Annotated in this window: 38 protein-coding genes; 12 read left to right on the plus strand and 26 right to left on the minus strand. The window is 37.0% G+C overall.

The annotated features are described in order from the left end of the window. Window positions 1-185: 185 nt before the first annotated feature. Window positions 186-713 carry a chromate transporter gene (locus Q1A47_RS07485; protein ID WP_026680077.1) on the minus strand — a complete coding sequence of 176 codons (528 nt, stop codon included), beginning with the start codon at window positions 711-713 and terminating at the stop codon, window positions 186-188. After that, on the minus strand, window positions 710-1,294 hold the full coding sequence (locus tag Q1A47_RS07490) for a chromate transporter (RefSeq protein ID WP_026680078.1): 585 nt from the start codon (window positions 1,292-1,294) through the stop codon (window positions 710-712). The genes Q1A47_RS07485 and Q1A47_RS07490 overlap by 4 nt, the downstream gene beginning before the upstream one ends. A gap of 323 nt (window positions 1,295-1,617) precedes the next feature. Between Q1A47_RS07490 and Q1A47_RS07495 the strand changes: the two genes are divergently transcribed. Next, on the plus strand, window positions 1,618-2,067 hold the full coding sequence (locus tag Q1A47_RS07495) for an Lrp/AsnC family transcriptional regulator (protein WP_026680079.1): 450 nt from the start codon (window positions 1,618-1,620) through the stop codon (window positions 2,065-2,067). A 49-nt stretch (window positions 2,068-2,116) separates the two neighbouring features. Here Q1A47_RS07495 and Q1A47_RS07500 read toward each other — a convergent pair whose 3' ends face one another. The 13 genes from Q1A47_RS07500 to Q1A47_RS07560 all read right to left on the minus strand — a co-directional run bounded on the left by Q1A47_RS07500 (window position 2,117) and on the right by Q1A47_RS07560 (window position 18,653). Next, a complete protein-coding gene (locus Q1A47_RS07500) occupies window positions 2,117-3,541 on the minus strand; it encodes an SLC13 family permease (RefSeq protein ID WP_166530524.1) in 1,425 nt (474 codons plus the stop codon). Continuing rightward, on the minus strand, window positions 3,542-5,032 hold the full coding sequence (locus tag Q1A47_RS07505) for a tripartite tricarboxylate transporter permease (protein WP_166530523.1): 1,491 nt from the start codon (window positions 5,030-5,032) through the stop codon (window positions 3,542-3,544). A 12-nt stretch (window positions 5,033-5,044) separates the two neighbouring features. After that, window positions 5,045-5,503: a tripartite tricarboxylate transporter TctB family protein gene (locus Q1A47_RS07510; RefSeq protein ID WP_121605742.1), complete on the minus strand. Its 459-nt coding sequence runs from the start codon at window positions 5,501-5,503 to the stop codon at window positions 5,045-5,047. A 170-nt stretch (window positions 5,504-5,673) separates the two neighbouring features. Next, window positions 5,674-6,678: a tripartite tricarboxylate transporter substrate binding protein gene (locus Q1A47_RS07515; RefSeq protein ID WP_051388257.1), complete on the minus strand. Its 1,005-nt coding sequence runs from the start codon at window positions 6,676-6,678 to the stop codon at window positions 5,674-5,676. A 442-nt stretch (window positions 6,679-7,120) separates the two neighbouring features. Further along, window positions 7,121-7,786: a response regulator gene (locus Q1A47_RS07520; protein ID WP_026680084.1), complete on the minus strand. Its 666-nt coding sequence runs from the start codon at window positions 7,784-7,786 to the stop codon at window positions 7,121-7,123. A 15-nt stretch (window positions 7,787-7,801) separates the two neighbouring features. Next, on the minus strand, window positions 7,802-9,388 hold the full coding sequence (locus tag Q1A47_RS07525) for a sensor histidine kinase (protein WP_166530522.1): 1,587 nt from the start codon (window positions 9,386-9,388) through the stop codon (window positions 7,802-7,804). A gap of 473 nt (window positions 9,389-9,861) precedes the next feature. Further along, window positions 9,862-10,812, minus strand: coding sequence for a threonine/serine dehydratase (locus Q1A47_RS07530; protein ID WP_166530521.1), 951 nt, complete (start codon window positions 10,810-10,812; stop codon window positions 9,862-9,864). 147 nt (window positions 10,813-10,959) lie between these two features. After that, entirely contained in the window at window positions 10,960-11,340 is a 381-nt protein-coding gene (gene dhaM, locus Q1A47_RS07535) for a dihydroxyacetone kinase phosphoryl donor subunit DhaM (protein ID WP_166530520.1), read from the minus strand. Between the two features lie 17 nt (window positions 11,341-11,357). After that, window positions 11,358-11,963: a dihydroxyacetone kinase subunit DhaL gene (gene dhaL / locus Q1A47_RS07540; RefSeq protein ID WP_166530519.1), complete on the minus strand. Its 606-nt coding sequence runs from the start codon at window positions 11,961-11,963 to the stop codon at window positions 11,358-11,360. 12 nt (window positions 11,964-11,975) lie between these two features. Then, complete coding sequence (gene dhaK / locus Q1A47_RS07545) at window positions 11,976-12,971, minus strand: dihydroxyacetone kinase subunit DhaK (protein WP_166530518.1); 996 nt, start codon at window positions 12,969-12,971, stop codon at window positions 11,976-11,978. Between the two features lie 143 nt (window positions 12,972-13,114). After that, a complete protein-coding gene (gene glpK / locus Q1A47_RS07550) occupies window positions 13,115-14,608 on the minus strand; it encodes a glycerol kinase GlpK (protein WP_121605747.1) in 1,494 nt (497 codons plus the stop codon). A 263-nt stretch (window positions 14,609-14,871) separates the two neighbouring features. After that, window positions 14,872-15,702 (minus strand): MIP/aquaporin family protein, encoded by an 831-nt coding sequence (locus tag Q1A47_RS07555; protein ID WP_026680091.1) that lies wholly within the window; start codon window positions 15,700-15,702, stop codon window positions 14,872-14,874. Between the two features lie 587 nt (window positions 15,703-16,289). Next, window positions 16,290-18,653, minus strand: a complete 2,364-nt coding sequence (locus Q1A47_RS07560) for a penicillin acylase family protein (protein WP_166530526.1) — start codon at window positions 18,651-18,653, stop codon at window positions 16,290-16,292. 231 nt (window positions 18,654-18,884) lie between these two features. Between Q1A47_RS07560 and Q1A47_RS07565 the strand changes: the two genes are divergently transcribed. Continuing rightward, a complete protein-coding gene (locus Q1A47_RS07565) occupies window positions 18,885-19,694 on the plus strand; it encodes a MurR/RpiR family transcriptional regulator (protein ID WP_026680093.1) in 810 nt (269 codons plus the stop codon). 29 nt (window positions 19,695-19,723) lie between these two features. Here the strand turns inward: Q1A47_RS07565 and Q1A47_RS07570 are convergent, their stop codons facing one another. Next, window positions 19,724-20,413, minus strand: coding sequence for an N-acetylmannosamine-6-phosphate 2-epimerase (locus tag Q1A47_RS07570; protein WP_026680094.1), 690 nt, complete (start codon window positions 20,411-20,413; stop codon window positions 19,724-19,726). Further along, a complete protein-coding gene (locus tag Q1A47_RS07575; protein WP_026680095.1) occupies window positions 20,413-21,954 on the minus strand; it encodes a PTS transporter subunit EIIC in 1,542 nt (513 codons plus the stop codon). Before Q1A47_RS07575 ends, Q1A47_RS07570 begins: the two co-directional genes overlap by 1 nt. 192 nt (window positions 21,955-22,146) lie before the next feature. Here Q1A47_RS07575 and Q1A47_RS07580 point away from each other — a divergent pair, with 192 nt between their 5' ends. Then, the gene (locus Q1A47_RS07580; protein WP_308036020.1) at window positions 22,147-22,605 is read left to right on the plus strand and encodes a PTS glucose transporter subunit IIA; all 459 of its coding nucleotides are present in this window, start codon (window positions 22,147-22,149) and stop codon (window positions 22,603-22,605) included. Between the two features lie 497 nt (window positions 22,606-23,102). On the opposite strand, the gene asnB is transcribed toward Q1A47_RS07580, so the two are convergent. From asnB to Q1A47_RS07610, 6 genes are all read right to left on the minus strand, one after another. After that, complete coding sequence (gene asnB, locus Q1A47_RS07585) at window positions 23,103-24,950, minus strand: asparagine synthase (glutamine-hydrolyzing) (RefSeq protein WP_026680097.1); 1,848 nt, start codon at window positions 24,948-24,950, stop codon at window positions 23,103-23,105. 111 nt (window positions 24,951-25,061) lie between these two features. Further along, window positions 25,062-25,955 carry an oligopeptide ABC transporter permease gene (gene opp4C / locus Q1A47_RS07590; protein ID WP_026680098.1) on the minus strand — a complete coding sequence of 298 codons (894 nt, stop codon included), beginning with the start codon at window positions 25,953-25,955 and terminating at the stop codon, window positions 25,062-25,064. 16 nt (window positions 25,956-25,971) lie between these two features. Continuing rightward, on the minus strand, window positions 25,972-26,937 hold the full coding sequence (gene opp4B / locus Q1A47_RS07595) for an oligopeptide ABC transporter permease (protein ID WP_166530517.1): 966 nt from the start codon (window positions 26,935-26,937) through the stop codon (window positions 25,972-25,974). A 42-nt stretch (window positions 26,938-26,979) separates the two neighbouring features. Beyond that, a complete protein-coding gene (opp4A, locus tag Q1A47_RS07600) occupies window positions 26,980-28,701 on the minus strand; it encodes an oligopeptide ABC transporter substrate-binding protein (RefSeq protein ID WP_246484761.1) in 1,722 nt (573 codons plus the stop codon). A 27-nt stretch (window positions 28,702-28,728) separates the two neighbouring features. After that, a complete protein-coding gene (locus Q1A47_RS07605; protein ID WP_166530516.1) occupies window positions 28,729-29,724 on the minus strand; it encodes an ABC transporter ATP-binding protein in 996 nt (331 codons plus the stop codon). Continuing rightward, on the minus strand, window positions 29,721-30,746 hold the full coding sequence (locus Q1A47_RS07610; protein WP_166530515.1) for an ABC transporter ATP-binding protein: 1,026 nt from the start codon (window positions 30,744-30,746) through the stop codon (window positions 29,721-29,723). The genes Q1A47_RS07605 and Q1A47_RS07610 overlap by 4 nt, the downstream gene beginning before the upstream one ends. Before the next feature lie 314 nt (window positions 30,747-31,060). Between Q1A47_RS07610 and Q1A47_RS07615 the strand changes: the two genes are divergently transcribed. The 8 genes from Q1A47_RS07615 to Q1A47_RS07650 all read left to right on the plus strand — a co-directional run bounded on the left by Q1A47_RS07615 (window position 31,061) and on the right by Q1A47_RS07650 (window position 39,462). Next, the gene (locus Q1A47_RS07615; protein WP_026680103.1) at window positions 31,061-32,224 is read left to right on the plus strand and encodes an acyl-CoA dehydrogenase family protein; all 1,164 of its coding nucleotides are present in this window, start codon (window positions 31,061-31,063) and stop codon (window positions 32,222-32,224) included. A gap of 485 nt (window positions 32,225-32,709) precedes the next feature. Further along, window positions 32,710-33,636 (plus strand): glucose-1-phosphate thymidylyltransferase RfbA, encoded by a 927-nt coding sequence (rfbA, locus tag Q1A47_RS07620; RefSeq protein ID WP_121605753.1) that lies wholly within the window; start codon window positions 32,710-32,712, stop codon window positions 33,634-33,636. After that, complete coding sequence (gene rfbB, locus Q1A47_RS07625; RefSeq protein WP_026680105.1) at window positions 33,636-34,673, plus strand: dTDP-glucose 4,6-dehydratase; 1,038 nt, start codon at window positions 33,636-33,638, stop codon at window positions 34,671-34,673. The genes rfbA and rfbB overlap by 1 nt, the downstream gene beginning before the upstream one ends. Next, window positions 34,634-35,614: a glycosyltransferase family 2 protein gene (locus Q1A47_RS07630; RefSeq protein ID WP_152525399.1), complete on the plus strand. Its 981-nt coding sequence runs from the start codon at window positions 34,634-34,636 to the stop codon at window positions 35,612-35,614. Before rfbB ends, Q1A47_RS07630 begins: the two co-directional genes overlap by 40 nt. 4 nt (window positions 35,615-35,618) lie before the next feature. After that, window positions 35,619-36,308 (plus strand): GNAT family N-acetyltransferase, encoded by a 690-nt coding sequence (locus Q1A47_RS07635; protein ID WP_026680107.1) that lies wholly within the window; start codon window positions 35,619-35,621, stop codon window positions 36,306-36,308. 2 nt (window positions 36,309-36,310) lie between these two features. Then, window positions 36,311-36,667 carry an EamA family transporter gene (locus Q1A47_RS07640; protein ID WP_026680108.1) on the plus strand — a complete coding sequence of 119 codons (357 nt, stop codon included), beginning with the start codon at window positions 36,311-36,313 and terminating at the stop codon, window positions 36,665-36,667. Between the two features lie 4 nt (window positions 36,668-36,671). Beyond that, the gene (gene rffA / locus Q1A47_RS07645) at window positions 36,672-37,802 is read left to right on the plus strand and encodes a dTDP-4-amino-4,6-dideoxygalactose transaminase (RefSeq protein WP_121605756.1); all 1,131 of its coding nucleotides are present in this window, start codon (window positions 36,672-36,674) and stop codon (window positions 37,800-37,802) included. Then, window positions 37,762-39,462, plus strand: coding sequence for a DUF6044 family protein (locus Q1A47_RS07650; protein WP_309299795.1), 1,701 nt, complete (start codon window positions 37,762-37,764; stop codon window positions 39,460-39,462). The genes rffA and Q1A47_RS07650 overlap by 41 nt, the downstream gene beginning before the upstream one ends. Window positions 39,463-39,563: 101 nt before the next feature. Here the strand turns inward: Q1A47_RS07650 and Q1A47_RS07655 are convergent, their stop codons facing one another. The 3 genes from Q1A47_RS07655 to Q1A47_RS07665 form a co-directional block, all read right to left on the minus strand. Continuing rightward, window positions 39,564-40,019 carry a hypothetical protein gene (locus Q1A47_RS07655; protein WP_026680111.1) on the minus strand — a complete coding sequence of 152 codons (456 nt, stop codon included), beginning with the start codon at window positions 40,017-40,019 and terminating at the stop codon, window positions 39,564-39,566. Window positions 40,020-40,373: 354 nt separating this feature from the next. Beyond that, window positions 40,374-41,954 carry a triacylglycerol lipase gene (locus Q1A47_RS07660; protein ID WP_026680112.1) on the minus strand — a complete coding sequence of 527 codons (1,581 nt, stop codon included), beginning with the start codon at window positions 41,952-41,954 and terminating at the stop codon, window positions 40,374-40,376. A gap of 220 nt (window positions 41,955-42,174) precedes the next feature. Further along, window positions 42,175-42,624, minus strand: a complete 450-nt coding sequence (locus tag Q1A47_RS07665; protein WP_299631414.1) for a hypothetical protein — start codon at window positions 42,622-42,624, stop codon at window positions 42,175-42,177. A 124-nt stretch (window positions 42,625-42,748) separates the two neighbouring features. On the opposite strand from Q1A47_RS07665, the gene Q1A47_RS07670 reads away from it, so the two are divergent. Further along, the gene (locus Q1A47_RS07670) at window positions 42,749-42,883 is read left to right on the plus strand and encodes a hypothetical protein (RefSeq protein WP_299631416.1); all 135 of its coding nucleotides are present in this window, start codon (window positions 42,749-42,751) and stop codon (window positions 42,881-42,883) included. The last annotated feature ends 8 nt before the right edge of the window (window positions 42,884-42,891 follow it).

Consider the following 42,891-nt stretch of genomic DNA (forward strand, 5'->3'; position numbering starts at 1 on the left):
CTTCCCAATGTTGATGTTTATCAAAAAAGATTCGTTTCAAGATGTTTTTTTCCATATACTTAAAATACCACAGTAAGTAACACTCTGGTATAGCCAAATTTTTATACTTTCTTATCTTTAAAAAAAGGGAAGCCAGGTCATTAAAATATCCTTTACAAAGGGTACACATCTGCTTGCCCTCTTTTTTATAAGAAAAATCCACCGTAAATAAGCGCACCTATGATGACAAATGCTGGATGTACTTTCATACGCTCCAGTAATAAATAACTTACAAGCATCAATATAACTGTTTGCCATAAACCGATACCTTCATAAGATTCACTAAAAAAGCGCCATGCCATTACACCTAGTAAGATACCGATAACTGGTCGAATGTAGAGCGTCATTCGCTTTACTTTCGGTGAATTCTTATATTTATACAGTATACTTAACAATACAATAATTAATAGTAGGGACGGTGCTACCGTAGCAAAAACACCTATTGCAGCCCCTGGGATTCCCGCGACATCATAGCCAATATAGCCGGCCATTTTTGTAGCTATTGGTCCGGGTAGTGCATTTCCTAATGCAAGAACTTCACTGAACTCCTGAACATTCATCCATCCATAACGAGTAACTACTTCATTTTCTATAAGCGGTATCGAGGCTGGTCCTCCTCCATACCCCAGTATTCCCGGTATGAAAAACGCAAGAAATATTTCCCAATAGATCATGACGGATCACCTTCCCTACCGGTGATGTTTTCTTCTGTATTTGGCGCTTTATCCTTCTTTACGAGTGCTAGGATTAATAAAGCCGCTATAATAAGTCCTGGGTGTATATGTAGAACTTGCAATAAAACGAAGACAATTAACAGTACTAGTCCTGTTTGTAGCCACCCCATTCCTTTTCCTGCTTTATGAATAAATTGCCATGTTAACGTTGCTAGCATGACTCCAACTATTGGTATGACTGCAGCCGTCATCCCCTGAACCCAATCGTACTCTTTTATGGAGGATAAGGATGAAAGAAGTAAAATCATCAGAAAAATGGTAGGTAATATTGTTGCTAATACCGCATTAATCATTCCCAAAACCCCTGATACCCGGTAACCAATATAACCGGCAAGCTTTGTAGCTATTGGGCCCGGTAGTGTATTTCCCAATGCAAGTAAATCACCAAATTCCTCATCATTCATCCACTTAAAATTATCTACCACTTCTTTATGGACAAGTGGTATAGAACTTGGTCCACCACCATATCCTAAAATTCCAACTCGAAAAAATGCTATAAAGATATTCCAATGATTCCTCATGGCTCACGTACCTTTTCGATAATGTAGCTTACACTAAATATTCATCCCACGTCTCAAGAAGTGGGCTTGCCCGTTCGGAAAATCTGTATTTTCTTACTCTTACACCAATTTAAATTCTATACTAATAAACAAATATTTAGCTGTCAACAATTTATTATGTCAAAAACAAATAAAAATAATGATAAAACCTTACAAAATAAAATCAAAGCATAAAAAATCTTACCATTTGTATTTATCAAATGTTTGAGTATTACATTGTTTTTCTCAGGAAAGTTATCTGTTAAACTATATTTAGCTTTAAATAAATCGTAGGAGCAGAAACGATGAAACTGGATAACATTGATGTAAAATTGTTAGAGGAACTTGCTGAAGATGGCCGATTATCTTATGTTGAATTAGCTGATAAAGTTGGACTATCGCGTGTGGCTGTTAAGGATCGAATTCAAAATTTAAAGGAAAAAGGCGTTATTGAAAAGTTTACAGTTGTCATTAACTCAGAGAAATTCGGAAAGCAAGTATCCGCTTTTTTTGAAGTAGATGTGGAACCAAAACAGCTTCAACGAGTTGCCCAAAATTTAGCTGATCACCCTCAGGTAGCAAGTATTTATCAAATGACAGGACCCAGTACACTACATATGCATGTACTTGTAGAAAACTTTCAAAATCTTGAAGTATTCATTAACGAAGAACTATATTCTGTTGAGGGAATAACTCGAGTAGAAAGCTCAATTATCCTAAAGCGATTTAAAAGTAGAACTGGGTTTAAATTGTAGTCACACCTAATAAAGGTGATGTCCTTTATGAAATCACCTTTATTTCGTATTACCAAAAATATAGTGCTGCCAAGATCGCAATGATAAAAAATACGGTACTAGAAAATAATCCAATAATCACTTGCTCTTTCCTAGAGTACGCAAGCGTTTGACTCGCCAAATAGGTCGTAGTTGTATGAATAGGTAAAATAATCATACTACCGACAATCATAATAATTAAAAGTGCTAAGGGAACAGGAGGAAGTCCAACCTGGTGAGAATAAGACATAACAACTGGAAAAATAACAATAATTGCCGATGATGGTACGATAAAAAAGAAGCGTAATATGAACACCATTATTGCAATAATACTAACACTTAATACTACTCCTGCTCCTTCAGGTACGACTTTCATTAATAGTTGCGCTAATTGAGATGCAGTTCCATTAGTTTCAAGGACAGAACCTAATGAAAAAGAAGCTCCCAGCAACAAAAAATTCTCCCAGTCAAGCTTACGTATATCACTATTTGTTACTAAGTCAATTTTCGGAATGGCGTAAAAAACAACTAAGAGCATAGGTGGCAATAATAAAGGTACTTGCTGGGGATCAGTAACGACCCACGTCAATACCATTACGAAAAAGCTTATACTAACTATCCACATTTGCTTCGAAGGCTCTCCTTGATCTTCCTTCAATATACTAGAAGTAGAACTGGGTACGTTAGAATAGCTAATTTTACGGGATTGCCTCGAAATATAGTTATAAACAAAAAGAAGGGTCAAAATGGAGCCAATCCATATTGGAGGGGCCATAAGTAAAAACCAGTCTAACCATCCTAAATCAGCAATTTGATAATCCCTTAAGAGTTGAGAAGCCAAAATCGGAAATCCCCCACCAGTATAAACAATCATTGTTGCATGCTGGTTTATCATTCCAATAACATGAATGCCATATTTACGAAATGGACTTTGCTCTCCTAGAGCAAAATAGTCATTTAATCGATCTATCAAAGGTAATAGCATTTTGAAACGTGCTACAGCTGATGGAAGCAGCACAGGTAGCAGTAAACTAAATAGAGGCAGACCGATAATAATAAATTTCGGTCCCCCTTTACTCATTTTCAACAAAAATTGAGCCACTATGCCATCAACACCCGCCTTAATAAGCACCTGACTGATAATTGATAACATAAAAATAAAGTAAATCGCTGGTGATAAAAATCCTACTACTGCCTCTTCCATACTATCAGCTAACTGAAAAACCATCAATAATGCAATAATTAATATACTACCAGCTCCAGTAGGAATTGGATCCGCCACCCATAAGTAAACCGCTATTCCTAGTACAAACAATGTACGAAGTTGTTCAGCTGTGAAGTGTGTAGCCATCGCGTCTTTTACAAGCAATAGTACTAAACAACATATTACCAGTACAAAAGACAGCCAGTATATTTTCTTATAGCTTTTATAGTAAACACTTCTGATGATTCGCATTTATGCTCTCTTGCTCCTTCTTATTTGTTGAATCAAAGGAAAAGCAAGAAACAATAATGCAATAATTAGTAGTGTTAAAGCTAATGGGTCTTGTACAAAGACCATCAAACTTCCATTTGATATGGTCAATGACTGTCTAAACGCCTGTTCCATCATCCCTCCTAGGATAAATGCTAAAATTAATGGCGGAGCTGGAAACGAAAATAGTCGCATAAAAAAGCCAATTACACCAAATAAGAGAAGCATGTATAAATCAAACGTATTAAAACTAATCGCATAAACCCCAATAATGCTAAACATAATGACTAATGAAATAAGCAATGGACGGGGAATTTTTAATATTTTCGCTATGTAAGGGATTAGCGGTAAATTAAGAATTAGTAGAAATACATTCCCTATATACATGCTAGCGATAATCCCCCAGAAAATCTCAGGTCTATCGGTCATTAATAATGGACCAGGCTGAACGCCTAACACAAGAAAAGCGCCCAACATAACAGCTGTTGTTCCGGATCCTGGTATACCTAAGCTTAGTAATGGAACAAAAGCACCACTAGTCGCAGCATTATTAGCAGTTTCCGGTGCAGCAAGTCCTTTTACTGAGCCTTTTCCAAACGCTTCAGGACTTTTAGCAATTCTTTTTTCAGTAATATAAGCTATAAATGAGGCAATAGTTGCTCCTGCCCCTGGAAGTACTCCAAGTAAAAAACCTAAGATGGATTGACGTGACATTGGACCACGCATTTCCTTAAACTCCTGCTTGGTTATCTTTAAACTACCTAATTTATGAGCATTATCCATTGATAAATCTTTACGATTTATAATTAATGTACAAACCTCTGCTAATGCAAATAAACCTAAAGCAATTACCAGGAAGTCTAAGCCCTCCAATAAATTCACATTTCCAAATGTAAATCGTTGTGTTCCCGTCTGGGCATCGATGCCAATTGTGACCACCATAAATCCAATAACAGCTGAGATTAAAGCCTTAATCGTTGACCCTTCGGATAAGCTTGTTATTAAGGTTAATCCCATAAACATTAAAGCAAAATAAGCAGGTGGACCAAAGGAGACTGCAACACTTGATAGTATCGGTGCTAAAAGCATTAATAATATGACACTTACAGTACCTCCAACAAAAGATGACGTAGCAGCTATAGCAAGTGCTTTGCCTGCCTTTCCCTGTTGTGCCATCGGATAACCATCAAATGCTGTTGCGACCGTTCCAGAGATCCCAGGTGCATTTAATAATATGGAAGATGTAGATCCACCAAAAACGGCACCGTAGTAAACACCTGCCATCATCACTAATGCAACGGTTGGTTCCATTCCAAACGTCACTGGTATCATGACAGCAATAGCACTGATTGGTCCCAGCCCTGGTAACATACCGATGAATGTACCAACAAAAACACCAATTAAAACGAAAAGTAACCCTTGCATACTAAATGCAACCTGAAAGCCAGTTATAATACCTTCAATAGAATCCATACGGAACCTCCTCTAAAACGGTAATAATCCTTGGGGTAAACTTATTTGCAAAAATTTTGTAAACGTTATATACATAAAAATTGGAAAAATAAGAGCAACCACCCCATTTGTAAGATGTTTTTTATATCCTAAGAACCATGAACAAAAATAGATAAACAGTGTTGTAGTTATAATAAATCCTAAGAATTCCAATAGTGTAATATAAAGCAAAATAAATAAGAATACAGCAATTAATGTACCAATATCTTTCAAAGGAATATTTCTACGCGATCGCTGTTCTTCTGTTTCTGAATCCTTAGCAAAAAATAAACAAATCGATAAAAAAACTAGCAAATAACCCAATCCTTTTGGAATAACATCCGCATCAACAGGTGTGTATGGATAAGCAGGTAGTTGATATGCCATTACTAAATAAGCTACTGCTATAATTAGTAGAATAATGCTGATACGTTGATTTAATGCTTTAAACATGCCTTCACCACCTATAATTTAAAATACCTTATTGCTAAAACCTAATTTAGACGCTACGCTTTATTAATTTGTGTGAATGATATACGCCAACTGTAAGGAAACATATATAATTATTCATTATTGTAAACATAGAAGCCAATGACCTTAGCCATTGACTTCTAGGAAATGGTCTATTTCGATAGACCTAATTCATCTAGTAAAGACTGAATCTCTTCTTTCTGTTCATCTAAAAATGACTTATATGATTTGCTGTCCATATACATTTCATCCCAACCATATTGCTCTCTGATATCTGCAAAAGCCTGTGAATCACTTAATTCTTTAAATTTTTCTTCATAATATTTCACAGCTGCATCGTCCATATCCGGAGGTCCAAAAAATCCACGCCAGTTTACAAAGGTTGCATCAATCCCCTGTTCATTAGCGGTTGGAAAATCTTCTATAACTTCACCCTCTAATCTCTCCTCAGAAGACACTCCTAATACCTTTATTTTCCCAGCCTTTACTTGTTCTACTGTTTCTGCCACTCCAGTTGAGTAAACGTCTGCACTTCCATTTAGCACTTGCGTCAGTCCCCCACCTTCTTGGTCAGATACATACTTAATTTTTGTCACATCAACCCCTGCAGCCTTTGCAATCTGTATGAACTGGATATGATCCATACTCCCCGGTGAAGAGGCACCAACAACTGTAATACTAGCAGGATCTTTCTTCATATCCTCAAATAAATCATTAAGATTATCCCATTTTGCATCTGCTGACACCGCAAATGCAGCGTAGTCTGCTATCATATTAGCAAGTGGTGTAAAATCCTCGTGTCCATATTCCGACTGCCCATTTAACGGAATTAAAACAATTGGAGGTGAGGATACAAATAAATTATATGAACTTTTTTGTTTGCCTGCGATATACGCCCAACCTACCGCACCTCCACCACCTGGTTTATTTACAACCCCAATGTCCTGATCAATCAATCCTTCTTCTGTGAATACTTTAGCAGCCATGCGTGCTGTAGTATCCCAGCCTCCACCAGCTCCTGCTGGTGCTATAATTTCAATGGGTTTCTCAGGTGTCCAATCTCCTGATGAGCCAGTTGCCTTTTCATCTTTACCGGAACATGCTGTTACTGTAAGTATGATCACAAGAAACCCGATAAGCGTAATCCACCGTTTCACTCCTCATTCCTCCCTGTTTTAAATCATTGTTTGCTTTCTACTATTTACTCTAATAAAATCCCTTCTTTATGTAACCGTTTACAAAATAAGATGCAATAAGAATTTTTTGTCTATTTTGAGCATTTTGTTCACGGTAATAGGAGATTAACTTCTATGTATTGTTTATTCATCTTTTATCAGCTGTTTATCGAAAAGATGACAAAAATTCCCTCTTCGATACAGACAAGCATAATAACGGAGAGGGAATTTATCAACTGCTGAATGGTGGCTATTTCAAAATGAGTGGCAAGCCTTCTCAGGCGTATACATATGGGGATTGCTTCCATCATACTTCCAGCAGTGTTATACAACTAACATGTTACACTATATGATTAGTTCATTCTTTGTGCATTGCTGCTTCCTTAGATTATCAATTATCGGAGCCTAGCCTTCATCATAATTCCTACTTTAAATGATATCTTCGCTCTGGTCTTCCTACGATACCATACTCTAATTCAGCCGTAACCTTATTAATGGATATTAAATACTCCAAATATCTCCTTGCTGTTGTTCGTGAGGCGCCAACTTTAGAACCCATTTTCTCAGCAGTAATACCAGTATTTACTTGATGTAATATTCCTTCAACCTTTTCAAGCGTTAATGGGTCTATTCCTTTTGGTGTTGGTTCTCTAGTACTTAGCTTCTGTCCAAAATAATCATCTAAAAATGACTGATCTACCTCATTTTTTGCTGCTAATTGTTGTTTCATATTTTTATAGCGTTTGATAGTTTCTATAAACCGTTCCATTTTAACTGGTTTAATGATATAGTCAAAGATTCCATTGCGTATGACATTACCAACAATCTTTGTCTCCGTTGCTGCAGATATCATAATAAAATCAATGTTAGGATTACGATGACGAATTTCTAGCATAATATCACTACCTAACATATCAGGCATATAAATATCTAGTAATATTAAATCAGTTGCAGTTTTGCTAACCATATCCAGTGTTTGCTCTCCGTTTAACGCTTTTCCAACAACCTCTATACCTGAGATTGTCTCTAAAAACTTTTCATGAATATTTGCAATTCGATAATCGTCCTCTGCAATAATGACACGTATCATTCCATCCCCCCTCTGCTAATCACTTTTTGTCTGTTTAGGAATAAAAACAGAAAACACTGCTCCTTTGTGTTTTTGATTATGTACTTCAACAGTTCCCTGAAGTTCTTCTACTGTATCCTTAACAATAGCTAATCCATAACCGCGATCCTTCATTCCTTTTGTAGAATAGCCTTGTTGAAAAATTTGCTGAACCTCCATATCATTGATGCCTTCGCCACTATCGGCAATTTCAAATACAATATCTTGACCTATATCAGTTGCAAAAATTACAACCTCTTTAACATTTTGTTGTTCAACTGCTTCCATAGCATTATCAATTAAGTTACCAACAATTGTAATTAATTTTGCCATATCCATTTGCTTCGGCAATGGCTGTAAGTAGCTATTCGGATCAATTGTAAGCGCAATCTTTTTTTCTGACGCCTTTCCTATTTTTCCTAACAAGATAGCTTGGACGGTTTGATCTTTTATTTGATCAAGCAAAATTTTATTTTGATCCGTATGTATCTTTGATTCTTTTTGAATTAACTCAATAGCCTCTTTATAATGTTGTAATTGCAACAACCCTGAAAGCACATATAGTTTATTGGTGTACTCATGTGTTTGGGCACGTAAATCTTCGGAATACTGCCTAACTTCGGACAATGTATTTATCATTTCATTTAGCTCTGTTTTATCCCTAAAGCTTGATACTACGCCTACTACTTGTTCATTTTCTATGATTGGCTTACGGTTAACAATAACCTGTCGATTATTTAAAGCTATTTCTTCATCTTTTATTACGTTTCCCGATTGAAGTACATCGTACATTTTTGTATTTGGAAAAACATCCTCTATTTTTTGATTCGCTTTGTTATTATTAATTCCTAAAATTCTTTGCGCAGACTCATTCATTAAATTAATTCTACCAGTTTGATCAATTGCAATAATCCCCTCCTTTATCGAAGAGAGGATGGCATTCCGATCACGATAAAGAGTTGCTATCTCATATGGTTCCAGACCAAACGTATCCTTTCTAATATTTCTTGCTAATAAGACCCCACCAACGATACCAGCCAACAATACCAATAACGATACTCCACCCAGTTTTAATAATTTATTGAAAACAATCGACTTAATATCTTCAACCATAAACCCGACAGAAACGATCCCAATTATGTCACCATCTTTACTAAAAATAGGCGCTTTTCCACGTAACGAATAGCCTAGGCTTCCTACAGCTTTTGATGTATAATATTCACCATGTTTTAATGCTCTATCATTATCTCCCCCAACCATATGTTTTCCGATTTTCTTTGTATCAGGATGAGCTACACGTATACTATCCTTATTTCCTACTACAATAAATTCTGCACCAATGTATTCTCGAACCTCCTCAGCAATTGGTTGAATCGTTTTTTCTGGATGTGCCTCATCAAAAGCACTCCTTACCGAAGGCATATGAGAAAATGTAATAGCTACATTTAAAGCTCTTTCCCCTATTTGTTTTTCAATATCTTGCGATTCAAAATAAGCATTTATCCCAGTCAGTAGTATAGTTATACAAATAATTAATCCACAGATTAGGACAAGTATCTTTGTTTGTAATGAAACACGAAGCATATCTCCCCTCCTTAAACACAGAACACAACGGAATGAATGGGATAGTACTATTAGCTGCCTTTAGGAAGAGCATAAATATTGCAAATAATAAAAGTGAAACTTCAATCAGTTGGGGGTTTTTGTTTAGCCCCACGGATGGTTAGTACCACTAAGGGTATGACCTAAAGGCCCTCGAACCAATCGGACATTTATTGCAGTCGCCCCCACTCATTCCAGAACGGTTCACTTTATTGCCGGAGTGGGGACTTACTGCAAAATTATATGCGGGATCAATCGAAGTGGTAGAGAAACGTAATTTTTATATTAACAGACGGTACAAATAATTAAAAATATCAAATTATTATAACATAAAAGAATGGATAGATTTATTAATTTATGGAGGAATTGGATAATAGATTAAAAACATCCATCGATCCTTTTACGACGAAGAAATCGATGGATAAATAGATTTTCATCTATACATATATAGGTGACTACTGGACAATGAATGCATTCAACTGCTGGATGTCAACATTCCCTCCAGATAATACACAGACCACATTTTTATCATAGACACCAAGTTTATCAAACATAGCTGCTGCAACCGTTACAGCACTAGAAGGCTCGATCAACTGCTTCATACGCTGTAAAACAAAGGTCATCGCCTGTTTAATTTGTACTTCACTTACAAGAACAATATCATCTATAAATCGCTTCACAATGGGGAAGGTAAGGGTTCCTGGGTGCGTTGTACGTAAGCCATCCGCTATTGTTATCGTTGGTGGTATACTCGTTATTTTTCCTTCCTGTAAGGAAATAAAAGTATCTTTAGCAGTTTCAGGCTCCACTCCAATAACTTTAATCGATGGCTTCGTTTCTTTAATAGCAGTTAGTATCCCGGAAATTAATCCACCACCACCAATTGGTACTACGACAACGTCAACATGATCTATTTGTTCTAATATCTCTAATCCAACTGTACCTTGGCCAGCAATGATTAATGGATCATCATAAGGAGGAATAATCATACCATTATTTTCTTTTGCGACTTCCACTGCACGTGGAAGCCGTTCAGAGGAAGTCATTCCACATTTTTCAATTTTCCCCTTATATGAACGAATTGCATTTACCTTACTTTCATTAGCATCCTCAGGAACGACAATCGTAGCTGGTATTCCTAACTGATTTGCAATATAGGCTACTGCCTGGCCGTGATTTCCTGATGATGCTGCCGTAACAAATGATGACCCTTCTTGAGCCGCACGTTTAACCTTGTTCGTGGCACCTCTAATCTTAAAAGACCCTGTTTGTTGTAGGTGCTCAGCTTTAAAAAACATTTGATTCTTACAGATAGAAGATAGCTGTGTAGATTCTAAAATGGGCGTATTATTTATTGTATCTGTAATAGTTTCTCTCGCATTGTAAATATCATTTACCGTAATCATATAAATCCTCCCATCATGCCTTGTACTTTCAAGTATAACAGACAGCATAGCAATAGTTTCCTCTACTTTGCTGATAATCCAAGTTATATACTAACACCAGATTGAAAAAACCCTTTACGGAGTATTTCAAACCGTAAAGGGTTTTTTCTATTTATGTTCGAAAGCTTGTATTACCGAGTCGTATATATCTTCTAAATTTTTGCCCATACCAGCTTCTACTGCTGCTACATAAGCACCTTCTACAATAGGAGCTTCTACTAACTTTATCGCTTTAAGATCTGTCATTTCGATTGCCATTTCAGCGTTCATCTTTGCACTACCTAAATCATAAAATAACAACACACCATTACCTTGATTAGCTTGCTCAATGGCAGCATTAATCTTTTCTATACTTGTTCCAATCTCTAAATCCTCTGTACCTCCAGCTGTTTCAATTGGTACGTCCTTTATTACTTGTCGGATAAGCTCCTTTGCTCCTTCAGCGATTTTTGAGCTATGGGAAATAAGTACAATACCTACATAAGCCATTACTTAGATGCTCCTTTCTATACTTCAGCCAATGCTTCAAAAATATAGTATGATGACACAGCTCCTGGATCCAAATGCCCAATCGACTTTTCTTTAAAATAGGAGGCCCGTCCTTTTGTGGCCATCATATCTTTTACTTTTTCTAAAGCATTGCTTGCAGTCTGTAAAATGGAAGAATGATCGACTTCCTCATTTGTCTGAAATAAATCAGCAATGGGGGACCATACATCAACCATTGTTTTCTCTCCCTCTGTTGCTTTACCACGTTGCTTTAATCCACTAACAGCTTCATTTAATCCTATTGCAAACTGCTTCTGATTAATAATTTGTTCACCCTTTAAAGCATTCGTTAATTTCAAGAAGACTGTTGCAAATAAAGGACCAGATGCACCACCTACCTTTGACATGATGGTCATCGCTACATCCTTTAAAACGTCAGATACCTCTTGATAATCCTCTTCATCCAACTTAGTTACCACAGCTTGAAATCCTCTAGCCATATTAATTCCATGGTCACCATCGCCAATAGGTTGATCCAGTGTAGTTAAGTAATCTTTATTCATTTGTATTTTTTCATTTGCAAGTTTTATCCATTTTATAGTACGTGATACATCCAATTCCATATTAAATCCCTCCTAGCTGCGAAAAGCGGGTGCTTCTGATCCAGCATCTAATAATGTCTTTAGTTCATCATCTAATTTCAATAAAGTTATGGAAATACCAGCCATCTCCAATGATGTCATATATTCTCCGACAAATGTTCGATATACATGAATGCCATTATCATGAAGTATTCCCTGAACTTTCTCGTTTACTATATACAATTCCATTTCTGGAGTAGCTCCTAAACCATTAATCATTACAGCAATATTATTTCCTTTTGATATTTCGATATCCTCGAGAATTCTATTTGTTAATTCTGTTGCAATTTCATCAGCAGAAGTAATTGGCTTCCTCTCAATTCCCGGTTCTCCATGAATTCCGATCCCAATCTCCATCTCATCCTCTTTCAATGTAAAGCTTGGCTTTCCAGCAGCTGGTACTGTACATGAGGTGAGTGCCATTCCCATCGAGCGTACATTTGCTACAACCTTGTCCGCTACTTGCTTGATTTCCTTCAGTGATCCACCGCTTTCTGCCTTAGCTCCAGCTATTTTGTGAACCAATACTGTCCCAGCTATCCCTCTTCGACCAGTAGTGAAGGAGCTATCTTCAACTGCAACATCGTCATTAACAATTACCTTTTCGACTTGGATACCTTCAGCTTCAGCCATTTCTGCAGCCATTTCAAAGTTTAATACATCACCCGTATAGTTTTTAATGATTAAAAAAACCCCTTCGCCTCCATCTACAGCTTTTATCGCTTCGAGCACTTGATCTGGAGTTGGTGAAGTAAATACTTCACCAGCAACTGCTGCATCAAGCATACCTTTTCCAACATATCCTGCATGAGCAGGCTCATGTCCACTACCACCACCACTTACTAATCCTACTTTACCTTTAATTGGCGCTTCCTTTCTTGCTAACACTAACGTATTAGGTATTAACCTAACTTTCTCAGGGTAAGCAGCAATATACCCATTCACCATATCTTGAACAACTTGATCTGGATCGTTAATAATTTTTTTCATTTTACTACCCCTTTCATCTTCTTATTATAAAAATACCCTGTTTATAGCCTAATCACACAAATAAATACTATTTCTTAGAAATTTTTTATAAAAAAGGGCCATTCTTATCCTTAGATAGTCATGACCCCTTTCTTGCTAAAGCTTTATTTAAATGCTCGAGTTGCTTCAACAGCTTTCTTCCAGCCGCCATATAGAGCTTTACGCTTCTCTTCCTCCATATTATCCGTAAATGTTTTCTCTATATTCCACTGTTTTGCAATTTCATCCTTATCCTTCCAGTAACCAACGGCTAACCCAGCTAGATATGCAGATCCTAAAGCAGTTGTTTCTTGAACAACTGGTCTCTCTACAGGAACACCGATGATGTCACTTTGAAATTGCATTAAGAAATTATTTTTGACTGCACCACCGTCCACACGTAATGTCTTTAGATCTATTTTTGAATCCGCAATCATTGCATTTAAAACATCTTTTGTTTGATATGCTAATGATTCTAGTGTAGCCCGGATAAAGTGACCCTTTGTTGTACCACGGGTAAGTCCAAATACAGCACCTCTTGCCTCACTATCCCAATACGGTGTGCCTAAACCGACAAACGCAGGTACCATGTATACACCATCTGTGCCCTCTACTTTTGTTGCATAGCTCTCACTTTCTGGAGCAGTTTCTATTAATCTTAAGCCATCTCGTAACCATTGGATAGCAGAGCCTGCTACGAAAATACTTCCTTCTAATGCATATTCAACTTTACCATCGACTCCCCATGCGAGTGTTGTTAATAATCCATGCTCAGAGGCAACTCCTTCTTCACCTGTATTCATTAACATAAAACATCCAGTACCATAAGTATTTTTCGCCATACCCTTCTCAAAGCAAGCTTGCCCAAATAACGCTGCTTGTTGGTCCCCAGCAATACCGGCAATTGGTACTTCTTCTCCAAAGAAATGATAAGAAACCGTATGAGCATAAACCTCTGAGGATTGTTTTACTTCTGGTAGCATGCTTTTCGGAATAGTTAGTATATCTAATAACTCGTCATCCCATTTTAAATCGTAAATATTAAACATTAATGTTCGAGAAGCATTGGAATAATCAGTAATATGCGTTTTACCACCAGACAGACGGTATACTAGCCAACTATCTATTGTGCCAAACATTAAGTCACCGTTGTCTGCTTTTTCTCTTGCACCTTCCACATTATCCAAAATCCATTTAACCTTCGTACCAGAGAAATAAGGGTCAAGCAGCAATCCTGTCTTCTCTCTAAATAGTTCATTGTAGCCAGCTTCTCTTAGCTCTTTACAAATAGCCTCCGTTTGTCTAGACTGCCAGACAATCGCTTTGTATACTGGTTTCCCCGTATTTCTATCCCATACTACCGTTGTTTCCCGTTGATTTGTAATACCAATACCAGCAATTTGATTTGGTTCTAGATCAGCCTTGCGTAATACCTCTGCAATACAAGCTAGAACGGAGGTCCAAATTTCATTGGCATCATGTTCAACCCAACCAGGCTGTGGAAAGAATTGTTCAAACTCTTTTTGCGCTGTCTGGACAATTTCTCCTTTGTGGTTAAAAATAATCGCTCGAGAACTTGTAGTACCTTGATCAATAGATAAAATAAATTGGTTATTCATCATCCATTCCTCCCTCTATATACTTTAATTATCTTCAAAATACTCTTGTTTTCTTAGAATTAATCAAGCACCATTTCATTGAATGTATTGATGGATAAAGCGTTTAATTAGAGTACAGAATATTCTAACCGAGTTTTATCCATCCTAACAGCCAAATTGTGTACATTTGGTTGAAAAGGGATATAACCATGCCCTCATTCTCCACACCGCTTATGGTCGCTCACCCTCCCATGTATCACGGGATTTTAATCCATACATTCCTCCTATATAGCTTTATTTTCCATTTTATCAGCAAGCGTTTCCTTTTTCTTTAATTCCGCACTAACTGCACCTATTATGATGACAGCCATCATTACACTCATAATCCAAAAACCAGTCGAGAAACTACCTGTGAAGAAAGCATTGTAGAATAACGCACCATAAATTCCACCGATAATTGGGCCAAGCACTGGAATCCAGGAATATCCCCAGTCAGATCCACCTTTGCCTGGTATAGGAAGTAAAGCGTGTGCAATTCTTGGACCTAAATCACGCGCAGGATTAATTGCATATCCAGTTGCTCCACCAAGCGACATACCGATAGCAATAATTAAAGCGCCAACAATAATAGGGTTTAAGCCTTCTGTGAATTCGTTTGCACCTATAAATAAAAGTCCCATTACAAGAACAAAAGTACCAACAATTTCACTTAACAAGTTAGAAAAAGGACTACGTATGGCAGGGTCAGTAGCAAAAACACCTAACTTAGCACCTTGATCTTTTGTTTCTTTCCAATGTGGTAAATAATTTAAAAATACAATTACTGCTCCAATAATTGCTCCAATCATCTGTGCCGTTATATACAAAGGAACCTTGGACCATGGAAATTCGCCAATCGCAGCAAATCCTAATGTAACTGCTGGGTTAATATGTGCTCCGGAAAAGTTACCAACTGCGTATACCCCCATTGCTACAGCAAGTCCCCAGCCGATCGTAATGACTACCCAGCCAGCACCTTCAGCTTTGGTTTGTTTTAGAACAACGCCTCCAACAACACCGCCACCAAAGATAATTAATATCATTGTTCCAATAAGTTCTGCTAAAAATTCAGACATGTATAACACCCCTTATTCTATTATTCTATAAGTTAATCATGGAAAACCGAAGATTTGGCCAACTGATGCTGATTCAACCTCTCCCATCAAAATAACTAGCAATTCATCAATAGCTAAACCACATGGTATGCAGATTGAGAAATAAAAGAAAGCAATTGACACGAAAAGATCCACACTTTAATAGACATACTTTCCCCAAGGAAGTTGCAATTAAAGTGTGGATCTCCTATTCTCCGCCACATAATTAACTTGTAGTTTTATTCTACTTTAGTATGGAAACGCTGTCAACAACATTTTAAAATTGTCTCTGAATATACTGTGGTTTCTCCAGTTAACCAATTCATGGTAATATTACCCATTTACCATATAGCTTTATCCCGTATACAACTGGCAGTGAAGGTCCAGTTGGTTCTAGGGCCTTTAAATCATACCCTTGTGGTACTAACAATCAGTGAGGGATCATCACCTCTCCACTGATTGAAGTTTCACTTTATTGCGTTTACACTTTATCGTATTGATCACAGTAATTCTTATTTATTTCCCGGGTAATAAATTTGTCCTATTTTATCGAATTATGTTTATAAAACTCAGTCATTTTTGACCGACTGCAGTATTAGTGTTTTACCTTTTACATCATCTAACTGCGTTTTGTGATAATTTCCTGTCACCCAGTCATCCACCTGATCATGATACCAATTGCTTTTGAAATGTCCAGATTGTCCAGGGCCAACAATATGATACCCGGATTTCGGGGATGCCATATCGATGACAAATCTCCATGATGCTCCATGATCAACTAGGCCGTTTTCTTCATAACTAGCTGCCATTGGAGTTACTGCACTTCCATCCACAGGGACAGGATCTTGATTATTAAAGAAAAATTCTAAGACGGGATGAATTCCTGATAATGGATGAACAAATTGTACTTGATGATAATCTCCCCACTGCCAATTTTTCATATCACTTCCATAATCCTCATTTAATTTTTTCAACGTTTTACGTAAGGATTCTTGTAATAAACGCTCCATTCCACCTTGTTCATCAATCCAAAAAGTAGACTCACCATGTAAAGCTTTTCTAAGCAATTGATCAGTCGTTTGGCCACGTGAGCCAAACAAATCCATCATTTCTTCAGGAATATCCTGATAAATGATTGCTTCGATTTTATCCATCCAATAATGAAATAGTAGCGGTTGTGCGGCAGTAGAATCATCCTGATAATCCCAATTACGAAGTATTTCTAAAGCTTTTTCCTCTTGCGTAGTTAATTCTAATTGGTTTAAAGCCTCTAAAAAAAGAGGTAAAAATTCTTTTGCTTGCAAATTCATATCATCCATTTGCAGCCCTTTCATATCTTCCACTGTCAGTGAATGACTAGCATCTAGTACTTCTGCAATTCGTTCATAACGATAAGGTTGTGCCCACACATTACTAATATGATACGGATAGTCATCTGTAGTTATTTTATTATTAGCTGTTGCTATATAGCCCTTTTTGGGGTTGATCATAATTGGAAGCTCATCAAATGGAATATAGCCCTTCCATTCATAAGATTCCTTCCATCCAGGTAGAGGTAATAAAGCATCATTGCCATTCTGATAAATTGGTATATTACCATTTGCTTTATAAGCTATTGTTCCATCCGTTGAGGCAAACACAAAATTCTGAGCTGGAACAAGAAATTTTTCTAAGCCCTGTTCAAAGGATTTCCAATCATTTGCACGGTTTATTTCAAGGATTGCTTCTAATTCTGTCGTAGGCTCTAAAGCAGTCCATTTTAATGATAATACGTTATCTTTTCCACTATCTTTAGCAAACTCTGAAACTACTGGACCATGCCTTGTTTCAATTACTTGATAATCGATCGTTTCACCATCTTTTACTTTAATTGGTTCATCAATAATTTTAGCTTGCTCCCATTCCTCCTCATATAAAAATTCTGTAGTATCTTCAGGGTTTCTTTTTTCAAGATATAGTTGTTGGACATCTGGACCTGTATTAGTAACCCCCCATGCAATCTGATCGTTATGACCTAATATGATACCGGGTACACCAGCAAAAATGACGCCACTAACATTCTGACTTTCCGTTTCTAAATGCATTTGCAACCAAATAGACGGTGTTGCTAATCCTAAATGAGGATCATCAGCTAATAATGGTAATCCTGATTCTGTTTTTTCACCGCTTACAACCCAATTATTACTACCATTAAACGCATGAGGTATAATTGCATTCTCGAAACTATCGATAACAGAAACAGGTTGTTCATTCATAATAACTGGTTTTCCAGATGGATAGCTTGGAAATAATTCATATGCTTCTTCTTTATTATAATTCTGTAATAAATAATAATTAAACGCTTGCCGCTCCCAATGTCCTCCTAAGTCAAAAGCCATATATTTACCTATTGTAAGTGAATCTATCGGCGTCCATTTTTCCGGTTTAAAGCCCATTAATGTAAATTCAATAGGCAAACTGTTCGTTTCTATCGCTTCTGTCAAATACGCGTTGACCCCAGCAGCAAATGCATCAAGTACCTGCTTGGCCTCAGTACTATATACATCATAAGACTTAGTAGCTGCTCTTCGCAGACCTAAAGTACGAAAATATTTATCATGATCTATTGCCGACTCTCCAGCTACTTCACTTAATGTACCAGATGCTTGTCTTCTCGACATCTCCATTTGGAATAAACGATGCTGTGCTTGTACATAACCCTGTGCCATGTATAAATCATGCTCATTAGCAGCTTGAATATGCGGAACTCCGTTATCATCCGTACGTACAAGAACATCCTTTTTCAGCATTGGCAACTCAATCTTCCCCTCCACCAGAGCCAATGACCGATTTATGTATGCGTTTACAAACAAAAATAAAAATATACTCACTATTAATAGCACACTAAAACTAAATAAGACAATTTTCTTCTTATTCCTTTTTTTTCTTTTCATTGGTTGTTCTTTAGGTATTCTTTCTTCCACTATTAACCACCTTCCTTTATGTAATACTATTCGCCAAGCATGGATTATTATCCTCTCTCCAAATAATTACAGCCACTCTTTTTACGGGAGGAATATCGAAAAACACCTTTCCCAAGCATTGTTATATTTTCATTTATTTATTTCTTCTATATAATAAAATTAGTATATATTAGAAGTGGGGAAAAATGCTGGAGGTAGAAAATGAGGTCAATTTTAGATGAAATTCAACTAAAGTACCAAACACTAAGTAAAACAGAAAAGAAAATAGCTGATTATATAATACACCATAGTGAAACATTATTAAATATACATATACAGGAATTAGCCGATAGAATCAATGTGTCCATCGCTACTATTACCCGTTTTTGTAAAAAAATAGGTGCAACTAGCTTTGTTGAATTTAAAATCTTACTTAGAGACGCCGTAGAGGAAACTTTAGAAACTCATAATGCGGTTGAGAAAGTAGATCAAATTTATCACTCCGTCATTAAATCTACAAACTCTCTTACATCTATACAGAAGTATGAAACGGCTTGTGATTGGATTGTTTCTTCAAAAGCTATCCATATCTATGGACTAGGGAGCTCAGGATTATCAGCACAGGAATTAAAGCTTCGGCTGGCGAGAATGGGTTTTACAGTAGATACACACACGGACTCACATGATATGATTATTAATGCTTCTATTCTTACAAGTGAGGATCTAGTCATTGCGATTTCCAGTTCAGGAAAAACGCAGGAAGTTATTGATGGTGTAAAGCTCGCCCAAAAAAACAATGCAAAAATTATAGCTGTTACAAATTTTTCCAAAACAAAATTAGCAAACAGTTCCGACCTTATATTATATACTTCAAACTTAAAAACATATCAGGAAATTGGTTTTATGAATAGCCAACTATCCATTCTACTCTCATTAGATATATTAAGCATGCTACTTCTCTTACATAAAGAAGATGCACAAGAAAAACATGACTTAACATTACATGCCTTAAATGAGTATAAAAAAATATAGGGCCGGCGATTACCGGTCCTATGTCTTGATTAACCTTTTTTTAAAGCATCTGTGAAAGTCTTGGTAATTATTTGTGGTCTTGTAATCGCACTTCCCACCACAACAAAATGGGCGCCATTTTCCAATGCTTTTACCGCCTTCAATGGCGTATCGACCTTTCCTTCAGCAATTACAGGGATTGAAACTGACCGAATCATTTGCTTTAATAACGCAAAATTATCATCGGCAATATTCGCTCCTTGAGTGGCCTCGGTATACCCTACTAGTGTTGTCGATATACAATCGAATCCTAGCTTTTCAGCTTGAATTGCCTCTGCAACTGTAGAAATATCTGCCATGAGAGTTACATTTGCAGATTGAGACTTCACCAGTTGTATAATATCAGCTAGCTTTTCATTCTTTGGTCTTTTACGATTTGTTGCATCCATTGCAATAATGTCTACTCCCGCTGCCAATAATGCCTCTGCTTCCTTTCGTGTAGGAGTAATATAGACGTTACTATCTGCATACTCCTGCTTAATAATCCCTATAACTGGAAGGTCTACCAGACTTTTAATTTCTAAGATATCCGCTACGGAATTAGCACGTATCCCTTTAGCACCTCCTTCTAGAGCAGCGATAGCCATCTTTCCCATGATTTTTGAAGAATGAAGTGGCTCTTCCTCTAAAGCTTGACATGATACAATTAATTGTTTTTCTAGTTGGTTTAAAACATTCATTACTCAATTTCTCCTAACGCTTCTTCTACTTGATTTTTAATGGTGGATACTTCAGGGCCATAAATAACTTGCACACCATTTCCGCTAGCTACGACACCTTTGGCACCAGTTTTCATTAAGTCGTCTTTCTTCACTAAATCCGCTTTAAATACACTAACTCTTAAGCGAGTAGCACAATTATCTACATCTTTAATATTTGCTTCGCCACCTAATCCTGAAATAATAGCCTCTGCTCTTTCACTTTTTGTATAAGTCTGTGTTTCTGTATTTTCATCTTCACGTCCAGGTGTTTTATAATTAAATTTTTTAATCATAAACTTAAACGTAAAGTAATATAGGAAGAACCAAACTATACCAATGATAGGAACGATAATCCAGTTTGTTTTTTCATTTCCTTGCAGCACTCCAAATAATAGGAAATCAATAAAACCTCCCGAGAATGTTTGGCCAATCGTTATTTCAAAAATATGTGCTAGCATAAATGCTAGTCCATCAAAAAACGCATGGATAACATATAAAACTGGAGCTATAAATAAAAATGAAAATTCTATCGGTTCGGTTATACCGGTTAAGAAAGAAGTTAACCCCGCTGATAGCATTAGACCAAGGACTTTCTTCTTGTTCTTCGGTTTTGCAGTATGATAAATTGCTAAACATGCTCCAATAAGTCCAAACATCATAGTAATATGTCTACCAGCCATAAATCGAGCTGTTCCAATAAAAAATTGTTCGACATCCGGTTGTGCGAGCTGTGCAAAGAAAATCCGCTGTGTTCCTTCTACCAGTGAACCATCTATAACCATTGATCCACCTAAACTCGTTGTCCAAAATGGAATGTAAAATATATGGTGTAACCCAAAAGGTCCAAGTAGTCTAAGAATGAATCCGTATATAAATGTACCTATATATCCTGTTACTTCTACAAGTCCACCGAGAGAGAAAATTCCTGATTGGATAACTGGCCAACCATAAAATAAGATGACACCTAATATAATTGACATAAATGCAGTGATAATTGGAATAAATCGTGATCCTCCAAAAAATCCGAGAAATTTTGGTAATTCTACCTTATTATATTTTTGATGCAACCAATACGTCATCAAGCCTAAAATTACACCACCAAATACACCCGTTTCCAATGATTGAATACCAAGCACCATTCCTTGCCCTACTTCTGCAAGGTTTTCCTCAGCTAGCTTTCCAGTAATCGTTAACATTGCGTTAATCGTTGCATTCATTACTAAATAACCTAATACTGCAGCTAGGCCAGCTGTACCTTTATCAGATCTAGCCAGTCCAATAGCTACCCCTACCGCAAAAATTAATGCTAAGTTGGCAAAAACTATATTTCCAGCAGAGCTCATAATTGTAAAAATTGCTTGTAGCCATGCATGATTAAGAATTGGATATGCTTGAATGGTTGCAGGATTACTAAATGCTCCACCTATTCCAAGTAGCAGCCCAGCAGCTGGAAGAACGGCAATTGGTAGCATGAATGACTTACCAAACCGTTGTGCCTTTTCAAAAAAAGCATTCTTCATACGATCCACCTCATTTTTTTGATATGAAAATAATTTACATTTTAATTTTAATTGTGTAAACTATTTTTATCAAGTGTTTTTTACCGCTTACAGACAGCTTTTTCAAAAAAGTTAGCTAATTTTGTGGTTGAATTTTTATAGAAGGTAGGGAATTATATGTTTCAAAAACTTTTTAATAGTAGGAGTAGCCAATTGAAATTAGTTGCTCCAACTGATGGTAATTTAATAAAGTTAGCAGATGTTCCAGATCCTGTATTTTCTGAGAAGATGATGGGAGATGGTGTCGCTATTAAGCCAAGTAACGGGATATTAGTTTCACCAGTGGATGCGAAGGTTATACAGGTTTTTCCTACTAAACATGCAATTGGTCTTAAAAGCGTGAATAATATAGAAATCCTCATACATATAGGTCTTGAGACTGTTAGCTTAAAAGGAGAAGGCTTTAAGGTTTTTGTCAAAGAAGGAGATAACGTGCAATTAGGAGAGAAATTAATTTCCTTTGATGTCGACTTAATTAAAGAAAAAGCCGCAAGTGCCATTACTCCAATTATTATTACGAATACCGCTGATATGCAGCGAATTTCGCAAATGGAATCACGATTTGTTTCCGCAGGTAAAGATGAAATTCTATCCATAGAGAAACAAGGATAATGTTTGACAATTGGCTTGATTGACTTTAACTAGACAACAAGCTGAACTTGACTTGAAGAGAAAGTAAATAAATTGGGGAAACCATTCGATGGCACGAATAATGGAAGATCCTATAAGGCAAAGTTTTGGTTCCTAATAGAAAAAGCGTTAACCACAGTAGCAAAGCCTCTAATTTAATAAAATAATTGTTAATACGAAGCGCAGCCAAAATACGTAGACTAATTGAAAAAGAGAGCGCTTTTTCTGCGTATGATGTATCGTTGCCGAAGCTTTCCTTATCCTACGGCAAAAAGTTCGACCTGAAGATGTGCCCAGACGTGCCCGTGGAAAGCGAAGCATGTTGACCAAGCGATGAATGAACTACCTATCTCCAAAATAATAACCCAAACCTATCTAAAATATTTCAGATAAGGTTTGGGCTTTACATTGCTAAAAATTCTTTTGTCCCAGTCTCTAGAAAGCTGTTTTCCATTAACAAAGCCTTATATCTCTATTACTTATTCACTTACCGTTATATCGTATGTTCGCAACCAATAATCAATTTGACAAAGATGAGCGATTAATTGTGGTCCTTTCATTAATTGGCCATACCACGGGTCCTTAAATTCACGCCCTTCGCTTTGTAAAATAGCTTCTACTTTATCACGATTTAAAAATTCAAATAAACGGGCATCTTTATCTGATAATATTTGCTCCATCCATGCTTTTACTGCCTTCGTATATTCTGGTTGAAACGTTTTAGGATACGGACTTTTCTTTCGGTATAGCACTTCATCAGGAAGAATCCCTTCCATTGCCTTCCTAAGAATACCTTTTTCTCTTCCTTCAAGCATTTTCATATCCCATGGAATATTCCATACATATTCTACTAATTTATGGTCTGCATAGGGTACACGAACTTCTAAACTTGCTCCCATGCTCATTCGATCCTTACGATCGAGGAGTTGTGCCATAAACCAATGCATATTTAAATAGAATAACTCTCTTCTACGTGCATCAATTTCTGATTCACCGTCCAATCGAGGTGTTTCTTCAATCGTTTCCTGATATTGTTGGAAAACATAATCCTTTAGATTTAATTTTTCTTGCCACTTAGGATGGAGAAGGTCAATACGTGAATCTAATGAACGCATCCATGGAAACCCTGCTCCACTGGCTGTAGTCGGATCATGGAACCAAGGATACCCACCAAAAATTTCATCCGCACATTCTCCAGAAAGACTTACCGTTGTACGCTTCTTTATTCGCCTACAAAACCATAGCATGGAGGAGTCAATATCTGCCATCCCCGGTTGATCACGTAAATAAACAGACTCCTTGAGATGATCAGCAAGTTCTCGGCCAGAAATCACCTCATCATGATGGTCTGTTTTAAACGTAGCCGCCATTTTATCGATCCACGGCTGATCCATCGCAGGTTGAAATTTACTTGCTTCAAAATAGTCTGCATTTCCTTCATAATCAATAGAAAACGTTGTTAACGGTGCTTTTCCTTGCTTTGTAAAATAGTTCGAAGCAATAGCGGTAATTGCACTTGAGTCTAGACCACCAGATAAAAACGTGGATACAGGTACATCTGCAACAAGCTGTCGTTCTACCGCATCAACAAATAATTCCCTTACCTTCTGTGTCGTTTCTTCAATAGAATCTGTATGTTCTTGACTTTTTACATTCCAGTATCTCCATATGTTTAAACCATTCGTTGAGAAGGTAAGCGCATGCGCGGAACGTAATTCCTTCATATTTTTAAATATGCCATGCCCAGGTGTTCGAGACGGACCTAATCCAAAAACTTCCGCCAAACCTGATAGATCAACCTCTGATTTCACATCGTTATGTGCTAGTATCGCTTTTAACTCTGAACCAAAAATAAACTGACCTTCGGATTCATAAAAAAACAATGGCTTAACCCCAAGTCGATCTCTTGCCATGTATAACTGTTCCTTTTTTCCATCCCATATGCCAAAAGCATAAATTCCATTCAAGTAATCAACACAAGCTTCTTCCCATTCGATATAAGCTGTAAGCAAAACCTCCGTATCGGACATCGTACGGAACACATATCCTTTTTTCCGTAATTCCTGCCGTAATTCCTCCGTATTATATAACTCGCCATTATAAACAATTGTGTAAGAATAGTTATCTTTAGCTTTTTGCATCGGCTGTTTCCCCCCTATGAGGTCAACAACGGAAAGCCGCTTATGTCCAAAGGCAACGTGCTGATCCAACCATATGTTTGACTCATCTGGTCCACGTAATGACAATGTTTCCGTCATATTCTTAAGCATTTCGCTATCTTCTCTAACGTCTTTTTGCCAATCGATATAACCTGTAATTCCACACAAAATGATGTCCCCCTCTCTTGATGCTTTACATTTACCTAGCCATTATATGCAAATTCATAATTGACAATTACAAAACTTCCGTTATGGATAAGTTTTTCTCAAGAAAAACAATCACCTCGTGGACTTTGGATTTAGTGCGTCCTTTAATCCTTCTCCAATAAAATTAATGGATAAAATCGTAACTATTAACGCAAGTGCAGGTGGGATCCAAATCCATGGTTTTCCTTGTAGTACATCTGGTTCATTAGCTGATGAAAGCATATTCCCCCAGCTAGGAACTGTTTGTGGCACTCCAAAATTTAAGTAGCTCAAGGCAGCCTCAACGGCAATCATGCCTGCAAATAATAATGTTGCTTGCACAATGATTGCCGAAATAACATTTGGTAATAAATGTCGAATGATAACCTTTGCAGATGAAGTTCCGATTGATTGAGCTGCTATAATATATTCATTTTCTTTCTCAGCAAGAATTTTACTTCGCACAATTCTTGCTGTTCCTCCCCAGCTTAGAAGGCTAATAACAATAATTAACACCCATACGCCAGAAACTGTACCAAATAATATTGCATTTAATACAATAACGAATACTAGAAAAGGAAAATTCAGGACAAAATCTGTAAAGCGCATAAGTAGATTATCAACAACACCACCGAAGTAGCCTGCAATAGATCCAATTAAAGAACCAAAACTTATAACAATGAAAGTAACGGATATGCCTACCATTAAAGAAACCCTTCCACCGTAAAGTAAACGTGTGTATACATCTCTTCCACTCTTATCAGTACCTAACCAGTGATCGGAGGAGGGTGGTAACGAAGTTTCACCAATATTAACTCTAGTTATATCCGTAGTAGTTATATAAGGTGCAAGAAAAGAAATAACAATCACAAACAATAAGAAGCATGTGCTTACCATAGCAAGTTTATTTTTCATAAATTTCTTTCTTGCCATTGCCCATGGTGACATTTTCTTACTATATTTCAAATGCTTTGGAGAATTGATCATGACAAACTCCCCCCTCCTAATCTAATCGAATTCTTGGATCGACGACTCCATATAGAATATCTGCTACTAAATTACCAACTAAAACTAAACATGAAAACATCATTGTTAATGCCATTAATACCGCATAGTCATTCGTTTGAACAGATTGTACAAATAGTTGTCCTATTCCAGGATAGGTAAAAATAGTTTCGGTTATGATAGCACCACTAACTAAGGAAACAATATCAAAACCTAAAAACGTGATGAGCGGAATAATAGAATTCCTCAAAATATGTACATGATAGATTTTTCTATTACTTGTTCCCTTAGCACGCGCGGTCCGTACAAAATCCTTTCGGCTATTTTCAATAATGTCATTTCGTAAAAATTGTGTATAGCTCGCAGTACTCAATAATCCTAAAACGAGTGCAGGTAAAATAACATGATGTAGTTTACTAAGCCAGTATTCCACTGTTCCATTTTGTAAGGTTATGTCAACAGAACCATTGGAAGGAAATATACCTAAATGAAAAGAAAAGAAATAAATAGCAAACACTCCGGCAACAAACGATGGAATTGCCATTCCAAAATAATTAGCAGCACCAATAATATGATCACCTATTGTATAAGGTTTCCTACCAGCGAAAATCCCCATCGTAAAGGATAGGAAATACGTAATAATTAATGCGCTTATTCCTAAAAAAATAGTATTTTCTAATTTTTCACCTATTAAATCTGATACCGGCATTTTATAACGTACTGAACGACCAAAGTCACCCTGAATAAAATCAGAAATCCAACGACCATATTGGATATGATACGGATCATTATACCCAAGCTTTTCTCTCATATCTTCAATATAAACTGGATCTGTATTAAGCGGATCTATTTCTCCAGAGATGGCATCCCCTGGCATCATTTTTGCCAGGGTAAATACCACAATGGAGATAAGGAACAACATTGGAATCATACCTAATATTCTTCTTAAGCAATACTTCCACATAGTGCCATACTCCTTATCTATTACAGATTAAAAATCTAGCCTTTAGTTAGGTTTAATCCACCATTCATGGGAACTATTTAATCCTGATACATCCATCTCAACACCTTGTACTCTTGTATTAACAGCCATTACCTCTTCCAATTCAGCAATCGTTATCATTGGAACTTCTTCACTTACATTTTTTTGCCATTCCATATAGATTTGCTTTCTTTTCTCTTGATCTTGACCCACTACATTGATATCAATTGCATCTGCAAGCAATTGATCATTTTTTTCATTTACCCAACGTGGGTAATTCCATAATTGGTCACTGCCCCATAAGGCTGTCGGATCTGGATCTGTCCCCGTACTCCATCCTCCAAAGAATACTTCCATAGATTCATCTGCTTCTTCAAGTTGCTCATAATAAAGGTTCGCTTCTGGCATTTCTAACTTTGTAGCTAATCCGACATCATTCCAATATTGTGTTATTGCTTTTGCACGAGCTTCAAACGTCGGATTCTGTGTAGCATAATGACTGAACTTGACTTTAAATTCTTCACCATTTGGATCTTCTCGAATACCATCGTCATTTACATCCACATATCCTGCCTCATCTAATAATTCCTTTGCCTTTTCAGGGTCATAATTGTACACTGTTACATCAGAATCATCCGCTGAAATCCAGTGAGCAGTTGGAATTGGTCGATTTACAGGCTGACCTAAACCAAAGAAAAATTCGTTAATCCACGACTCCCGATCAATAGCATAAGCCATCGCCTTCCGAAGCTGCTTATCATGATACTTCTCATAATCCATGACATTTTTTTCTCCATCCCACGTTCCTAATCGAAACCCAACATAGTAATAAGAGAGTCCTGGTGCTCTTATTACATCCGTATTATCAAGTGCTTGAATAGACTCAAAATTACTTGGGTGAAAAGCTGTCATATCCAATTGATTATTCTCCAGCTCGCCAACTACTAAGCTTGGGTCAATAACTTTTAACACGATACTATCTAAATGAGGCTTCCCTTGCCAATAATCGTCAAACGCCTCAAACTGAATAGATTCACCAGGAATAATCTCTTTTACTTTAAAAGGTCCAATTCCGATAGGTTTTTGACGCACTTGCGGAGATTCCGACATTTCGGCTACTGGAATACCCTCAAATTCCTTTCTAGAGAGAGGATATGTCCACAAGTTTTCTAGGTTATTAACACGAGCTTTATCAAATGTAATCTCGATTTCATAATCATTGACTACATGTATTCCCTCGATTTCATCAGCTTCTCCGGCTTTAAATTCTGGTACACCCTTTATGGTTTGGACATTAGTATATCGTGGTCCATCATAATCAGGGTGTGCTAGTGTTTCTATCGCAAAAACCCAATCATGTACAGTTAATTCTTCGCCGTTATGCCATTTCACCCCTTTTTGGAAGGTAAATGTATAATGCTGATTATCTTCTGTTTTCCAATCCGCCACATTTGGTTGTGGTTTTAGTTCCTCATCATACGTAATTAATCCATCATCTAAAAAATCGATCACCTCGGCATCAACTGCTATTCCATAGAAATTAATGTTGAATAATCCCTCAGGAGCCGAATCAAGTGCATAAACTAATGTCCCACCATCAACTGGACCTGTAGCTTCTTCCTTATCCCCTTCCTCCGATTGCGTCTCATTATTTTCCTTTTCCTTATCGCCCTCCTCTTCTGAACAAGCCACTAATAACATTGTTAACATAAGCAATAACATGAATGAAAACCAATATTTCTTCAAATTAGCTCCCCCCTAAAATAAGAAAGTCTATCTATCATATAAAAGACATGCGACCTGATGATTCGGCCTCACCTCCTTCAATTCAGGAACTACCTTTTTGCAGGCCTCCATCGCCATTGGACAACGTGTATGGAAAACACAACCACTTGGCGGATGTTGGGGGCTAGGTACATCTCCTTTTAAGATAATTCGCTCCTTTCTACGAAGTGGATTCGGATTAGGTATAGCTGACGTTAACGCTTGTGTATAGGGATGCATTGGATTTTTATACATGTCTTGTTTTGTAGCTACTTCTACTAAATTCCCTAAATACATAACACCGATTCGATCACTCATATGTTTCACAACACTTAGATCATGCGCAATAAAAAGATAAGTTAGATCAAATTCTTCTTGGATATCCTTTAATAAATTTAAAACCTGTGATTGAATGGAAACGTCCAATGCACTGACTGGTTCATCTGCTACAATTAATTTTGGATTTAAAGCCAATGCTCTAGCAATACCTATTCGCTGTCTTTGGCCTCCAGAAAACTCATGGGGATATTTATAATAATCTTCTTCCCGAAGGCCAACCTTATTTAAAAGTTGTTTCACTTTTGGCCGTATGTCACGGTGATTGTTCGAACTATAGTTCCGTATTGGCTCATCAACAATATGACCAACCATCATTTTGGGATTTAGGGATGCATAAGGGTCCTGAAAAACCATTTGAAAATGCCGACGAACTTCTCTAAGCTTTCTACCTCTTAACCTTGTAATATCTTGGTTATCAAAAATAATTTCGCCGTCTGTTACATTTGTCAAACGTAGTATGGTCCTACCAGCAGTTGATTTTCCGCAGCCTGATTCACCTACAAGCCCAAAAGTCTCGCCTTTCTTTAATGTTAAGGAGATTCTGTCAACCGCTTTTACATCACCAATCTTCCGTTTAAAGAATCCTCCATGAATTGGATAATATTTTTTTAGATTCTTGACTCGCAGTAGTTCATAGTCCTCTTCTATTTTTTTTAGCTCCTTCATTTTTCAACTCCCTCCTCTGCTGTTCTATGCTGCTTTGGATAGCATGAATGATAAAGGAGACATCTGGCCAAATGACCATCACCTACAGGAGCGAGCTTTGGTGTTATAGACCTACAATCCGCAAAAGCCTTTGGACATCTGTCACGAAATCGACAGCCGACTTGCGGCATACTCGTTAACGAAGGCACTATTCCTCCAATTGTATGGAGACGTTCAACATCTTCTTCCATTTTAGGAATGCTATGTAATAAGGCTTCTGTATAAGGGTGTTTTGGGCTAGAAAATAATTCTACTGTAGTACTCGTTTCTACAATCTGCCCTGCATACATAACCATTACGCTATCTGCCATCTCAGCTACAACTCCTAAATCATGTGTAATTAACATAATTGCTGTATTCGCTTCTTGCTGAATGGATGTAAGCAATTCTAATATTTGTGCTTGAACAGTTACATCTAGCGCAGTTGTAGGTTCATCAGCTATCAATAATTTCGGATTTAAAGCAATGGCGATCGCTATCATCACACGCTGTCTCATTCCCCCAGATAATTGATGGGGATATTCATCTACTACCTTCTCTGGTCTAGAAATTCCAACCTGCTTCATCAATGCAATCGATTTTTTACGTGCTGCTTGTTTAGAGATATCTAAGTGATTATGTAGTACCTCTTGTATTTGTGAACCAATTGTAAAAACCGGATTAAGCGCTGTCATAGGCTCTTGGAAGATCATACTTATTTCTTTTCCGCGGACGTTATTCATCTCTTTATCCGTTTTATTTGTTAATGGCATCCCATTAAACCTTATTTCTCCTTTTGTAATTTTTGCATTTTCTTGCGGAAGTAATTGCATAATGGATAAGGACATCACACTCTTTCCACAGCCAGATTCACCAACAACACAAATAACTTCCTTCTCTTGAATCTCAAAGCTCACATCATCAACAGCATGATATATTTGTCCATTAATTGAAAAACCAGTATGTAAATTTTTTATTTCTAGTAGTGTTTTATTATTTTTCATCAATGATATTGCCCCCTTTTTGCTGTTATGGAAATGTAACGTAATTGTAATAGTTGACTATGATATATATTATTTAAAAATTTAAATAATATTACCTTTCTTTATTTTCGTTTATATCTAATAGTAAATGGAAGCTTCCTTTCTAAATCCTTACTATTCTGATTGCTTTACAGGATGTTTTGATTAATGGAATAATAAAGATAAGCACAAAAATCAACCATTGAATGCTAATAAGTGAAAATAGCCCATGAATTTTAACGGAACTGTACAATGTAAAGGCAGTTCCAGGCAAGAAAACATGAGGAGGCATTATAATGAAGCTTGCAGATTTTAAAACGGCAGAGGAAAGGGTAGCAATCTTACAAGATAAGGTAAGCGTGTTTGCTGAGCGTGCATACCAACTGGATAAGGATGATGTATTTCCTTTCGAAAACTTCCGCGATTTAAAAGAAATTGGCTACCCTTCACTAACCATTCCAAAAAAGTATGGAGGATTAGGCATTTCACTAACTGAAATGCTCAAGATGCAAGAAATCATTGCTAAAATGGATGGCTCAACGGCTTTAGGAATAGGTTGGCATATGGGAATTACGAAGCATTTAGGAGAAACAGACGCTTGGGAACCTCAAAAGTATGAATCCGTTATGAAAGATGTATTGACAAATAGTGCATTATTAAATAATGCAGCGTCTGAACGAGCCACTGGTAGTCCTACTAGGGGTGGGCGACCAGAAACTACAGCAGAACGAACCAATGACGGCTGGCTTGTTAATGGAAGAAAAACATTTACAACATTAGCACCAGTGCTTTCATATTTTATAGTAAGTGCTTCTATAAAGGGAACGGATAAGACAGGGAATTTTTTAGTAGAACGCGAACGTGACGGTGTATCTATTGATGAGACTTGGGACTCTATTGCGATGAAAGGTACAGGAAGTCACGACCTAGTTTTAGATCAAGTGAAATTGGACGACAGCGATTTTGTCGAGGAGCTTTCATCAGAGAAAAAACCAGCAGCTGGTTGGCTGCTCCATATTCCTGCATGTTATTTAGGTATTGCTAGAGCAGCCCAGGAAACTGCCCTACAATTTGCTTCTAGCTACTCTCCAAATAGCATTAAGGGGACCATCTCCGACTTACCAAACGTACAGCAAAAACTAGGAGAAATGGAACTTCTATTAATGGAAAGCGAATACTTTCTCTATGGTGTATCAGAAAAATGGGACCATGCTACGATAGATCAGCGCTCAGAAATGAAACCTCTGTTAGGCGCAGTAAAACTATCCGTTGTTAATAAAGCCATTGAAGTAGTTGATTTAGCGATGCGAATTAACGGAGCGCGTAGCCTATCTAGCAGTAACCCACTTCAACGATACTATAGAGATGTTCGTGCTGGATTGCATAATCCACCAATGGATGATATGACCATTATACAATTAGCATCAAAAAGTATAAGCGAATTTAGAAACAACCTATAATTATTTTAAAAGTCATTCGTACACTAGCAAAGAACATGTTTATTTTACGATTCTTTCAGAGCTTCTGTTTTTCTATTTTTAGATAAACTATTTCTATGCCACGCTTATAGCAATTTACGAGATACATGAAAAGATTGCCCCTCTCTTGACCTTCTAGGCTAGATGTGAGGCAATCTTTTCTAGTTTTCAACGACTTCATAACAGACTACTACGTATAGAAAATGAACCATTTAAAACAATTTAGCTTTCACTTGTAGATATGTGATACTAGTTTGTTGTTCGAAATAAAAACTTAAATTCTAGCTAATTATCAAAAGATATACTTATTTCTCTACTTCTTCAACTCCTTCATTCCCCCTTTTTTATCTTTGACATACTTTTGAAATAAAAATGTAAGATTAGAATGAAGACATTTGAGGTAATACTATATAAGATACTATTGTTAAAATATGGATGCATTGATATCGAGATAAGGGGTGTCGTACATGAAGGGAATCATTTTAGCTGGGGGAAGTGGTTCAAGACTTTCTCCTAGCACAGACAGTATCAATAAGCACTTGCTAGCAGTCTATGACAAGCCAATGATCTACTATCCATTATCTGTTCTCATGCTTGGGGGTATTAAGGAAATCATGATTATTAGTACACCCGAAGCTAAGCCAAGATTTGAAGAACTGCTCGGAGATGGTTCATCACTAGGTATTACCTTGAAGTATAGTGAACAAAAACAACCTAATGGCATTCCAGAAGCTTTAACACTTTCTAAGCATTTTTTAAAGAATGACGCTGTCACGTTAATTCTAGGAGATAATATATTCTACGGACAAGGGTTTACAACACTACTTCGCCATGCGCTTAGAAATCATAAGCATGCAACTATTTTTGGTTACCGTGTAAAGGACCCAGGTCGTTTCGGTGTCGTAGAATTTGACCATCGACAAAAGGCAATATCACTCGAAGAAAAACCGGAGGAGCCAAGATCTGACTTTGCCGTGACTGGACTTTATATATACGACAATCAAGCTGTGAAACTAGCAAATACATTAAAACCATCAGCAAGAGGAGAACTCGAAATCACAGATTTAAATAAAGCATATTTAAGACGAGGGCAGCTAGATGTAGAACTGCTTGGCAGAGGATTTGCTTGGATGGATGCTGGAACCCATGAATCACTGTTTGACGCATCGGAATTTGTTAAAATTACTCAACAACGTCAAGGGTTTAAGTTAGCTTGTCTCGAGGAAATCGCCTATTACCTAGGGTATATTTCTAGGGAGCAATTATATAAAAAAGGAAAAGCGATGAAAAAAAACGATTATGGAGCCTATCTATTAGAAATCGCTGACCGTAAACACACACAACAATATTGGGATACTATTGATCGTAATCCAATGCTAGGGCTGGTTGAATAATGAAAACAAATAAATCTACTATCTTAATTACTGGCGGCGCAGGGTTTATCGGTGCTAATTTCATTCCATATTTCATGAAAAAACACCCAGACTATACTATTATCAATCTCGATAAACTGACGTATGCAGGTAATCTATTACATTTAACCGAGGTAAGTGATTCACCTAACTACCATTTTATTCATGGAGATATTACGGATGAACAACTTGTTACAACTATATTCAATCGCTATGATATCGGTGGTGTTATTCATTTTGCAGCTGAATCACATGTAGATAGATCTATTGAAGATGCTAACCATTTTATTCAAACAAATGTGCTTGGAACCATGGTGTTACTACAAATTGCCAAAAATGATTGGCAAAGAAAGCGGCAATTACAACACAGACGATTCCATCATATCTCTACAGATGAAGTTTACGGTTCATTAGGTGAAAAAGGGAAATTTACGGAGACAACACCTTATAATCCTCGAAATCCCTATAGTGCATCAAAAGCTGGGGCAAATATGCTCGTTAAAAGCTTTGGATACACGTACGGAATGGATGTAGTGGTGACGAGTAGTTCAAATAATTACGGTCCAAAACAGCATGATGAAAAATTAATTCCAACCATTATTCGAAAAGCACTAAAAGGGGAAGCAATTCCTATTTATGGTGACGGATCTAATATTCGTGATTGGTTATATGTGTCAGACCACTGTGGTGCACTCGATCTTGTTTTTCATCATGGGAAATCTTTGGAAAAATATAATATTGGTGGTTCCAATGAACAGACAAACATAGCAATTGCTAAGAAGGTTTGTCACATTTTAGATGAGCTAACTCCTGAGTCTAAAAGGGAAAATGGCCTTTCTTCGCATGGGGAGCTTATCACGTATACAAAAGATCGCCCTGGACATGATCAACGTTATGCCGTTGACGATCAAAAAATACGAACAGAATTGGGCTGGAAACCGGTAGAGGACTTTCATACCGGCCTTCAGAAGACTATAAAATGGTATATAAGGCAATGGGCGAAAAGCAAAGTCCATTAATTTCTGTAGTTATTCCGGTCTACGGCTGTACACAATGCCTCCGTGAATTATGCAGTCGAATCAAAACTACGATAGAAGAGATTCCAGCCCAATACGAAATCATTCTAGTTAATGATGCTAGTCCGGATAATGCTTGGCAGACCATTAAAGATTTGAATAATAAAGATAAACAAATTAGAGGATTGAACTTAGCTCGAAATTTTGGACAACACCATGCAATAACGGCAGGACTTGATTACACAAACGGAGACTGGGTTGTCGTCATGGATTGTGATTTACAAGATCGACCAGAAGAAATAAAAAAATTGTATGAAAAGAGTCAAGAAGGTTATGAGGTGGTTTTCGGAAAACGTATGGAACGCAGAGATAATTGGTTGAAGAAGAAGTCATCACAATTTTTCTACCGCATCTATGATTATTTTTCTGGTGGGACATCTGATTATACAATTGCCAATTACAGTATCGTATCTCAAAAAGTAGTAGTAGGCTATCGACAAATGCGAGAACAAAATCGTTTTTTTCCCTTGTTTTTGCAGTGGATGGGATATGAAAGTACCTCTATTCCAATTGAACATGACGCACGAAAAGAAGGGAAATCTTCCTATAATCTAAAGAAATTAATTACGTTAGCAACGGATGCGATTATTTCCCAATCTAATAAGCCATTGAGGCTATCCATTCAATTCGGATTTCTTATTTCTTCTGTATCCTTTATTTACGGTATGTACTTATTTGGTAGATATTTTTTCCTTGCTGAACCTGTACAAGGTTGGACAAGTGTCATGGTTTCTATCTATTTCATTGGTGGATTGATTTTCTTTAATTTTGGAATTCTAGGATTATATATCGGAAAGGTATTTAATGAAACAAAAGATCGGCCGCTTTATTTGATAAGAGAAACAACAGACAGTAAAGAATATAAAACGAACAAACGGAGCTGATAGCATGGACACATACTTAAAACCAACCCCTTGGGATAAACGGAATTTTCATATTAATACGTATGAGCTCACCAGCGCTTCAGAGGAAGCCTTACAGGAAACGAATCAAATAGAAGGACATTTCACTCTAAAGATTGATCCAACTATCAATACAGAGAAGTTGTATAAATACGGCTTTTATTATACAGATACGTTAATAGAACCAGTATGCCAAAAAAGCAAATTGAAATTATTCAAACAAGATGGTATGGAGCTTTCTAGAGATTATGATAAAGCACATATTTTAGAAATCGCTGGTGAAGTCTTTACAAATGGACGATTTCATCGTGACTTTAATATTCCTAATTTCATGGCTGATCATCGCTATAAAAACTGGGTAAATGATTTAATTCAAGCAGATAAAATTGTTGCGCTAATCTACGGAAATCATTTAGCTGGCTTCTTTGCTTATGATTCTAATAAAGTCCTTCTACTAGCGATGGATAAATCCTATCGCGGGAGAGGTCTTGCAAAATCGTTTACCAGCCATTGTGTTGATGAATTGTTTCGTATTGGCAATTATGAGGAAGTCAGAACATCGATTTCTCCTTCGAATCCGGCATCATTAAATGTTTTTATTTCATTAGGCTTCCGATTAAATGGTGCTGTAGATGTCTATCATAAATTAAATGGCTCTTTACCAGTTGGGGTGTAACAATGGGATATCTGTATATTCTTGGGACCATTGGGTTCACAGTTTATGGCCAATTAATTCTAAAATGGAAAATTGATCAATATGGAAGTTTACCAAATGCATTTATGGGGAAAATCAATTTCCTACTACAGTTATTACTAAATCCATGGATTCTATCTGGCTTGTTTTCTGCTTTTCTAGCAGCGCTATGCTGGATGGTAGCGATGACTAAGTTTGATATTAGCTATGCATATCCTTTTATGAGTCTTTCTTTTGTACTTGTATTTATACTTTCTGCTGTACTATTTGGGGAACCAGTATCTCCTCCAAAAATAGTCGGATTTTCCCTTGTGATTGCAGGTATTATTATAATGAGGTGATTCTATGATTCCGTTTAATAAACCTTGTGTGATTGGTTCAGAGATGACCGCTATCCAACAAGCTATCACGTCCAACAAAATTTCGGGTAATGGTTCATTTGGAAAAAAATGTACGAACTGGTTAGAGAACCAGTTAACTTGTGATAAAGCATTACTGACCCCTTCCTGTACCGCAGCATTAGAGATGACCGCTTTATTATTGAATGTTCAACCAGATGATGAAGTTATTATGCCTTCTTATACATTTGTTTCTACTGCCAATGCCTATGCATTACGGGGTGCTTCGATTCGATTTGTTGATATTGATCCAGGCACCATGAATATTGATCCAAAGGAAGTGGCACGGGCGATTACCGATCAGACCAAAGCCATTGTGGTCGTTCACTATGCTGGTGTAAGCTGTGATATGGATGAAATATTAACGTTAGCAAACAGCCATAATTTATGGGTTATTGAAGATGCCGCACAAGGCTTAATGAGTACATATAAAGGAAAAGCACTTGGTTCGATTGGACACATGGGAACACTTAGCTTTCATGATACTAAGAATTATACGTGTGGTGAGGGCGGTGCATTACTCATTAACGATCCTTCCCTTAGCGAACGGGCAGAGATGATCCAGGAAAAAGGAACGAATCGTTCTCAATTTATTCGTGGAGAGATCGACAAATATACATGGAGAGATGTTGGTTCATCCTATTTATTAAGTGAAATTAATGCTGCCTATTTATCCGTACAGCTTGAACACGCTAGTAAGATCCATCACGATCGTCTACATAGTTGGAACCAATACAATCACGGTTTACTAAACTTACAGCTGGCTGGAAAGATTGATTTACCAACCGTTCCCAATCCATGTGAACATAATGCACATATGTATTATATTAAAATGAAAAACCAGTCAGAAAGATATCAATTGCAACAGTTTTTAGACGAACATGAGATTGTGACAGCTACTCATTATGTTCCCTTACATAGCGCACATGCTGGGAAACAATTCGGTGCATTTATTGGTGAGGATACGCATACAACAACGGAAAGTAATCGCTTATTACGCTTACCGCTTTACTATGGGATAGGAGAAGAGGCAATTAATGATGTGGTCAACAAAATACAACTGTTTTTCCAACCATAAGCTTCTGGTAGGCATTGCTTGTCTAGTTATCGTTGCCTACCTGATGCCGTATTACATTCTAGGTGAAGACACACATATTCGTGTACACGATAATTTAGACTCCAATATCGTATGGTATCACTTGCTTGCAGAAAGTGGCCAAATTTTTAGCTTAACGGATACGATATTTCCCAACATCATTAATGGGTTACCAAGAAGTTCCCTACCTTCTGGATTAGATGCAATGGTATGGCTATATACCATGTTTGAACCCATGACAGCGTACAGCATTGGGCAAACTATCATGCGGTTCGTGGCTTTTTTCGGTATGTATCTATTATTAAAGCATTTCACTTCGTTTGGTAGGAAGATACCAATCATTACTGTTGGTTCCTCGTTAGGGTTTGCTTTATTACCCTATTGGCCATCAGGTATGCTATCGATTGCTGGATTACCACTAGCCTTGTTCTTATTTTTATCCATTCGGAAATATGGGAAAGCAACACCTTGGTATTATTGGCTAACCCTATTGCTTATCCCATTTCTGTCTAGTTTTGTGCTAACCTTTGTTTTCTTTTTAACCATCATGGGTCTAATTTGGCTTATCGATTGGATTCGCTTGAAGCAGTTTCATTGGCCGTTTTTTGGGGCAATTGCAGCAATGACAAGTATTTATGTACTAAAAAATTACCTATTAATCACGTCCATGTTTTTTAGTTCGGGATTCACTTCTCATCGCGACGCATTAAATTTAGGGCATAATTCCTTGCAACGAAGTGTAGAGTTATCATTTGAAAATTTCCTCTATGGTCATACCCATGATATGGCACAGCATTACTGGATTATTATACCGGTAATTGGGTTTGCCTTTATCATTGCAGGCTATCGGTCTATTAAACCAACATGGTTATTAGGATTATTTTTTATTAATTTTTCCCTTTCCATCTGGTATGCATTTTGGTATTGGGAGGGATGGCGTGTAGTGAAGGATAATTTTATGATTGCCAACACCTTCAATTTTGCCCGGATTCACTTTTTCGATCCAGCTATTTGGTACATCTGCTTTGCTTTAGCATTGGCAATTATTTGGAAACACCTTCGCTTTGGTAGATTCATTGCTGTTTTTTTAATTATTGCTCAATGCGGGCTGGTTTTATTTCCATTAAATGAGGAAAGTAAATATAATTCTATTGGCACACCGACATTTAAAGAATTTTATTCTGAAGAATTGTTTACTGAAATTCAGTTATATATTGGTAAGAATCTCGAAGATTACCGAGTGGTAAGTATTGGAATGCATCCAACTATCGCACAGTACAATGGGTTTTATACGCTGGATACATACAATAACAGTTTTCCTTTGGGTTATAAACAAGCGTTTAGGAGAATTATTGCGGACGAACTTGAAAAAAATCCATTGTTAGAGAATTATTTTGATACGTGGGGCGGTAGATTATATATGTATGTAGCTGAACACGGTGAAAATTATCTCTATACCAAAAATCGGAATGACCCAATTGAAGATCTGGATATAAATACGAAGGCATTGAAAGATCTGGGAGGAGAGTATATCTTAGCAGCTGTACCTATTAATAATGCAGAGGAACTTCATCTCACACTAGAGAAGACATTCGAACACCCTAATGCTGCATGGAAGATTTGGCTTTATCATGTAGATTAGTGGAATCGCGCAAGCTCAACGGCAGAGCTGCGCGACCTTTTATGAAATGTGTGATTTCTAGTGAGCAGTATATATACAGGACTATTCTCCATTTCCATGCATTAACTATCCATATTTTGATAATCCCATAGCAACTTCCATTCTCCATCAACCTCTGCCATATAAACATCCTGTATTAAGGTAGAATTACCGTATTTCCCGTTAAAATGTTGAGAGACGGTGATTCGATAAACGATCGGAATTGGTTCTCCCTCTACTGTAGGAAGCCAATTCTTCATTTCCTCGATATCTCCAAAGCTATATGTGAAATGGAGTACTCCAAAATAATTCATAATGACATCTGATCGATCCTGAATATACGTTCCTTTTGGAAATTTTTCTTTCATCATTGGATGCAACATTTCCCAGGACTCAGAAAAAGCTCCTCTTTGCTCATAGGCGTAAAATTCCTCGGCAGCCTCCTCTGCTTGATGCTCTGGTGATGATGCAACAACAAAATATATGGTGCCCGCAACAGCAATAGCAAGTATAAAAAGCAATAGTAATAGTTTATGCAAAGTTTCATCTCCTTTTTATGCTTGCTACCATATTATTCATAGCTACAACAAATTATTATTAGAACGACTAGTAACATTCATCTTCAACTAATTCATTAGCTTAACTCGAAAAATATTACAGAAAACCGAGAAAGATACACCTCTTAAATAAACAATTTATAGGGACTGGTATAGAAAAGGCTATGGGAGAAGAAAATTTTGTGAAGCCCCAGGAGTCAGTATGCTTTACTAGAGACAAAACCTCGCCCGCGGAAATCATAGTATTTTAATGGTGCGACGATAGAACCTATTTTAAGTAATGAAACCGTTCGGGTTAGGATCTGGATAAAATTCGTCTCTCCCAGCCTCCTTGCATCAATCCTCAATATATACAGAATCGATAATGGTTCGTTCGAAAGTAGAACCTTTCTTTGTTTTTCCACTAATGTCTACGGTAATATTATAAGCTTGATTTTTCTTTGGAAATGTTAGATTTGTAGACATATCTACATTTCCTTTCGTTGAAAATGACTTTACTTCGTTCATCGTTCCAGACTCCACTATTTTATAGCTGGCTTTTAAGCTATCTTCTTGAATGAAGGAATCATCAGTCTTTAATTGATAATAAAATGATTTATTTTTACTATTTTTATTCATATTCGATACTAGATTCCACTTCCTTGGAGTATCATAATTGGCAACAAGCAAATAGGCACTATCCTGTTTACTCCCTAGTTCAACCATCCATTCTCCAGAGACAGGATTTTTTACTGGAATTGTATATGCAGTAGCTCCTGTAAATATCCCTCCGGATTCTTGAGTTGTTGCTTGCGTAGCTATATACGATTTGCCCGATGGATCTATTAATGCAAGCTGATTTAATTCATGAGCCGCATAAACTTGCACTGTTATCTCGTCTACACCATCTTCAATCGGTAGAGAAAGCTGATCGCTCTTATTTTGAACTAGCGAATTACCACGTACTAAATGGTCTGAGGTGGGTAATGGCATTCTATAGGAGCTTGGTGAGAAGCTTCTTCCAGGCACCGATTCATCCGCTATGAAGCTCTCAAAGACAGGAAATATGACTTCACTGCGAACTGAAGTATGATTCCAGTCTCCTATAGCAATTTCTTGACCACCCGGTAAATTACTACTAACAGCTGTTACTACACCATCATTATCTCCATAACTAGAGAGATAGACGCCACCATACCAAGTAGCAGAGAATATGGACCCCCAATCCGTTCCTCCAAGCGTATAAATATCGTTGTAGTATGCATATGGTTCAGAATCAGTGATGGAGCGAAAATGCTCCATATATCCTGTCTCCACTGCAGTAGTGCCTTCCCCTTGCATACCGAGTAAATCTGCCAGCCAACCAGCCCAGGAGCTATTTGCCAAATCTGCTAGCTGTGAGCCATGATGTGGACTAGAAAGCGTAATAATATTATCTACATATTGCCATGCATCATAATATGTTACTGCAGCCTGAGCATCAACTCCTCCTTTACTATAGGCAACTAATGTAATTGGCTGGCCATTAAAATGCGCGGCTATTTCTTCAATTTTGTCAGCAAGTAGTCTTCCGTTATCCCACATATCAGCCGAAGCCCCACCAGCATCGTATAGCTGAACAAATGCCGTATGATAGCCTGCCTCATAGGCTGCCTCATACAAACCATTGTCTTCCCAAAAGATCTGAGCCACATTGTTTAATCCTGGGACAAATAATAAGACAGGTGCTCCCTCTTGTGGATGTTCAGGTGTCTCCCCAACAAACCATTCTCCTGGTGTTTCATCGTTACCGTTATTTCCTTTCCCAAATACCGTTATGTCGTCACCCTTGCCTACAAGTCGTGGACTAGCTATACCTTTTGCTTGTGCTGCTACATAACACGGAATGGATATTACAAGTAAACCGAAAAGAAACATAACGAGCAGTCGAATCGTCATCTCTTCTCCCCCATTCAGAATATTAGTGGTAGTTACTATATAAACATCATTGTAAAATGATGGAACTGAAAAGGGCTTTTACTCCTTTATATTTATGAAAAACAGGGCTTCTTTAATAACTAACTAAAGTAAAGAAGTTATAAAGCGATGATTATTTAAAACACTACAGCCTTTTATTTTAAAAACTGCTGAATTCGTAGCCAACGAATTCAGCAGTTGTTCACCATAGATGTATCATCGTTTGTACATAAATCTGTACCATAATATAAAATACGATTGCATATTTAAAATTAAAGCGAATCCCATTTTTAAAACCATTTAAACCGTTCGAGGCACTTAAAATAATTACTGGCATTATCAGAGGTGAAATTAAAATAGAGATGACGCTACCAGATGCGACTGCTAATACAATTAACTCAGGAGGATATGGTAGAGCGATATTTTCTAATATTCCTGCTACTAAAACCATCACGGTTAATGGTCCCATTCCAATAAACCCAAGGAAAATCACAATAAATGGAAGAAGATATAGGATATTAATAAATGGTAGCATCTCTTGCAACGCATAAACACCATCCACTACATAATCACCAAAATTTGTTTGATTTAACGCATAAATTAATACTCCTGCACCGAGCATAATGCTAAGCTGATATGATTGATTTGTCATATTTTGCTGAAAGTAAATTTTCGCTTCTTCTACAAATTTTTTCGGTTTCTTTTTGACCACGTAATAGAAGCAAGTCCAGATTATCACTGTTAGAGGAATTACCATCATTAGATCCGTGGAAAAAATGGCATGGATAATAAAGATTGATCCAAATAAACTAATTAAGAAAAACGGAGCAAAATTCGCTCATTCCTTATCACTACATGCTCAGATTTACGCTTCCTCTAGTAGCTATTATGGAATAATAGCTACTGCTTGACCACCACT

The organism is uncultured Virgibacillus sp., from assembly GCF_947495635.1.
Lineage (GTDB): Bacteria > Bacillota > Bacilli > Bacillales > Amphibacillaceae > Virgibacillus > Virgibacillus salarius.

Excerpts from the sequence above, each read along its gene's own strand:
- Q1A47_RS07485 (WP_026680077.1), bottom strand. The coding sequence starts at position 713 with ATGATCTATTGGGAAATATTTCTTGCGTTTTTCATACCGGGAATACTG.
- Q1A47_RS07490 (WP_026680078.1), bottom strand. The coding sequence starts at position 1,294 with ATGAGGAATCATTGGAATATCTTTATAGCATTTTTTCGAGTTGGAATT.
- Q1A47_RS07495 (WP_026680079.1), top strand. The coding sequence starts at position 1,618 with ATGAAACTGGATAACATTGATGTAAAATTGTTAGAGGAACTTGCTGAA.
- Q1A47_RS07500 (WP_166530524.1), bottom strand. The coding sequence starts at position 3,541 with ATGCGAATCATCAGAAGTGTTTACTATAAAAGCTATAAGAAAATATAC.
- Q1A47_RS07505 (WP_166530523.1), bottom strand. The coding sequence starts at position 5,032 with ATGGATTCTATTGAAGGTATTATAACTGGCTTTCAGGTTGCATTTAGT.
- Q1A47_RS07510 (WP_121605742.1), bottom strand. The coding sequence starts at position 5,503 with ATGTTTAAAGCATTAAATCAACGTATCAGCATTATTCTACTAATTATA.
- Q1A47_RS07520 (WP_026680084.1), bottom strand. The coding sequence starts at position 7,786 with ATGATACGTGTCATTATTGCAGAGGACGATTATCGAATTGCAAATATT.
- Q1A47_RS07525 (WP_166530522.1), bottom strand. The coding sequence starts at position 9,388 with ATGCTTCGTGTTTCATTACAAACAAAGATACTTGTCCTAATCTGTGGA.
- Q1A47_RS07530 (WP_166530521.1), bottom strand. The coding sequence starts at position 10,812 with ATGATTACGGTAAATGATATTTACAATGCGAGAGAAACTATTACAGAT.
- dhaM (WP_166530520.1), bottom strand. The coding sequence starts at position 11,340 with ATGGCTTATGTAGGTATTGTACTTATTTCCCATAGCTCAAAAATCGCT.
- dhaL (WP_166530519.1), bottom strand. The coding sequence starts at position 11,963 with ATGGAATTGGATGTATCACGTACTATAAAATGGATAAAACTTGCAAAT.
- dhaK (WP_166530518.1), bottom strand. The coding sequence starts at position 12,971 with ATGAAAAAAATTATTAACGATCCAGATCAAGTTGTTCAAGATATGGTG.
- glpK (WP_121605747.1), bottom strand. The coding sequence starts at position 14,608 with ATGAATAACCAATTTATTTTATCTATTGATCAAGGTACTACAAGTTCT.
- Q1A47_RS07555 (WP_026680091.1), bottom strand. The coding sequence starts at position 15,702 with ATGTCTGAATTTTTAGCAGAACTTATTGGAACAATGATATTAATTATC.
- Q1A47_RS07560 (WP_166530526.1), bottom strand. The coding sequence starts at position 18,653 with ATGAAAAGAAAAAAAAGGAATAAGAAGAAAATTGTCTTATTTAGTTTT.
- Q1A47_RS07565 (WP_026680093.1), top strand. The coding sequence starts at position 18,885 with ATGAGGTCAATTTTAGATGAAATTCAACTAAAGTACCAAACACTAAGT.
- Q1A47_RS07570 (WP_026680094.1), bottom strand. The coding sequence starts at position 20,413 with ATGAATGTTTTAAACCAACTAGAAAAACAATTAATTGTATCATGTCAA.
- Q1A47_RS07575 (WP_026680095.1), bottom strand. The coding sequence starts at position 21,954 with ATGAAGAATGCTTTTTTTGAAAAGGCACAACGGTTTGGTAAGTCATTC.
- opp4C (WP_026680098.1), bottom strand. The coding sequence starts at position 25,955 with ATGATCAATTCTCCAAAGCATTTGAAATATAGTAAGAAAATGTCACCA.
- opp4B (WP_166530517.1), bottom strand. The coding sequence starts at position 26,937 with ATGTGGAAGTATTGCTTAAGAAGAATATTAGGTATGATTCCAATGTTG.
- Q1A47_RS07605 (WP_166530516.1), bottom strand. The coding sequence starts at position 29,724 with ATGAAGGAGCTAAAAAAAATAGAAGAGGACTATGAACTACTGCGAGTC.
- Q1A47_RS07610 (WP_166530515.1), bottom strand. The coding sequence starts at position 30,746 with ATGAAAAATAATAAAACACTACTAGAAATAAAAAATTTACATACTGGT.
- Q1A47_RS07615 (WP_026680103.1), top strand. The coding sequence starts at position 31,061 with ATGAAGCTTGCAGATTTTAAAACGGCAGAGGAAAGGGTAGCAATCTTA.
- rfbA (WP_121605753.1), top strand. The coding sequence starts at position 32,710 with ATGAAGGGAATCATTTTAGCTGGGGGAAGTGGTTCAAGACTTTCTCCT.
- rfbB (WP_026680105.1), top strand. The coding sequence starts at position 33,636 with ATGAAAACAAATAAATCTACTATCTTAATTACTGGCGGCGCAGGGTTT.
- Q1A47_RS07630 (WP_152525399.1), top strand. The coding sequence starts at position 34,634 with ATGGTATATAAGGCAATGGGCGAAAAGCAAAGTCCATTAATTTCTGTA.
- Q1A47_RS07635 (WP_026680107.1), top strand. The coding sequence starts at position 35,619 with ATGGACACATACTTAAAACCAACCCCTTGGGATAAACGGAATTTTCAT.
- Q1A47_RS07640 (WP_026680108.1), top strand. The coding sequence starts at position 36,311 with ATGGGATATCTGTATATTCTTGGGACCATTGGGTTCACAGTTTATGGC.
- rffA (WP_121605756.1), top strand. The coding sequence starts at position 36,672 with ATGATTCCGTTTAATAAACCTTGTGTGATTGGTTCAGAGATGACCGCT.
- Q1A47_RS07650 (WP_309299795.1), top strand. The coding sequence starts at position 37,762 with ATGATGTGGTCAACAAAATACAACTGTTTTTCCAACCATAAGCTTCTG.
- Q1A47_RS07660 (WP_026680112.1), bottom strand. The coding sequence starts at position 41,954 with ATGACGATTCGACTGCTCGTTATGTTTCTTTTCGGTTTACTTGTAATA.
- Q1A47_RS07665 (WP_299631414.1), bottom strand. The coding sequence starts at position 42,624 with ATGACAAATCAATCATATCAGCTTAGCATTATGCTCGGTGCAGGAGTA.
- Q1A47_RS07670 (WP_299631416.1), top strand. The coding sequence starts at position 42,749 with ATGGCATGGATAATAAAGATTGATCCAAATAAACTAATTAAGAAAAAC.